This is a genomic window from Compostibacter hankyongensis, from assembly GCF_039541075.1.
Lineage (GTDB): Bacteria > Bacteroidota > Bacteroidia > Chitinophagales > Chitinophagaceae > Compostibacter > Compostibacter hankyongensis.
The window spans coordinates 1-57,671 of record NZ_BAABFN010000007.1; the positions used below are offsets into that span (position 1 = coordinate 1).

Consider the following 57,671-nt stretch of genomic DNA (forward strand, 5'->3'; position numbering starts at 1 on the left):
CGACGTGCGGATGGTGCTGACCGAGCAGACAGACCTTTCCCAATACATGGCCACCATGGAGCCCGCCAATACGGCAAAGGAGAATGCGCTGTTCTACAATGTCGATCAAACCCGCACGGCAAAACCTCAGGGCTATCCCGAAGATGAGACCACGACCCCCAACACGGCTGTTGCCCTGCTCAATGCCCGGGAACCGGACCGCAGGATCGGTCCCTCTATCATCCTGAAGGTGATGGCCGGAGACACCCTGCAGGCGGCCGTCCGGGACTATTACCACCAGCAGGGTACGGCCCCGGATCAGCCTTCCATCCCGGCTGAGGAGATGGTCAGCTCCCTGCTGGCTGCGCTGCCCGGATTGGCCGGACCTGCCGATCCGGGGCACCAGGCATCCGCCTTTATTGCCGGCGAGGGCCAGGGGCCGCGGTTCACGGCAAACGATCTGCAGCAGCTCAAACAGAAGGATCCCCAGGTTCTCAACAATCAAAAGCCCAGGTCCTTTTTGAATTATGTATTCTTTGACAATCAGCTTAACTTCGTAGAGGAAAGCAGCGGGGTGAAGCAGGTGCAGGCGGAGCCCGATGAACTGGAGACACTGTCCAGCGGAGAGGTGGTGGCCAAGAAGTCCGGCTATGTGTATGTCTACACCAGCAACGAATCTCAGCAGGACGTGCTCTTTGACAACCTTGTGGTGACCCAGTCCACCGGCCCGGTACTGGAGGAGACGCATTATTATCCTTTCGGCCAGACCATGGCAGGCATCAGCACCCTGGCTCCCCTCCGGCTGGAGAACCGGTTCAAATACAACGGCAAGGAGCTCAACCACCTGGAGTTCAGCGATGGGGTGGGTTTGGATATCTATGATTACGGTTTCCGCAATTATGACCCGCAGATCGGACGGTTTATAGAGCAGGATCCCATAACCGACAATCTTGCTACGTTAAGCCCCTATCAATATGCAGCCAATGATCCGATTGCTAATATTGATGTGGATGGATTAGTACCCTTCGGCATCCCTTGCCCCGGGACCTCTTCGATGGCGATATTTTTTGAAAAGGTAGGTGCAGGCATTTCGCAATTTGCCAATTCGCCGTTAGCACGTGCCTTAAGCATATCGATACATACCCTGCAAGATGCCGGCATGGTCCAGAATGCAATATCCACCAGCAACATGATCAACAATGCCTTCACAGCGGTGGGGGTGGGGATTGCGTCTTCCCCTATCTTTGACCGAAGTGGAAATCTTTTGGGTACTGATGATCAGGGATTGCAAGGTGATGCCATTATAATGGATAAGGCTAATTTTAAACAAAATATGAGCCATGAAGATGCGATGAGAGAGAATTTAGGACAAACTGCCTTAGATGGTAAAATAGCAAGAAGTAATTTTTTAAATAGTTATTATAATTTACCTAATAGGCCCGATTATGACGGAGTAATGAGTTATAATGATTTGCTCAAGTGGGGTAGAAAAAATGGAGATGTACCAGTATTTTTAGATGCTTCTGGAATTGATTTTGGAAACTTATACATTAGTGATTTCTCAGGTATTGGAAGTGGTAAGAGAATAAATACGACTTTAATTCACAATACTCCTCTTAATACTTATGGACCATGGGGAAAAAACTATATGACATTAATTTCGGCGGATGGAAGAGTGAGACTTAGTAATGACCGATTTGATTATGATCAACATGATCTAAAAAAAGCATGGCATGAAGGTTTGGGTACCTGGACATATGAATTTTTTATTCGTCATCCATTTATAAAAACTCTAAGAGATATACATGGGATTAATTCTCAATATGGATTTGACATGATACCATACGGATATGGTCATTTGAAAAAAGAACCTACTTTTTTAATGAAAATAATAAATTTCATAGGAGAAGGGTCAAGCGCAATAAAAAATTAAATATGCTATGAAAAATTGTATTTGTTTGATCTTCTTTTTTGCATTTATTTTAATCGGCTGCCTTCATGCCGAAAGCGAATATGATCTTGGCAATGGTTACTATTTGTTAGGAGAAAATTATAACACGACTATTTCTAAAATAGATGATAATAATCCCGCTTTTTTTGATGATATTATATTGGGAAGAATAATAGATTGTCAGTTTGACAAAAACTTTATTATTGTCTATAGAAATGCTTCACTAAGAGCTAAAGTTTATTTCAATTTACAGGATTCTCTTTGGGAAACACAAAGGGGAAAGGATAGTCTTCAATACTGGATAATAGAAAAAAGAAATGATGTTGTTATAGGGCCGCTAACTAAAAATGAATATTTATTAAGAAGAAAGGAATTAGATATTTCGGGTAATTTGAAATTAAATCCAATTTCGGAATGACTACTTTTTCCAATTGTATGTATGTAAGCAATGAACAACGCCCGAATATCCGGCTAAATCGATCACCGACATTTTTCCGTCGTCTCCCATGGCACTGAAGCCCGCCCCTGTTGAGAAATCGGTTAATACACCGTTTAGCTTAGCTCTTAAATAATATCCGCCGGGAGGGGTCTTTCCACCGCGCTCGTTTTTTTTGCATCCGGTAATACCGGACAGCAACGCGGGTATCAGTAACCATAATACTATTTTTTTCATAGCGATATCCTTTGATACCGCTAAATTACGCCCGCCGGGATAAGCGAAAAATACTTAAAAATCAGTATTTCTTGAGCGCCTCTTCATCAGGCTTTGCATCATCATTCCAATAGCGCCCCATAGCACAAAAGGATAAGCCATTACCACCCCAATCTCACCTTCACCCCATCCGGATCATTATCACAGCTGATGTACAGGGTATGGGTCAGCGCGTCCCAGTCGGTTTGGGCGGGTGAGATTTGCTTTCCCGATTTGCCGGTCAGCCCGATCTGGCCGGGGCGGGAGGGCAGCAGCACACGCATACTGTTCACCGTATGGAGCGGTCCTTTGGCGGTGAAGGTATAGCTGCGGCCGTTGCGCTGTTCGTCGTAGATCCGGGAGGCAGACGCCAGCACCGTGGGGCGCTGCTTGTCCTTTACCTGGCTCAGGTCATACAGAAAGGCCTGCTGGCCGGGGTTGACGGTTTTTTCCTTCAGGACAGGCAGCTTGGGGTCAAACAGGTCGATCACGGGCCCCTTCACTACGTAAGGCGCGGCGCTGACGCCTTCGTCCATCACGGAAACGAGATCGTAGGGACCGCGGCGGAGGAAGAAGCTGTTTTTCCAGGTCAGCTGTCCCGCCTTGGCATCGTCCTGATAGGCGCGGGTGATCATATTCAGGTAAGCCTTGTCTCCGTTCTCCTGCATCACAAATTCCTTGGGGTCCTGCCGGATGACGTATACGGTGCCTTTGCCCGCGCTGAATCTTTGGGCCTGCTTGCCGGTTGCTGCAGGGCGGATGCCGAGCAGTTGGAATAAATGTTCGGAAGGCGCTTTGAAATGATTGCCTTTTGTGTTCCACCATTCCATTACGCCCTGGTAAGGATCGCTGTCGGCACCGCAGTATACCAGGCAGCCGCCCTTCCGGACCCAGTCGGCCAGCTGCTGATGCACCTCGGGACTCATCGGCTTCATGTTGGAATAGCTCATCACCAGCACCTTGATGTGCTTCAGGGTAGCGGGGTAGGAGAGGTTTTCCATATGGACCGTTTCCACGGGCACGCCGCGCTTGACCAGGGGCAGCGTCTGCCCGTAGAAGTTGGAAAACTGCGGGTCTTCGTAGCTGTTATGCGTGGGGAAACGCTGAAACATCAGCGAGTTGCCCATCAGCACGCCGATGCCCTGCGCCCCGCTGACCTTGTTGTCCGACAGGGGAACATGGTTGAGGGCGTTGACCATCACCAGCATCTGCGTGGAGTAATATTTCGGGATCAGCGCGCTGGAATCGCTGTTGGGCAGGCGGTACGGCCGGGTGAATATCCGTTCCGGCCAGGGCATTACCTCGTAGTTGTCGGTCATGGGATACAGCAGCTCTGCGGTAAAGGTGGCCTCGTAGTTGCGTTTGTAATCGCCCCAGTCCCGTGCCCGGTCTTCAATGGGATCGGTCAGAAAGATCATCTTCCGGCCGGTGGGGGCGGTCATGGAAACCATAGAGCCGTATTCGAGAAAAGCGTTTTCAAAGACCCGCTCTTTTTTAACGCCGTCGAAGAAGGTCGGCTCCCGGGAGGTGCCGGTTCATACCTGGGCGATGTAGCCGTCGATGCCTGGCAGCGAAGCCAGGCTGGCCTCGGGGCTTACGATCTGCCAGGACGAATAATTGACCAGCGAATGGGTGGGAATATAAACCTTGACATCCAGCCCTTTTTTCTTTCCGTATTCCTTTGCAAAGGCGGATACTTCTTTGAGCGCACGGTAATACAGGTGGTATTTCAGCTTGTTGGCGAGATAGGTGTTTTCCGGCGAAGCATCCTGCGGCCGCCAGGGAAAGCCGTAGTATTTTTGCCATTCCGCTTTGAAAGCATCGCTGTAGCCGGAGCGTGCCCAGAACTCGGGCTCTTCGAAATACAGCGAGGTAATGCCGGCGTCGATCACCTTTTTGACCACCGCCTGCTTCATGTAGTTGATGTAGGTCAGCGAGGGCACGATATAAGGGGTGCCGTGCCCATGCCATACGCTGTCATTGTGGATGGCTACCTGTACCTCATCCAGGTGCATTTTTCCGTCCCAGCGGCCGTAAAAATAGTCCTGGTAGCCGCCCCAGGCGATACCGGTCATAAAATGGGTTTTATAACCGCGTTCCCTCCAGGAACGGACCCGTTCCTGAAAGGTCATGTTGTGCCGGTCGTTGGCGCCATAAACGATGGCCACGTCCGAACGGACGTCTATCTCGGGTATCCAGGGACTGCTGGTCTGGAAGCAGGTCTTCTCCTGGCCCTGTGCAGCCAGGGTAAGCCCGGACAGGAGGCCCAAAAACAGGAGATAAAAAAAAGAGGTTCGCATAAGATCAGGGGATGTCGACGCGTAAGGCTTCATTGTAGTTATGACGTTTGATGTTTTCCGTAGCATAGTTGATCCTGGCCGCAGCGCGGATAAAGACGGTCCTCCCGGCAGGGATGACGCCCTGTGTGGTAATGGTAACGGGCTTTCCCAGCAAGGGCTCAAAGGCATCTCCGGGGTATTCGATAATGGTGGAATACCGGTTGTCCCATTCGCGATATCCCACAAACGGCACCTCGCTCACAAACAGGCGGACATCGGTTACATTCAGCATATCATCGCTGTAGCCGCCCATCGGCTCGATCTTGGCCTTGAAATCCGCAGGGCTGACGGCGCGTGTAACCTTTACCGTGGCCGTGACCTTGCCGTCCTTTACGGTAGGCGTACCTACCCACTCCAGCTTAAGGAAGGGCTGAACCTTGAACTCTACCGTGGTGACGCCTTTTATCTCCACGTTCTGCGATTCGTCCGCCAGGGTGTCCCCGTCTGCATTGAGCCGGACCAGGGGGATGAATGCCCCGTCGACCCGGATGTTGTAATAGCCCCGGAATACTTTTGTGTTCTGAAAGATACCTTCTTTCATGCAGAAAATATCCAGATTCTCCGGTGCGGCTTCTTTCCAGCTCAGCTCGCGCATCCTGACCCGGGTCCCTTCGCTGCCCTGATCGGTCAGGACAGGTTCCCCTGTGGCCGCATCGACGACCCGGCCCCTGAGGGTCTCGCCGGGCAGATCGTAATTGTCCACTTTGCAGGAGTACAAGGTGATAAACAGGAAAGAAATCAGGATAAGGTGATTTTTCATCTGTTAATATTTTTCAGTGATAACATCTTCTTTTGTTTTCTACTACCGGCCGGGCTGCTGATCAATAGCCGGGCTCTTGGATACTTCACCGGCAGGTATGGCAAAGTAATACTCCTGTTCCGTCATGCGGAAACGGGTCCTGCTCTCTTCAAAGCCGGCGTCAAAGAAGTATTTGCCCGTCACCGAAGAGTAGAAAGGATACAATCCCCGGTAATACGCGCCGTCCTGCTGGGTCGATCCGTTCAGCATGTCGGAATGCTGCGTTCTCCAGCGCCGGATATCCCAGAGCACCTTATGCTCAAAGGCCAGCTCTTTCCGGCGTTCTCTCCGGATCACCGGGATGGTTGCGGGACCGGTCAGGGGATCGGCTCCGGCCCGTTCGCGGATGTCTTTTATGGCATTAAAGGCGATGGCCTGCAGATCGTCGCCGTCCAACGATGATTCTCCCGCCGCGATCAGCTCGGCGCCGGCTTCTGCAGCATTGAGCAGGATCTCCGCATACCGCATCAGGATAAACGGTTGTTCGGACTGTCCTTCCAGCACGTCAGCCTGGGGCATATTCGGGTTCAGCCATTTGCGGACGGTAAAGCCGGTATAGGCTGCGGTACGGTCTGCCGTAAAAGGTCCGCTTTTGCCGCCGGCGTTCATGACCGTGCCGTCCGGAAGCTTTACCGTTTCGTGGTTGGTGCTGTTGGTGGATAAGAACAGCGATTTCTTTCCGGCAAAAGCGCCTTTGGCGAGGTAGGCGTCTACCTGGTTGTAGTTGGAGGCCCCGGAAAGGCCGTAATCGGTGATGCCGTTGACCGTTCTCAGGGGGGCGATGCCTCCGGCCGCGCTGCCGGTATAAATGCCCCTGCGGATCTCGATCTCCTGTCCTTTGAATACATCCCCGGGCAGGATCACATAGGCGCGGAGCCGCGGCTCGGCATTGGCAAAGATATCGGTGACCTTGTCGAACAGCAGGTATTTACCATTGGCATCAAGTACCTTGATGGTGCCGTCCGGATTTTTGGCAAACCCGTCAAACAACTCCACAAAATCGAGCACCGGGCAGTTGCCGGCAGAGTAGCCGTTGCCCCCCATGAGCTGACGCGGAATGTTATAGGCATCATAACCGTGGGCGAGGTCGGGATATTTGTATTCTTTGATATAGATATTCTCCGGGCTGGAAAGGTCGAACCACATGTCCACCATATTCTGGTACTGGGCTTCCTTATCATTGGCAGCCCACTTTTGTTTATACAGGGAATACTTGCCGGATTTCATGATCTCGCTGGCGGCATTATAGGCTTCCTCGAAATATTTCTTGGAAGCGGCTGCTGCTTTGTTCGGATCGAAGCCGATCACCCGCACCTTTGTTTTCTGACCGAACCCGGTGATCTTGTTGTATTTGGCCACGCATCCCGCAAACAGCATGGCCTCCGACTTGAAGCCCAGCGCCACGTATTTGTTGGCATAGCCGCGCACGGGACTGGTTTCCGGAAGGTTCTCGATGGCCTTGTTAAAATCGGCCAGCACCTGATCCCAGGTTTCCTCTTCGGTGGCGCGGGGCACCTCAAGCTCCGCCGCCGGGTTTTCTGGATATTTGAGCACCGAGGTCACCAGCGGCATGCCGCCGTAGCGCTTGGCCAGGGCATAGAATACCATGGCCCGGGCAAAATAACCTTCTCCTATAAAGTCGTTATACTCGGCATCGCTGAAATTGGCTTTATAAGTGGGCAGGTTTTCCAGCAGGTAGTTGGCATCGCGCAGCAAGGCAAAAGCACGGCCCCAGTATTCGTTGTTTCTTTGCGATCCTTCATTGACCATGGCCGCACCCGCATCGCGTCCGATGGAGGAGCCCTCGCTGGTGCCCGGGGTGACCAGCCAGTCGTCAAAAAACTGACGCTGGGGCGAATATTTGAAATCCTCAAAAGGCATCTGGCTGTACATGCGGGACAGGTACAGCATCATGCCTTTCGTTCCTGAAAAAACGTCTTTGTCCTGTATGATATTCTTGGGCGGTATATCCAGATAGTCTTTACAGGAAGTGAAAGCGCATCCCAGCACGGCTATCAGGATGAATAATACATATTTTGGCTTCATGTTCCGGTGTTTTTGCTTGATTAGAAGGTAACGCTCAGCCCGGCCGAAACGGTTTTGTTCAGCGGGTACAGATAACCGTAGGTATCGTTCGGATGCTCCGGATCGACATACTTAACCTTAGTAAAGGTGACCAGGTTGTACCCGTTGACATACACGCGCACATTGCTGAGCCCCCAGCGGCTTACCGTTTGCGAAGGCAGCGTATACCCCAGCTCAATGCTTTTCAGACGCAGATAGCTTCCGTCTACGGAGTTATAGGAAGAAGCCACGTCGGGCAGCGTGCCGGTATACGCATAATGACCGGATATCCATGTTGTGGCGGGATCGTAGGGATCCGCTTTGGGATCGGCCGGATGCCAGCGGTCCATAAACTGCACCATGGCCGCGGACTCGCTGTTGCCCCACAGCGGCTGATACAGCTGCTCCACGTATTGCACGGTGGCCATGGCCGCTCCCTGCAGCAGGAAGTTCAGGTCAAATCCTTTAAAGGTGGCGCTGCCGATCAGGCTGAAGTTCATCCAGGGTACGGACCCCATATTCATCCAGCTGGTCGTGCCCGTCTGGTAGGGATGGCTGTCCAGACCGTTTATTTCCCCGTCGCCGTTCCAGTCCTCGTACTTGTAATCACCGGGCACGGTGCCCCGGCCGATATAAGTGGGGCTGGACCAGATATCTTCCCAGGAATCGTACCGGCCGGCGCTGGTATATCCCCACCATACGCCCTGGTAACGGTCGTTCTGGTTATTCCTCCAGTTGCTCCAGGAGCTGCCGTAGGCACCTCTTTCCACATACAGGGCCTTGATGCGGGTATAGGACATAATGGCCTTCAGGTTATAGCCCAGCGCTCCGATAGTATTGCGGTGGGAGACTTCCAGATCGTACCCGAAGCTCATGTCGCCGTTCAGGTTTTCCTGCGGGAGCGCTGCCCCCACCACGGTGGGTATGCCGCCGTTTCGCTGCGCCAGCAGGCCTTCTCTTTTCCGGTTGAAGTAATCCACGGTAAAGCCCAGCAGGCCGTTCCATCCTTCAAAATCTATTCCTACGTCGAAGGTCTTGGAGGTATACCAGGTAATCTCGGGATTGGAGATGCCGGTGCTGTTGGCGCTGGCGATAAAGTTGCCGTCGAAGACATAGCCGCCGGTGAAGTTGCGCCGGTCTGTGGCCGAAGGATAGTTGTAACCGGAGGTCCATTGATAGGTGGAGGCGCCATCGTCCCCGGTGACGCCGTAGGAGGCGCGGAGCTTCAGCTGGTTCACGAAGGACAGGGCGGCGGAATTCTTGATAAAGCTTTCTTCCGAAAGACGCCATCCCACCGATCCGCCGGGGAAAAAGCCCCACTGGTACCCGGGTCCGAATTTGGAAGACCCGTCGTACCGGAACAGGAATTCGGCCAGGTACTTATCGGCGTAGGAGTAATCGAACCGGCCGGCCAGTCCCATGTTGGTATTTTCATACAGGTCTTCAATGTCGTTATGCTTGCCGGTATTCATGGTGCCGATCTGACCGGAAGAAACACCGGCAAACAGATAGGGCAGCGGCAGCGCCAGGTCCCTTTGGGCTACAAGATTATCGCCCGTTCGTTTCTGCACTTCCCAGACCATAGTGCCGCTTACCTGGTGCCGGTCGAATAACCCGCTGTAGTTGAGCGAGGTCTGGGACAGGACCTGCGATCTGAAGTAAGCTTCCCGGGTAAGCCTGTTCGGCGACTGCCGGGTGAAGGTGCTGAAGGTCTGCGACGCCTCGTCGTACTGGTACTGCTGGTATTCCCGCTGAAAGGCTTTCCAGTTGTTCATGCTGTAGTCGTAGCTGAAGAGCGTCCGGGCATAGAGTCCTTTTATGCCGGGCACGTCAAACTTCAGACCGAGGTTGGGCTGAATCCAGCTGTTGCTGAATTTGCGGTATCCGACCAGATCCTTGTCCATAAAAGACACGGGATTGTCGCCCTCGATAAGGCCCTGAAAAGGCTTGGTAGGATCGTTGTTGGCATAGGCCGGGATCTGCGGGCCCTGTCTCCAGAAGCCCCGGATGATCCACCAGGAGTCCTGGTAAGGGCGGTTCTGCAATTCGGTGACGAGGTTGATCCCTGCATCCAGGGTAAACTGTCTGGCGATCTCCGCCGTAATATTCGTCCGGAGGTTGTACCGGGAATAATTCAGGTCGTTGGACTTGAAAAAGCTGCCCTGATACAGGTATCCGGCGCCTACATAGTACTGTATCTTGTCGTTTCCGCCGGTGGCGCTGAGGTTGTGCTGGGTCTGCGGGGCATAAGCGGAAAACACGAGCGGGTACCAGTCGGTGCTTTGCTTTTTACCCGAGCGGTAATCTTCGAACTGCTGGTCGTCAAAGACGGGTGAGCCGCCGTTGATGTTATGCATGGCCTGCTCGTTCCGGAGGGTCATGTATTGATAGATGTCTACCGTCTTGGGCAGCCCGGAGGGGAATTGCCACATATAGTTGCCGTCGTACGTGAGCGTGCTCTTGTTGTCGGTTCCCTTTTTGGTGGTCACCAGCACTACGCCGTTGGCCGCGCGTACGCCGTAGATGGCGGCGGAGGCATCTTTCAGCACGGAGATGTTGTCGATATCGTTGGCGTTCAGCCGCTGGAAATCGGCTGCGGTGCGCGGAACCCCGTCGATCACGATCAGCGGCGCTCCGAGGCCCCGGATGTCGAAGGCATTGTTGAAGGTGCCGGGTTCGGCTGTCCGCTGCACCACCCGTACCCCCGGTATCTTACCGGTGAGCATGTTCTGGGGGTTCTCGTTCTTGGTGGTAACGATCTCCTTTGCGCTGATGGCGGATACGGCTCCGGTAAGGGTGGCCTTCTTCTGTGTACCATAGCCGACCACCACCAGCTGGTTCAGTCCGGTTGTGGCGGAAGCGAGCGTGATGTTGACGACAGTCAGCGCGCCCACCGGCACCTCTTTGGGATTGTACCCCAGATAGGAGACGACCAGTATGGCGCCGGGAGCAACATCGAGACTGTAGTTGCCCTGCGCATCGGTAACCGTTCCGGTGCTGCTTCCTTTTACCTGTAGGGTAACGCCGGAGAGGGGCTTGCCCGTGAGAGAATCCCTGACCTGACCCCGGATGGTCTTATCGGCCAGCGTGGTCCGGAAGGGCGGACCGGGCTTTACGATGATCATTTTATCTGCAAGGGCATAGGTAAGCCGCTGTCCGGCAAAGCACATTTCCAGCACATCTTCGAGCGGCATTTTCTCAGCCACCAATGTCACCGGCGCAGCCGTACGGATGGTTTTATCGGAATAAATAAAGTTGTAGCCGGTTTGTCTGCGGATCTCCCGGAAGACCGTCTTCAGGGAGATATTTTTTTCGACAAGGGTCACCTTTTGCGCATAAGCATGGGCGCTTACCGGTATGCAGGTGGCGAGCAAGAGCATACTTGTCATTTGCATAGCCAGCACGAACCTTGGAAAGTAACAATGCCACAGCCATTTTCCGGCTTTGGAAAGAGCACTGAAATGCATAATTTCGTCTTTGGGTTAAATAAATACGCTGTCCGACAGATGGTGATTTGTTTGGCTTCCTGCCGGTCTCTATGTCCGTAGAGGCCGGTTTTTGCCATACAGCAGTTATTGGCTCATAAGTATCCGGTTTAGGATGAAACAATTATTTTTCGGTTCTCGATCTCATAATGCATACCGCCTGTCTGCTGCAGGATCTCGAAGATCCTGGAGAAGGTCAGGTTGCGCGGAATGGACCCCGTAAAGCGGTCGCGGATATCTCCCTGCACAACGATATCCACATCATACCAGCGGGAAAGCTGGCGCATCACGGCATGTACATCATCGTTCTCAAACCAGAAAAGATCATGCGTCCATGCCATCGTCTTCTCGGTATCTGCATTTTTTACCAGCTTTATGATCCCGTCTTTTTTTACCCGGGCCTGCTCGCCGGGCCTGACCACCTTTGCGCTGCGGATCCCGCTGTCGCCAGGACCCCGTTCCGAAACCTTTACCTTTCCTTCCAGCAGGGTTACTTTCATGCTGGCTTCGTCGTTATAGGCATTTACATTGAAATGCGTACCCAGCACCTTTATTTCCCACAACGCTTCTTCCCCGGGAGAAGGAGGCACCTTCACGATAAAAGGACGTTTCGCATCCCGGGTTACTTCAAAATAAGCTTCTCCCGTCACCTGTACCTCCCTGGGTCCTCCGGTAAAGGCCGTTGGAAAACGGATGGAGGAAGCCGCATTCAGCCATACCCTTGTGCCGTCGGGCAGGATGATCTCGTATTGCCCGCCCCGCGGGGTTGTGAGCGTGTTGAACGAGATGCGCTCCGGTGACTTCCCCTTTTCGTTTACGGCTTTGCAGACCAGCCTTCCGTTGCCCAGCTTCATGATACGGACATTTCCCTGTACGGGGAGCATGCCGGGATGGATGGAGTCCAGCGTGATCCGGGTACCGTTTCCCAGGGTCAGCATTGCTTTGTTGCCGCCCGGGGCAATGTCGTGTTTCACCACCGGTACGGCCTTCCCGGTCTGCTGTCCGCCGGAGGTGTGCGTCAGAAAATAGGCGGTCCCCGAAAAAAGCAGCAACAGGACCGCGGCTGCGGCTACCCGCCACCGGTAAGCCTTGGCGCGTCCGCCCCGGATGGAAACAAGCGCTGCGGCTTTCTCCTGCTTTGCTGTATGTGCCGCCATCTTTTTCCGGATGGCATCAAGGCTCCTGGCTGCTGATTCCTTTATCCGCTCCGCATTCCCGTCCATAAATTCCGGAGCGGCGCCGTCGAAGGATTCGTACCACTGCTCAACTTTTATTTTTTCATCCTGAGTAGCTTCTCCGGAAAGATATCTCCGGATCAGCATGGTCAGTTCTGCTTCTGTCATGCGCTTGATGGGATTTCCATCTTAGGAATTGCATCAAAAGGCGGTTACCGCCATGTCGAATTGAAATTTTTTTACCTTTACTGCAAAATCGATTTACTATTAGGGATTCCATCCATCATACCGATAGCGATCAGGAGCTGTTGTCCTCCCTGCGGGAAGGAAATGTGCAGGCTTTTGAAATGTTATATAACCGGTATTATGCCGCGCTTTGCCGGAAGACCTACAAGCGGATACCTTCCGTACCCCGCGCCGAAGAGATCGTGCAGGATGTATTTGTCAACCTGTGGGTAAAGGCTGCCTCGCTGTATGCCGGCGGAAATGTAAGAGCCTATCTCTACGCCACCTTACAGAATAAGATATTACATGAGCTGAGAACAGCGTATACGCGATCCCGTTACCTGAAAGATATCCGGGATCTTGCCCGGCAGGAAGGAGAGCTGTCTGCCTCCGGACATGCCGAGGCGCTGAGCCTCAGCGCGCTGTATGTAAAGGAAGCCGAAATGCAGATCAGCCATGCGGTAGCCGCGCTTTCCCCGCAGTGCAGGGAGGCCTTCCGGCTGAGCCGGGACGAGCAGCTTTCCTATAAAGAAATAGCGGAGCGTATGCATATTTCGGTGAACACGGTAGAGAAGCATGTGGGCAAAGCCCTGCGCATCCTCCGGCTGCGGTTGAAGGAGTACGGGGATGTAATGCTGCTGCTGTGTATCTTGTCGCTTTACTGTCCTTAGCCGCCCGCCTCACCGGGAGCGGATCTCCCTGCGCATAAAAAGCACATAGGAAATGGCGAAGCACAATGCCGTCGCCGCGATAAGCCCGGTAAGCTGCGGCCATACCAGCAGCAGGCTCTGCCCGAGGGGCAGGGGACTGGGGATGGCGCCGTATACCTGCGTCATGGTCAGCGGCCCCAGGCTGCGCACCGACGGGCGCAGCAGGGTAGTGGTGGCGTCGCTGAACAGCTGCCCCGGCATGAGGCGGGAAAGTCCCAGCACCAGCTTCTGCGACCGGATGATCTGCTCCGGCGGCGCCATGCCTTCCGGGGGAATGAACGACTTGGCCAGCAGGTTGATGATGATCTGGTAGAAAACCGAGAAGAAAAGCCAGACGGCAATAGCGGTGAGGGCCGAGGTGGCCGCCTGTCGGAAACGGACCGAAAAAAGAATGGACAGGCTCAGCCAGAAGGCCACGTACAGGATGCTCAGCGCCAGGAAGGACAATATCCTCAGGAACTCTTCCGGGCTGGGCGGGATACCGATCATCAGCAGCCCGCAGCCGATCACCAGCAGGGTAAGCGCAAAGAACATGACGCTGATGATGATCAGCGCAGCGGTGAACTTGGCATTGATCAGGTAATCCCGGTGGATGGGCTGCGCCATGATGCGGCTCAGCGTCCGTCCGTTCTGCTCTGCATTGATGGCGTCGAACCCCAGGCTGATGCCGATGAGCGGCCCCAGGAAAGTGATAAAAACGAAAAAGGGCGGGAGCGTGCCGTCGGACACGGTAAATAATTTCAGGAAAAAGAAGGCGCTGTCCGGATCGTCCGGCTTTGCCGCCGCCGCGCTGAGGTTGGTGATGGAGGTATAAAGCGCCCCCATGCAGGTCAGCACCATCAGGGCGCCGAGTATGATAAAGCGCCAGCTGCGCACATGGTCAGAAACTTCTTTGAAGACCATTACCCGGAAGGGGTGCATGCTTTTCCCTTCCCGGGCGGTATATCTTTTTTTGAAGAAGGCAGTAAGTTGAGCAGTTGCAGCCATAACTGTTACGTCTGTATGGATTAGCCGGTTTACACCGCTTCCTGTTTTTCGAAATAGCGCTGGTAGATATCGTCCAGCCCGTATGCTTTTTTGGACAGCCCTGTCAGGCCGGCTCCCGTTTCTACGATGGCCCTGGCAATGACCGCGGAGCAGTCGCGGAGACAGGATATTTTCAGCGTTCCTTTTTCATAGGTCACCGATTTTATATCCGCCGTACCGAGCAGCCGCTCCCGCAGAAGGATCAGCGCAGCCGGCAGCTCCGGCGTTGTCCCGGCCGGTACATCCACCGCCGCCTCGATGATAAAAGGCTCACTGGAGAACAGGCGGGCCGATAAGGTGGCGATGTCGCCTTCCGCGATCAGCTTTCCGCTTACAAAAAGGCCGACGCGGTCGCATACCTGCTGTACCTGATGGAGATGGTGGGAGGAGAGCAGCACGGTGAGACCTTCCTCGCGGCTAAGGCCGACGATCAGGTCCAGAAATTCCCGCACGCCGCGGGGATCGATGCCGAGCGTGGGCTCGTCGAGGATGATCACCTCCGGGTTTTTGATCAGCACATCCGCCAGCCCCAGCCGCTGGATCATGCCCCGGGAATACTTGCCGGTCTTCTTCCCGGCCACATCTGCCAGCCCCACCCGTTCGAGCAGCTGCAGCGCCTTTTCCCGCGCCGCCTTCCGGCTGAGCCGGTTGAGCCGCGCGATATACATCAGGTTTTCCAGCCCGGTCATGTCGTCGTAAAACCCTACATTGTCCGGCAGGTAGCCCACCTTCCTTTTTACCTTTACCGGCGACACGGTGGCGTCGATGCCACATACGGTAGCCCGGCCGGCGCTGGGCTCCGTCAGCCCCAGCATCATCAGGATGGTGGTGGATTTTCCCGCGCCGTTGGGACCCAGCAGGCCGAATATCTCCCCTTTGCCGATCTTCAGGTCCAGGTGGTCCACTGCGGTCAGGGTGCCGTATCTTTTGGTCAGGCCGTCGAGCTCAATGATATACCGATCTTCCACCTTACCTCCTCCCGTATTTGCGGAACAAATAATAAACGCTTCCCAGGGCGATGCAGATGATCAGCACGCCGACCCATCCCCAGAGCAGGGGCGTCCTGACCGATATCCGGAACGAGGCCTTTGAGGAAGCCTCCGGGGTTTTTGCCGTCAGGTTGGTGACATAGTCGCCCGCTATGGCATTTTTATCGGCCTTGATGGTGGCAAAAACCTCGGCCGTTCTCCCGGGGGGCAGCAGGTCCACCTGTTGGGGGGCGAAGGTCACATCCCAGTTGGCCGGGGCGGCAAAGCTCAGCTTTATATTCTTCAGCGGAGCCGAGCCGGTATTTTTCAGGGCCAGGGCTACCCGTTTTTCGTCCCCGGCCGTGATATCGGTGCTCAGCAGGCCGGTAGGGGTGCTGAGCGACATATCATACGATCCCGTAACGGCCACTTCCAGCTCCATGCTGGCGCTGCTGTTGCGCGTAGCGGCCCGTACGGGTATCTTATAGGTACCGGCGGGGGTCTGGTCCGGCGGGTGGATGTCGATGGTGATGTTCTGTGTCTGGTTGGCGTCCACGTTCACCGAAGACACCTGTTTGTAGTTGGCTTTAAAGTCCACGTTCCATCCGGGGGGCGCTGCGGCGTTCAGGGCGTACAGGGCCGTATCTGCGGTTTCGTTTCTCAGGGTGGCATTGAAGGTGAAGGTGGAATTGGCGGCTCCTTCCAGGTTGGGTTGCTCAGTGGTAAAAGCCGTTTTATAGGTGCCCTCCTGGGCCACTACCACGCTCAGGGGCAGGGTGGCCTGATCCCCGGCGCTGATCCGGAACCGGTACAGGCCTTTGCTGACCTTCAGGGGCACCACCACCTGCAGGGCAAGGGTTTGTTTCTCTTTGGGCAATACGGATATCCGGCTGATGTTCCAGCTGCCGGATTTGAGGGTATGGGTCCAGCTCCGGGGCAAGCCCGAGAGGGAGATATCAGCGCTTTGGATGGCATCGCTGTTGTTGATCACCGTGATGGAATAATCGATCGTCTGGCCGGGGGAAACGGTAATCCGGGAGTAAGGGGAATAAAGCCTGAGGGTGTTCTGGGCGTGAGCATGGATACCCGGAAAAAGGAAGCTAAAGAGGATCAATACAGGGAAATAAATGCTTTTTTGTACGCGTACATACATGAGTGTCCGGTTTTAATCGGTTTAATATGGGAAAACGTGGAGGTAATTCTTCCAGAGGGGAGCACAAATTTATAAAGCGGGGGACACTCATTTTGTTAGTAATTCGTTAAAGTTCACTCACCCCCCCGACCCCCTGAAGGGGGGCCAATTTGATAATGTGCCGATTTGATAATTTGATAATAGACGATTTTCATCATCAAATCACCAAATCACCAAATTTCCAAATCATCAAATCAATCGAACTAATAGAGCTTCAGCCGGCCCTGTTGCTCAAAGTTGATGGGGAGATGCATGAAAAAGCCGCCGCGTCCTACCTTACAGGTGCCGGTGCCGCGAAGCGTCAAGCTGTCCTGCAGGTTGGTATTGAGCAGCTTGCCCAGCAGGCCGGAAAGACTTACTTTCAGCTGTACGGGGTAGTAAAACGTATCCCGGGCGGGGATCCGGAGCAGGCTGTCCTGGCTGAAATGCCCCAGCAGGTCGTTGTTCAGGAAGATATCCATGCTGGCTTCCTTCATCTGCATGGGGTAGGCATTCGGGTTGTAAAAAACAAGATCGGCGTTGATGCCGGTGGAGGTAAAGCTGGGCTGGATGACGCGGAGATTGCGGTATCCGACAAAAGTCACCGGTCTAGGCCTGGCGCAGCCGGCCATCAGCCAGCCGGCAAGTCCCAGCAGCAGGAGGTACACCGGGAAAAGGCGCTTTTTCCGGTATAAGTGCCGTTTGCCGGCCTTCTTTTGTGTTTTTTCCCCGGCAGCGATGGCGGCTGTCCTGTTTTCCGGCTGTTTCATCCGATAATGTTTGTCTTTTTATCCCGGGTCATCATGACCTTTTGCGAGACCGCAAAGGCTGCGGTGTTTTCTTTTCCGGCAAATTTAATGCCTTTCCCCCCAATTGATGTCTGTTCTTCCGGATGGAATTCTTTCCCGTTTTATTTCATCTGCCGGCAGGAGGCGGGTGCTTCCTCAAAACGAATTTTTTAAAAAGCTGCCGCCGCCGAAAAAAACCGGCCTCCGGTATCCCGCAGGAGCGGAGCCGCTGCCAAAAAATCCCCAAAACACATTGTATAATTTGTTAATTCGTTGTCGGTCAAAACGGTTTTTCTGCTCTACTAAGAAAATTAGTATTTTTGGAAAAAGGAGAAGGTAGTGGCAGAAATATTTTCTACTAATTTTCTTAGTAAGAAAATCATAAGATAATAAAATGATTTATAGTTTAATATACTGAATAAACTGACACTTAATTACAACTAAAAAATATGCCGGTTAACGGGTTTAAACACCGCTTTTGAAAACTTTTGCAACTATGTCATCTTTGATAGAAAAAAAATCACTATTAATTGATTCACAATTATTTCCCTGTATTTATTATTATTTAACTTTACTAAATCATGATAAATTAAAAATTGAGCAATATGATCATTACCAAAAGCTGAGTTACCGGAACCGCTATTACATTGCCGGACCCAACGGACGTATCCTGTTGAGCGTGCCCCTGGAGAAGGGGAAAAACCAACGCACTGCCATGAAGGATGTGCGGATATGTAACCGGGAGCGCTGGCAGTCCCTGCACTGGAAAACCCTTACCTCGGCCTACCGCCGCTCCCCCTGGTTTGAATTTTTTGAGGATGAGCTGCGTCCCTGCTTCGAGCAATCTTTCGATCTTCTTATCGAATTCAATTCGTTCACATTTAATGTTATAAATAGGTTATTGGGATTTTCGGTTGAGATAGATTTCACCGGAGAATACCACCCATCCTATACGGCCTCCGGGGTAGCGGACCACCGGGAAAAGGTGCTGCCCCGCAGTATATTTCCCGCGCTTGAAGGATCCGGCGCGCCCGCGTATACCCAGGTGTTCGGGGAGCGTACCGGCTTCCTGTCCAACCTGAGCATCCTGGATCTGCTGTTTTGCGAAGGGAAGAGAGCTATGGAATGGCTGGAGGCGAATAAAGTACTTTATCTCAAATCTTTATGAGATCAGATGCTGATTTTATTTGCAGTTGAAGCACGACGCCTTCCAAAGGATCGGCCGGCGCTTCAAAAAAATCATCAGTCAATAATCTATTTTTATACTTTTGCACAGCTTTTTTATTCCACACCCCTATATTTGTTCGGGTCATGAATAACACGTATACGGACCTGGTCCGGCAAACTTTTGAGTTTCCCCAGGAAGGTTTTGAAGTCCGGGACAGTTACCTCCGGTACAATGACCTGGATCTGAAGGCGCTCATCGATAAATATGGCACCCCTTTTAAGCTGACCTACCTGCCCAAGATCGGTATGCAGATCGGCAAGGCCAAGAAGATGTTTGCCGATGCGATCCGTAAGCACCGTTACGACGGACAATATTATTATTGTTACTGCACCAAGAGCTCGCACTTTTCCTTTATCGTGGAGGAGGCCTTGCGGCAGGGTATCCACCTGGAGACCTCCTATGCCTACGATATAGAGATCATCAAACGGCTGTATGCCCGCAAGAAGATCAGTAAGGAAACCTTTGTGATCTGCAACGGCTACAAGACCAAGTCCTATACCCGTGCGATCTCCCGGCTGATCAACAGCGGTTTCCAGAATGTGATCCCGGTGCTGGACAATAAGCTGGAGATCGAGGACTACCGGCGTATGGTCCGCGCCGGGGAGCCGGTGAAGCTGGGTATCCGCATCGCGGCAGAAGAGGAGCCGACCTTTGACTTTTATACCTCCCGTCTGGGCATCCGCAACCGGGATATCCTGGAGTTTTACGTGGATAAGATCAAGGGACACGAAAAGTTCCAGCTGAAAATGCTGCATTTTTTCCTGAACAAGGGCATCAAGGACGATATTTACTACTGGAGCGAGCTGAACAAGGTGGTGAACCTGTATTGCCAGCTGAAAAAGATCTGTCCGGAGCTCGACTCCATAAATATAGGAGGGGGGTTCCCGATCAAGCATTCCCTGGGATTCGACTACGATTATGAATACATGGTGAACCAGATTGTGCTGAATATAAAAGCCGCCTGCAAAAAAAGCCGGGTGCCCATGCCGGATATCTATACCGAGTTCGGATCGTTTACCGTCGGGGAAAGCGGAGCGATGATCTACAGCGTGCTGGGCGAGAAGCTGCAGAACGACCGGGAGATCTGGTACATGATCGACAGCTCTTTTATCACCACGCTGCCCGATACCTGGGGGATCGGTGAAAAGTTTCTGATGTTGCCGATCAATAAATGGGATGTGGAATACCAGCAGGTGAACCTGGGCGGACTGACCTGCGACAGCCACGACTTCTATACCTCCGAGGAGCATATCAACCAGGTGTTCCTGCCCAAGGCCACCAAGGGGGAGCCTTTATACATCGGCTTTTTTCATACCGGCGCCTACCAGGATCAGCTGAGCGGCTACGGGGGCATCAAGCATTGCCTGATCCCGGCCCCCAAGCATGTCGTCGTGGGTTATGACAAGAACGGACAGCTGAAAGACTGGCTCTACGCCAAGGAACAAAGCGGGCAGAGCATGCTGAAGATTTTGGGTTATTAATTATGGGTTAGTATGAACAAAAAAATCCTCCCGCTCGGGAGGATTTTTTTGTTGTGTCCCGGTTGCCCGGGTAGCGGTCAGGCCGGCTGGGATGCAGCCGTGCAAAGCCAGGGTTTATCAAAACCTTATCCCACCGTTATCTCTTTGCTGGCTTCTACCTGATCTTCTTTTTTGGGCAGCGTCACCTTCAGTACGCCGTTTTCGTAAGCGGCGTTAATGCCGGCGGTGTCTACCGATTCGGTGAGGGTGAAGGCCCGCTTGAAAGAGCGGAAGCTGTATTCCCGCCGGATCTGTTTGTCGTCGGTCTTTTCTTCCTTTTCCGTCTGCTTCTCGGCCGAGATCAGCAGGGTGTCGCCTTCCAGCTTTACCTTAAAATCTTCTTTGGCCAGACCGGGGGCTACCACATCCAGCGTAAAGCCGTCCTTGGTTTCCCTGATGTTTACCGGCGGGTGGATGTCCACGCTTCCGGACCTGAAGAAGTCACCGTCCAGCCATTTCGGGAGGCTGTTGTTCACAAAAAAGTCTTCGACAAAGCCCGGCAGGCTGCGGACAACGGGATGATGAGCGTGCGTTCTTAACATTTTCATTTCGTTTTTGGGTTTTTAACTTTTGGTATCAGCTCCTACAGATCAAACCGGATACCAGGAGAAAAAAACGGCAAATAAGACCGGAACTTCTTCTTGAAACAGACAATAAGTCATTTTCATTTTCTTTTTTCAGACATAATGTCTTTTTTTCTTTGTTCGCGATAGGATGAGCGGGAAAGCAAAAAGGGATTTCCGGAAAATGTAGATATTATATTACCTTTGTGAAAAAGAAAACAAAATGTATCCAGCAGAATTGGTACTGCCCATGAAGGCAGAGTTAACGGATAACGGTTTTGAGGAATTACTGACCCCGCAGGCGGTGGAAGATGCGCTTGCGCAGGAGGGCACTACACTCGTCATGATCAACTCCGTATGCGGATGTTCCGCCGGTACCGCCCGTCCGGGTGCGCTGTTGGCCGTAAATAACAGCGATAAAAAACCTAACCGTCTTACAACCGTATTTGCGGGCTTTGATACAGAGGCTGTGCAGCAGGTACGTACGCATCTGTTGCCTTATCCGCCTTCTTCTCCGGCGATTGCCCTGTTCAAGGATGGCAACCTGGTACACATGATCGAAAGACATGATATCGAAGGTCGCCCTGCGCAGCTGATTGCTGCCAACCTCGAGGCGGCTTTTGAAGAATATTGCTGAGCCTCAGGCGCCGGAGGGCGCGACTGACGCTGCACTAATGTACAGGTGATTTGGACTTCCAACTGTGATCGAATTCGGCTTTGTTCATAGGAGGTTTTCAGATCACCTTTTTTTATTAAGCTTGTCGGAGCAATAGTGACCTTCCTTTCGTCCCCATTCTCCACGGGGTGTAATTGTCCCGCCGTTCTTCGTTTTCCATCCGCTGCGGCCCCACGTATTTCTGCGGGAACGCTGCCGGACACTTACTTCCCGCCGGCGTTTTTAGGCTGAGCACTGTGTTCCGGACCGAAATAGGGATAATGATCAAAGACATCGGCGTGCGGATCTTTTGCCCTTGGGTCAGCCGTCTCGCGCATCCATTGGTCCAGGGCATGGCGGTAATAGGACAGGCTATCCCGATACGATTTATCTGCAGCCACATTATGCAGCTGATAGGGGTCCCCGCGCAGGTCGTACAGCTCTTCCGCGGGACGTTTGCCAAAGGCCAGCGCGAAGTAGGTCGGCAGGCTGTCCGCAGGGCGGAGCGAGCGGTGGCTCAGTATGAAATCTTTGCTGGGAGAGGCGTCGCAGTCCCCGAAGGATCCTACGGAAGCCACCCGCTCGGGATCCCCGGCAGGCCAGCGGTCCGGTTCGAAGTTGCGGATGTAAAGAAAGCGGGAAGAGCGGACCGCGCGGGAGGGATAGCCGGCGTTACCCTTGCGGACATAGGCATGGCGTTCTCTTTCCAGGTAAATAAGATGCCGGTCTTTTCCGGCGGATGGGCGACCCTCCAGAAGCGGCAGCAGGCTTTCGGCGGTCATCGCTTCCGGCGCCGGCAATCCTGCGGCAGCCAGGAAGGTCGGGGCCAGGTCGGCCAGGCTGACCAGCGTTTCAGAGATGCTTCCGGATTTGATCCTTCCGTCCCACACCACCACCAGGGGCACGCGGGTGCCTTCCTCATAAAGGTTGGCCTTGGACCGGGGAAAGGGTTTGCCGTTATCCCCGCTCATCACGACAAGCGTGTTTTTCAAAAGTCCTTTTTTTCGTAAAAGCGCGAGGATTTCCCCGCAATTCCGGTCAAAGCGTTCCACTTCGAAATAATAGTCCTGCAGGTCTTTGCGTACCTCGGGAGTATTGGGCAGGTATGGAGGCACCTGCACTGCCTTGTTATCGCTGCTGCCGGGGACCGAAGGATGTTTTTTCCCGTTCCCTTTTACATAGGGGCGGTGCGGATCATGCGCCCCGTACCAGAAACAAAAAGGCTGTCCCGGTTTCAGGGAATCCAGGAAGGCGGCAAAGCTTTTAAAATTCTTTCCGGCGGGATTGTGCGCGTATCCGCCGGCCTGCACATTACCCGGACCATATCCTTTTCCATAAAGGCCGGTATAGTATCCCGCCTTTTCCAGCAGGGCGGTATAGGTAGGAAATTTTTTGGGCAGCGTGCCCCAGAGCTGGCTCCCGGCTTCCAGGCGGTGGGGATATTGTCCCGTAAGGATGCTGGCACGCGAAGGGCTGCACGAAGGTGTGCAAAAGGCGTTTGTAAAGAGCATGCCGGCGCCGGCAAGACTGTCAAAGGTAGGCGTGCGGATGATGCTGTCGCCATAGACCCCCGCATTGGGCCAGCCCCAGTCGTCCGCAAACAGGAACAGGATATTGGGCCGCTCCGCATTCGCGGTTTCCGCATTTTTCTGCGCCGGCGGTTGACAGGCGGCGGTAAGACCGCACAGGAGGAGGGCAATAACGACCGTCTTTCTGTTCTTCATCAGGAGCTAAAGTTTGAGGATGATGCCCAATATACTAAAAAATATTCCGCAACGCCTGGTCCATCCCATCCGCCGGTTAAACTTTATGAGGATCAGTTGTAAGCGCGCACCGGTCTGAAGTTCACCGGCAGACCTGTATCATCTTTGTATTGCTTACGAAGGTCCTCCAGCTCCTTTAGCAACTTCTGCAGCACATCTTCGTAGCCTTCCCGCACTTTGTAGCCTGCCTCTATCATAAGGTTGTCCATTTCATCCGGGTCTTTCTGCAGATCAAACATCTCCCATTCATTGATCGTATAATAGCTGATCAGCTTAAATCTTTCGGTGCGTATGCCGTAATGTGGCAGCACCCAGTGCGGCGCCTGAAACTCGTAATAGTGATAATACATTGACTTGCGCCAGTCGGAAGGCGTCTTTCCCTGGAAAACAGGCATGAGGCTGCGGCCCTGCATGTCTGCAGGAATAGAGATCCCGGCCATATCCAGCACGGTAGGCGCATTGTCGATGCTCAATACCCAGGCATCGGTTTCGCTGCCGGGCTTTGTCACACCGGGATAGCGGATCATCCAGGGAACGCGCAGCGCCTGCTCATACATAAAACGTTTATCGAACCAGCCGTGATCGCCCAGGTAGAAGCCGTGATCTCCGGTGTAAACGACAATCGTATTGTCCGAAAGACCGCTTTGATCAAGGAAATCAAGTATACGCCCCATGTTGTCATCCTGGGATTTTAATGTGCCGAAAAAATGACGCATAAAGGCCTGGTAGTTCCACTGCTTCCGTTGTCTGGGGGACAGGTCTGACGGTGGGTTGAAATCTTTCATGTCTTCTATGCTCATATGGGCTATCCTGGCTGCAGAAGACCGTGTTTCATAATTGTCCCAGAAAGTACCGGGCTCGGGAAAGCGCTGATGATCATAAATATGTTCATATTTATGCGGCGGGTCAAAAGGACGATGATCATTAAAGAATTGAAGGGTCATTAAAAAAGGCTTGTTCCTTTGTTGAAGGTCTTTCATCCATTCGATGGTGATATTGGTAAAATTATCCGTGCCATACCCGGGGTGTTCCCTTTCTACCGTCTTGGTGCTGCCGAATTCTTCATTCTGGAAATAGCCCCCTGCCTTATAATAAGGTCCTCCGGCGCCTTTCTTATAAATATAGCGGTCAAAACCCACTTCCCCGGGATTGGCCGGCAGGTGCCACTTGCCTGCGATCGCCGTATTGTAGCCATTGTTTTTCAGTATCCGGGCAAAGTTTTGCTGATGCGCTTCAAAGGTGCTGGCCGGCTGACCATTGGAGGCGGTATAATAATTGGAAAGCATTCCGTTCAGGTGATTGTACTTTCCCGTAAGCAGGGTGGCACGGCTCGGAGCACAAAGGGCATTGTTGCAGAAAGAATTTCTAAACAATAATCCTTCTTTGGCGAGCCGGTCGATATTGGGGGTCCGCGTCAGATAACTGCCGTAGCAGCTCAGGGCATTCACAGGAACTCCTTCGGTAGTGATCCACAGGATATTTGGCTTCCCTTTAATGGCAGGCTGCCTGCGCTTTAGAATGGCAGGCGCGCTTTCGGTGCCAGGAGCATTGGAGGATAGCCGGCTGATCACCGAAGGAGCAAACGGCAGGCTTAAGGTCAGGCTTCCCAGTCGCTTGATAGCATCTTTGCGGGAGATGGCGTATTTGTTCTTTTCAACCATGGTTAAATTATAAGGGGTTAATAAAAATTCGATACCTACGGGCATTGGCCGGGCTTATGGTGCGCCGGGCGTAAGATGACCGGGCGGGCGCCGGTTTTTTCCCGGCCGGCCGGTCAGGTCGTCGCCTAAGTCCGCTCTGGCGGCTTCCACCAGATGTTGCATGTTTTCTATGATCTCCGGATGCTGATCTTTTACGTCGTACCGTTCTCCGGGGTCCCTGCGCAGGTCGTATAAAGCTAACCCTGTTGAATCAGGATGCATTTTGCCGGGAAATCCGTCCCTTCCCGGGAGCTCGTCTTCGTACGAGTTGTAAGGATGGGGTAAGACGAGCTTCCAGGGGCCTTCTCTGACCGCTTCGAGGCTGTTTTTGCGGAAATAAAAAAAGAGATGGTCTCTCGGGGAAGCCCGGCTTTCATCTTTTAACAGCGGCAATATATTTATGCCGTCTATTTTATGCGGGGGGAGGGGAGCTCCTGTGATGGCCGCTAACGTAGGAAGAATATCAATGGTGCAGGAGAGCTGGTTACATACGGTACCCGGTGGAACGATTCCCGGCCACCTGAAGATGGCGGGTTCTCTTTGTCCTCCTTCCCAGGTGGTCGCTTTTCCTTCTCGCAGTCCTCCGGTAGAACCGGCATGGTTGCCGAATGTTAACCAGGGGCCGTTGTCGCTGGTAAAAATGACCAATGTGTTTTTATCCAGTCCCCCGGCTTTTAGGGTCTTCATGATCTGTCCGACTGACCAGTCAATTTCCATCATTACATCTCCAAACAATCCCTGCTTGCTTTTGCCTTTGAATTTATCGGAGACAGCAATGGGAACATGTACCATGGATTGCGCCATATAAAGGAAGAAGGGTTGCGTTTTATGCCGGTTGATGAACTGTACGGCTTTTTCGGTATACCATGTTGTCAGCATGCTCTGGTCTTTGAGCGTTGTAATATGGCGGATTACCTCATTGCCCTCTATGAGCGGCAAAGGTGGTTTGGTGTGTTTTCTTCCCCAGGCCTGATCTGCCGGTTTAATGGGCTGTCCGTCATAATTAACGGGCCACATATCATTGGAATAAGGCAACCCGAAGTAATAGTCAAATCCATGTTGAAGGGGCAGGAACTTTTTGGCATCCCCCAGGTGCCATTTGCCGATGATCCCGGTTGCATAGCCTATTTTCTTCAACATACCTGCAATGGTCACTTCTTTGCCGCTGATCCCTATCCTGGAATGCGGGCCTAAAGCCCCGGAGAAACCGATCCGGTTCGGATAGCATCCGGTCAGTATGGCTGCGCGGGAAGCGCTGCAGATGGGTTGTGCGGCATAAAAGTTGGTAAATCTCATGCCTTCTGCCGCCAACTTATCGATATTGGGAGTTGTGTAGCCGATCCCTCCATATGCATCCAGATCCCCATAACCCATATCGTCCATAAATATCAGTATGATATTGGGCTTCTCAGATAAGGTAGCGGACTGGCTTTTTGATACCTTTGGTATCAAAGTGGTCATTAGCAAGAGTATAGCGGCTGCTCCGGTTATTATTGGCTTCATGGTATATATGGTTTTACCATCCCTGGTTCTGGGTCAGTAATTTATTCAGGTCAAGTTCCCGCTGAGGAATCGGGTAAAGCGATTGATAGGCCCTGGCGTTTTGGGTAATGGTTGTTTTATTGCTTTCTGCTAACTTGGCTTCCAGCGTCCCATGCGCTTTCATGACTTCGAGCAACCGGCCGGTCCGCACCAGGTCAAACCACCTTTTCCCTTCATTGGCAAATTCAAGCCTTCTTTCCAGATAAATCTTTGTCCTGAATTGGGACTGTGTCAAATCCGCATAGTCGTGTTCCGTATCATGAAATGCTCTTTCACGGACGCGGTTCAATATTTTGACGGCATCGGCGGTATTGCCGGTTTCGTTCAATGATTCGGCATACATCAGCAAGGCGTCGGCATACCGGATGACCTGCATGTTGATGTCGCAATTACCGGTCTTTGTCAGTCCTTCTTCCCAATACTTTCCAAAAAGAGGAATAGATGACTTATATATCTGCCCGTTGGCAGGGCTGAGATATTCTATCTTAAAGGTGACATCTTTTCGGGTATCTCCGTCGATATATCTTGTATATAAATCCATCGTTGGTATATCGGCCTCGTTGGTGTTTGGGATTCCGGGAATGCCGCCGCCGGGCACAGAATATTTAGGGCCCTCCAGGGTCATCAGTCCGATTGCATGCCCCGGCGGGGGGAGGTGCTGGACGGAAAATACGGATTCCTTCCCGTTTTCTGTAGGAATTTTCCAATTATCGGCAAAATCATTATTCAATCCATAACCGTATTCTTCTTCGTGCTTTACCACTTCAGCCAGCTTGTCGGCCGCCTGCTGGAAATCGTGTCTGGTCAGGTAAACTTCTCCCAGCAGAATTTTAGCCGCTCCGGATGTAGCACGACCCAGATTCTTGCTGTCATAATTTACGGGGAGATTATCTTCTGCGAATTGAAGATCTTTTATGATCTGATCATAAACCGAGTCCGTAGAAGTTCTTGGGATGATAGCATCCTTCAAAGTTTTCAGATCCAGGATGAGGGGAACATCGCCAAAAAACCTTACCAGGTTAAAATAGTAAAGTGCCCTGAGAAACGACGCTTCGCCGATAAGTCTCGCTTTGAGCGTCGTATCAAATGACATTTTATTAATATTGTTAATAGCGCTGTTTGCCCTTCCGATCCCTGAATAATTGCTGCCCCACATGCTCTGGATAAAGGTGTTCTCAGTGGTGTATTTCAGGAATTCCAGGTCCTGAAGATACTGATTGGGCATGCCGAGGCCATTCTTTTCATCATCGGCAGGCAGGTCATTCAACAGGATCATATTACGGTCATAGATGCTGTACAGCTGATTGTAGACTGCATCTACCGCCGCCTGTGCATCAGACGGACTGCTGTAAAAGTTGCCTTCAACAAAACGGTCTGTAGGGGACTCTTTTAGAAAGCCGGATTTTTCACAACCGGCAAGCGCCACGCTCAGCAATATAAAAAAGTACAATATCCTTTTCATCTGTTAATAGTTTAATTTTTAATGGTCAGATGGAACCTCGCCTGTTTACATTTCTCTGTAAAAGAATCTCTATCATGCTCGGTTTCATGATAATAGCCCTCTGATTAATTGAGATTAACACTTATTCCAAATAGAAAGCTTCTCGCCTGTGGGTATCCTCCGAAATCTTCACCTGTTTCGAGATTGGATGCCCCTCTGTAGCTTACTTCCGGATCATAGCCCTTATAATGTGTTATGGCAAGAAGGTTCTGTCCTGTTATATATACTTTCAGGCCGTATAGCCATTTGACGCTTAGCTTTGGAAAAAGATAGGAGAGGGTTACCGTCTTTAGTTTGATAAAAGATCCGTCTTCAATAAACTGGTTGCTGAATATTGCAGACCGGTTGGTTGTGGCCTTTCCATATACGTTGCTGTGATTTTCCGGTGTCCATCTGTTGACGAGGTCTGCATATACGTTTTGTCCGCCTGAAGGAAGCCCAAGCTGGAATGCATTATAATTTAAAATGTCATTTCCATAGGAATAATTTATAAAGATGCTCAGCTCGACTCCTTTATAACTGAATGTGTTGGCCAGGCCGCCATAGAAATCGGGGTTGGGGTCCCCGATGACCGTTCGGTCGTAAGTGGCGTCGACTTTTCCATCCGGGTTACCGTCTGGTCCGCTCAGGTCTTTATAGCGTTTCCCCCCGAGATAGTTGGTTGGTCCATCCGGTCCGTTATCCAATTCCGTATTATCCTGGAAGATGCCGTCAAATACATATCCATAAAACAAGCCTATCGGCTTCCCTACAATTAACCTGTGCACTTGTCCCGTTTTTAAATGGCCGTCTCCGCCACCCACATCTTTATATTGCTCGCCGCCCAGTTCCAGGACCTTGTTCTTGTTAAAGGAGATGTTAAAGTCCGTAGTCCATTTAAAGGCCCTGTTTAAATTATTGGTTTGCAGCCCGATTTCAAATCCCTGGTTTTGAATGCTGCCGATGTTTTGTAACGAGGTCCCGAAGCCGGAGACAAGGGGAACCGCCACGCTATAGATCAGGTTCGTTGTTTTTTTATAGTAGTAGTCGGCGGTAAGACTGATATTATTGTTGAGCACTCCCAGGTCTAACCCGGCATCATATTGTGCGGTGCGTTCCCATTTGAGATCAGGATTTGGGATTTTGTTGGGATTGAACCCAGTAACCATGTCTGTGCCGAAGCTGTAGGTCACCGCTCCTAATGTGGCCAGCGAATTATATAAGCCTATCTCCTGATTGCCGGTTATGCCATAGCCGGTTCGGACTTTAAGGTTTGAAAACAGGTTGAGGTTTTTGATGAATTCTTCTTCGCTTGCCTTCCACGCAATGGCTCCGGAGGGGAAGAAGGCAAACTTATTGTTGGTGCCAAAACGGGATGACCCGTCATAACGGCCGCTGAGCGTAAATAAATACTTGTCTTTAAAAGCATAGTTTATACGGCCCAAGAAGGACATGATACTCCATTCGGTGGTGCTTGATCCCGGCTGATTATAAACCGATCCGCTTCCCAGGTTATTATAGCCGAGCACATCGTTAACAAACCCCTGGGAGGAGCCGGATAAATCTTCTCCTTTGTTCTTTTGAAAGGTGATGCCCCCGAGGAGGTTGATGCTATGGTTTTGATTGAAGGTTTTTGAATAGGTCAGGGTATTTTCATTCAACCAGTTGGTATAGGTGGCATCTGCGATAGTGGCAGATGCAACGCCTCCGCTTTGGTAAATATTGGAAGGGGTATACTGGCTGGCTTTGTTCATAAAGTAATCGATCCCGAAAAGAACCTTTGCCGTCAGCCCTTCTGTGATATCATATTGTCCTGAGATGTCTCCCAGGAGCCGGGTAGTATTGTTCTTTCTCTTCATTTCCAGGGCCGTTGCCACAGGGTTGGGTACCAGGATGCCCGGTTTGTTAACGAGAGTATAGCTTTTGGTTTCATCATTTTCATAAATTCCTAACAGAGGGTTGAAATTTAATGCTCCCGTTACCACTCCGTCAGTGCCGCCTGCATCGGTAGGAACATTATCTGATAATATACGGCTCAGGGAGAGGTGGGATATGATCTTGAACTTGTCGTTCATCTGCCGGTCCAGGTTGATCCTTCCGGAATATCGTTTCATTCCCGAGCCCAGTACAATGCCTTTCTGGTCGATATAGTTTAAAGATGCCGCATAACTTGTTTTTTTATCGCCTCCCATGAAGGAGAGCTCATAGTTCTGTATCGGAGCGGAGCGAAATATCTCGTCCTGCCAGTCGGTTCCTTTTCCATGATTGGGAATGTTATCCATAAACTCCTGGGAATACGGAGGCGTTAAGCCGTCGTTTGTGTAGGCCTCATTTACCAGCTTGGCATAATCGGCGCCATTCATAAGGTCAATCTTTTTCACTATGGATTGGGTCCCGAAATAGGCATCAAACGAGATGATATCCCTTCCTTTTTCCCCGGATTTAGTAGTGATGAGCACGACGCCGTTGGCCGCTCTCGACCCATAGATAGCGGTCGCAGATGCATCTTTAAGAATTTCAATGCTCTCAATGTCGCTTGGATTGATGGTCGCGAGCGGGCTGAGCTGCGTTTTTCCGCCGGTCCGCCCATATCCCCCTCCGCTGTAAACCGGAACGCCGTCAATGACGTAGAGCGGCTCGTTTCCTCCCTGTAAGGAGCTGGTTCCCCTGATCCTTATGGAAGCAATGGCGCCGGGCATGCCGGAGGTTTGGATTACCTGAACCCCGGAAGCCCGCCCCACCAGTCCCTGATCAACGGACGTGATGGGTGTACCTTGTATTTCGGAAGGTTTGATGGATGAGATCGATCCGGTTAAATCAGCACGTTTCTGCGTACCATAGCCGATGACGACAATCTGATTTAGTCCGGTAAGGGCAGCGGAGAGTCTGATAATGAGATCTTGGGAACCATTAACCCGTATGCTTTTTTTATTGTAGCCGAGATAGGAAATCCCGAGTATTGCACCATTGGGAACGGACAGACTGAATCGACCCCGGCCATCTGTCATGGTGCCTATTGTACTCTCTTTCATTTTCACGGTAACTCCTGACAATGGATTTCCGGTAAGGGAGTCTTTTACGATGCCTTTTATTTGTATTGTGGTATCGGTATTGATCTGTATTTTTGACGCTGTCTTTTTTTTGACAACAATGATATTCCCGTTAATGCTATAGCTGAGCGGCTGTTTCAAAAAACACTTGTCCAATATCTCCTTCAGCGCGGTGTTTTTTTCATGTAAGGTAACAGGCACAGCATCTTGCAATACTTCACTGGTATAGATGAAATTATATCCCGTCCGTTCCCTGATCGCTTTAAATACCTTTTTCAGTGGCGTATTTTTCAGGGAGATACTTATCTTCTGGGCATAGGTGCTGGCATTGGCTTGCAGGCAGGCGGCTAATATCAAAACGCTGGCTAACTGCATACACCGTGTGATTTTTGAAATGAAGAGGGGTAAGACCTTCTCTTTTTTGAAAAGGAATTTTAAATGCATAACTTTAAGCTTTGGTTAAATGATAAGTGATCCGTCGTCTGGATGATTTTATTATTCAGCCATTTATAGCCGGTGGTGTGACAGCACCCCCGGCTTTTTTGATGGGATTACGTCATCATGCAGTGTATTTTAGGGTGAAACGATTATTTTATGACGCTCTATTTTAAAGTGAATCCCGCCCGTCTCTTCCAACACCTGGAAAACCTTTGAGACATTGACATTCCTGGGCAATGTGCCAGAGAAATGATGCGCGATATTGCCTTCTATTTCCACATCTACATCATACCATCGCGACAACTGCCGCATCACAGAACGGATATCTTCATGGTCGAACCAGAAGAGATCGTTTTTCCAGGCGGTTATCCTGTCAATATCCACGGCAGGGATGAGGTTTATTTCCCCCTTTTTGTTTACCCGCGCCTGCTGTCCCGGTTTCAGAAGCACCTCCGCATCCCCTTTGCATATCTTTACAGCGCCCTCCAGCAAGGTGGTTTGTATGGACCTTTCGTCATTGTAAGCCATCACATTAAAATGGGTGCCCAGTACCTGCACCTTTGTGCCTTCTGCTGTTACTTCAAATGGCTTCGAGGCATCTTCTGCGATCTCGAAGTAGACTTCTCCGGTGATATCGACGCTTCGTTTTCCGCCGAAGAAGGTTGCAGGGAACCGGATGGAGGAGGCGGCATTCAGCCATACCTTGCTGCCGTCCGGCAGGATGATCCGGTATTTCCCTCCCCGGGGCGTGGTCAGCGTATTATAAGCGACCTTCCCGGTGACATTGTCCTTGCTGTTACAGGCAAGCTGCCCGTTACTCAGTTTCAGTATACTGGTGCCGCCCTGTCGGGCCACCGTCCCGTTGTCCATGCTGTCCAGCGCGATATGCGTACCGTTGGCCAGCGTTAAAACGGCTTTGTTCCCTCCGGGCCGGATATCCTGGCGGCCGGCGGTGGCGGAGGAGCGGGTTACGACCGTTTTTCCCGGGTGGCGGCTCAGGAGAAAGTATAGTCCAGTGCCAAGCAGAAGGGGGAGGACCACTGCAGCAATTGTACGCCATCGCCTTCTTTGCAGCTTCCTGCGTTTTACCATAACAGGCCGGTCCCGCGCATCAGAAATCAGCTGATTCATCTTTTCTTCCCATACCGGCTTCGGAGGACCGCTGTGCCCATGTCCGGATTTTTCCCATAGAGACTGCAGTTCCGCAACCACAACATCCCGGTTTTTGTCTGATTCCAGCAAGTTCCAGAACGCATCATATTCTCCGGCATCTATCTTATTTTCCAGGTAAAGCCTGAAAAGCTCCTGTAGCCGCTTATTTTCGTCCGTCATAAAGGTGGTTCAAAAGGTCCCGAACCGGACCCTTCCGTTAGAAAGACGAAAATGGAGGACGCTCCTACTAATGCAGGAAAAAAAATTTTTTACCGGCATTCGATAGATTCTTCCGTGAGGAGGAGACCCTAACGTCTCTGCTGCATCCAGGCTGCCATGCTTTGCTGAAAGGCATCCGGGAAATGGTTGTAGTCAGCCGGCACTTCCAGCCGGAGATGGCCGGCAGCGCCTTCTTTATCATACAGCGCAGATACCGCGGTCATGATCCGGCGGACGCTTCCGGCAGGATGGTCCCGGTCTCGCTCCGGCGCGATCACCAGCAGCGGACGTGGAGCGATGCAGGCAAGAATATCCTGGAAGTCCAGCGGGATGCGGTCTTCCTGTCCCACAAAAAAGCCGAGGCGTGGCAGCAGACCGTGCAGGTGCGAAAAATGCCGGATGCCTTCGGTACCCGTATTATCATTTCTGAGCGAGCCGAAGGCGGCGGCGACGGCCGTTCCCTTCACACGCGTATCCAGCGCGGCGGTGAGCAGGGCCACGGTTCCTCCGAGGGAGTAGCCGGCCAGGAAGAGATTGGCAGTATCGATAAAGGGCATACGGGTGTAAACATCGCTGATGATATTGCGGGTGTCGGCCACCATCTTACCCATCAGCGACCAGCGGGGATAGCGGTCATAGAAATGCCGGGCTTCCTCAATGCGGGTGCCGAATCCCGGCAGGTCGAAAGCCAGTACGGCAAAGCCCCGGCTGGTCAGATCGCGGATAAACGTTGCGCTTCTTCTGTGGTAGCCGGTAGCATACGCGTATTCGTGGAGGAAGATGACCAGGGGAAGCTTCCGGGAAACCACGTTGTTCGTCACGGCGCTTTCCGGGAAATAGATCGTGCCCCACAGGTCTTCCCCCAGAGGAGTGTATGGGCCGAAGGTCATTTTCCGGATGCCGGCGGGAAGGGCGGTCCCTTCAATGACCTCTTCGAGATAGTCGTCGGGATAGGTGCGGTTTCCGGTCAGCTTGGGGGAGAAGACACGGCCCCCGTTGACGCCCGGGGGTTCAAATCCCATCAACCACCCTATCTTTTTCCGGATGCTGTCCTGCCGCGCCGGTAAGGAGGTCGCTTCCGGAAAAAGGATGCCGGGTTGCCGGCCGGCTGACCGGTACCGGGCGGGATCGATATTTTCTCCGCTCAGCTGTTTCCAGCGCTCAAACGAATAGCCGGTATACAGCTGATTGGCCGGCGGTATTGCAGAACGGCCAAAGACGTAATCGAAGAAATCGATATAATTTTCCACATCCCTGGCCGCATGCTGATGACGTCCCTGTCGCAGCAGGATGGCCACCGTGCTGTCCGAATGAAGGAAATGATATACTTCTTTTACCGAGCGGTACGACTGCTCTACTCCCCAGGGATTACCCTGCCCTTCGGTGACGGCGGAGACCAGCATGAGACCCCTCGGAGCGATAAGGGACATGAGCGAGTTCTGATCCACCGGCAGTTTATCTTCCCTTCCGGAAAACCAATGCAGGCGGGGGCAGAACCAATGGGGAAAATTGTGCGTGATCTCCTGCAGGGATTCCGAATCAAAACGTTCATCGGAGAACCGGAAGGTGCTCTCGCCCCCCGTGCCGCCGCTGCTGCTGACTACCGCCGTTATCCGGTTGTCGAATGCCGCGGCCATCAGGGATTGTTTTCCGTTGCGCGAATGGCCTGTCAGCGCGATGCGGAGGGTATCCGCTTCCGGAAGGGTATAGAGATAATCGACGACCCGGGAGGCTCCCCAGGCCCGCTTCATCAGGGTGGCAAAGTCATAGCCGGGAAAAACCTGGTCATAGTTGCGCGTATCGTCTTTGGCGTCTGCGCCGGCGTAAACACATCCGATATACCCCCTCCGTACGGCGATCTTCGCCCATCCGCGGTGATTCCACTGGGTCATGAATACCGGCAGTGGCTTTGCGGAAGGAGGGATCATCAGCTCGACCGTCATCTTTGCCCGGTCTTCCGGACCGAAGCGCAGCTCCACCGTGCGCAGCCGCACGCCGTTTTCGACGGTATCTTTTAATATACTGGCGTGGAAAGATTTCGGGGGCGGAGGAACGGATCCGGATATCCAATGTTGATATTCTTTTTTTATCCATTGGCGTTTTTTATTCCACTGCATCGTGCCGGTCACCGGAATATTGCGGCCCCCTTCATCCAGCACCAGCGGGTCGGGGAGAAACGGGATGGACGGAAGCCGCTGAATACCGGCGGAATCCGGACGGGCGTTTTGCGCACAGGCATTCCGGAAGCCTGTGCCGAAGGCCAGAGGAGCCAGGATGAACAGGAGGATGTATTTTTTCATTCTTTAATGTAAGACGTATTTTCTGTTTTAAAAAATGATGGAATCACCCGGAGGTCAAAACAACAGGGAAAGTAGCATTTCGCCGTTGGAAGAAAGGTGGTTACGGATAAACTGCAGTGAAGCTGCGAGATGGTTCCGCACGGTATGAGGGGAAATATGCATGCGCGTCGCGATCTCTTCGTAAGTAAGGCCATGTTCCCGGCTTAGCAGGAAGACAGCTTTGCGCTGGGGGGAGAGTTGCTTTACGGCATAGTGTATGGCAGCTTCGGCATGCTGGAGCAGTATCCTGTTGTCGGTCTGAGCAGCAGCCGGAGTATCCTGTATCCGGCTCCAGATCTCCATTTGCACAAGGGGTCTTTTTTGTGCCCATCGCAGGAAATCGAGCGCTTTGTTGCGGGCGATACGGAAGAGAAAGGCTTCGAAATTATCCACTTCGGAAAGCAACGTCCTGCCTTGCCATATTTTCAGGAAAACGTCCAGCACGATCTCTTCCGAGGTCTCCTTTGATTTTGTAACCTTGATGAGGTAAACGAAGAGGCGGTTGCGGTATCTCTCAAATAACAGATCAAACGCTTTCTGGTCGGAAGCGGAAATCTGCTCCAATAGCTCATGATCCGTCAGTGGCGGTTTAGCTGGCATAAAGAGGAGTTTGCATCTTAAAATTAATCAAAGATAAAAGAAGCGGAAATTCTTTCTGTCTTTGGTGCACTGTTCGGGTTATACAGCGCCGTGCGCAGCGCGCAGCCGAAATAAAGCGCGCAGCCGGTATAATATATCTACAGCAATTGGATATCCGGAAAAAGCCCCCGGCGCCCATGTCGTCAGGGAAGTGCAAAAGCCATATAGACATCTCCCGAGGGAGAATTCAGCTTCCCTCCGCCGCAGGCAATGACAAGATATTGTTTTCCGTTCACCGCGTAAGTAGACGGCGTTGCATATCCGGGCGCCGGCAGGCCGGCTTCCCAGAGCAGCTTTCCGGTGGCTTTATTGAAAGCGCGGATCTTCCCGTCAGATGTTGCCGCAATAAATAACAGCCCTCCGCTTGTTACTGCTGCACCGCCATAATTTTCGGTGCCGGTAGCGGGCATTCCGTTTTTTTCCAGTTCCGGATGACTGCCCAGCGGGATCTGCCATACCTGCCGGCCGGTATTCAGATTGATAGCCGTCAGCGTTCCCCATGGCGGCTTGTTGGCAGGATAGCCCTCGGGGGTAACGAGCTTGTTATACCCGGTCATGTTGTAAGGCACAAAAGGGGATTTTGAAAGCCCGCCGGTATTTTTTCCGGAGCTGCCTTTTTTTAAAGGCGTGTCTCCTTTGATGCCCAGCAGATAGGCGATGAGGTATTTTTTTTCCCGGTCGGGAATTTGCTTAAAAGCGGGCATCATGCGCCGGCCGTTGTTGATGATCCGGAGTATCTCCGCCTCGGAATATTTTTGACCGATATGCAGCAGGGAGGGATAATCGCCTCCGCCCTCCCGGTTGGTTCCGTGGCAGGCCATGCAATGATCGGTATAAATGCGGTGGCCGTATTCGGATGCCGTCCGGGCCGGTTCAGGGCGGTCCTCACCGGCTTTTACCATATGTAAGGTCCAGGGCACCTGGTTGGTGTTTATATACAGGTATCCCGTTTCCGGATCATAGGAGGCGCCTCCCCATTCGGCTCCGCCGTCGAAGCCGGGGAAGACGACGCTCCCTTTTTCGCTGGGCGGGATCAGCATGTGCCCGTATTCGAGCCGGGCGAGCGCTGACCGGACGGCCTGCTGTGATGAAGGCGGAACGAGGTTATTGATATCGCTGGTATCGAAGGTCTGCGGCATGAACGGCCTGGGCAGCTCGGGAACGGGTTGCGTCGGCCAGGGGCTTTCACCGGTAAGCGTTGATGAGTCAGGCACCGGTACTTCGTGTACGGGATATAGGGGTGTGCCATCATCCCGGTTCAATACAAATACGAATCCTGTTTTGGTGACCTGGGCCAGCGCATCTGTTTTCTTGCCCTTGTGCATGATGGTCACCAGGTTGGGCGGGGCCGGTAAGTCCCGGTCCCAGAGGTCGTGGTGGATGGTCTGGAAATGCCAGAGGAGCTTTCCGGTACCGGCGTCCAGAGCAAGGATACAATTAGAAAAGAGGTTCCTGCCTTTTCTGAGGCCTCCGTAAAAGTCGAACGTGGCAGATCCCGTAGGAGCATAAACGATACCCCTTTTCTCGTCCAGGCTCATACCCGACCAGCAGTTGGCGCCTCCTGTATACTTCCAGGCATCTTTGTTTTCCCAGGTATCATAACCCGGCTCTCCGGGATGGGGAATGGTATGGAATATCCATGCGCGCTTTCCGGTACGGACGTCGAATGCCCGTATATTGCCCGGCGCCGCGTCTCCTCCTTCGGATACCCGCGTCCCCAGGATCAGCAGGTTCTTATAAATGATACCGGGTGTGGTCGAGACCACATACAGATCCTGCACGTCCCGGTCCAGTCCGTCATGAAGATCGATCCGGCCGGAATCGCCGAAGGCGGTGACAAGCGTACCGGTCTGAGCGTTGACAGCGTATACATATGATCCTGCTGCAAAAAATATCCTTTTATCCCGGCCCTCTTCCCAGTAGGTGACACCCCGGCTGGCATTGATCTGGATACTGGCTTTGTCCGCCGAAGCGTATGGATCGAAGACCCACTTTTCTTTTCCGGAAGCCGCATCCAGCGCAATAAGCTTAAGCTTCGGGGAGGTCGCGTATAAAATGCCGTTTACGATGATCGGGTTGCATTCCATCTGGGAATGTCCGCTTGAATCCGCGTCGCCGGTATGATATTGCCAGGCCATCGTCAGGTGCCTGACGTTAGTGGTGTCTATCTGATGAAGAGCGGAGTAATGGCTGACCGCGTTATCTCCCAGATATTGGCTCCAGGATGTATGCTTGTTTGCCTGTTCCCGGATGCAGCCGCAGAGAAGGGGCAGGAGAACGGTAAATACGGTAAACCTGAGGTATGCCGTGCAACGTAGGTTCATATGTTATAAACGATTGATGGAGTAACAGGTCGAATGTCTTCCGGTCATCAGCGGAAATCTTTCCGGCTTTATGCTCCGGGCGTTTGTTTTTTTAATGCGGTTTTGGAAATACATGTACGCGGGCAGCCCAGGTCCGCCACAGGCTGTCCATCATATGTACTTTACCGGGGTATTGTCCGGACAGATCGTTGAGCTCCGTTTCGTCGTCCTCGATGCGGTAAAGATGCCAGGTGGTATCCCTGTCGCGGGAGACCAGCTTCCATCCGGCATAGCGGACATAACGGCCTCCTGCATGCTCGTTATACAGCGCGGTGTGTCCCTGCCGTTGTTGTCCTTTAAAGACCGGTACAAGACTGATACCTTGCATCGGCGTTATGTCGTGACCGTTATAGCGCGCGGGATAATGCGCATGTGCGAGCTCGACCACCGTGGCCATAAAGTCCATAACGTGACCTACCTGGCCGGTCAGGCTTCCTTTTTTTGCGGTGATCCCCTCCGGCCAGAAAGCGATCAGGGGCGCATGAATGCCGCCTTCGTAGGATTCCGCTTTCCAGAACTGATAAGGCGTATTGGCCACATTCGCCCAGCGGGGTCCGATAGAGGAATAGGTGGTTTCGGGGCCGGCCGGCGCCTGCTTGTGTGTGGCATATACGATTTTACGCCCGTCGCGTGTTTCCCCGGGGCGGTCGAATCCCGGCCCGAAGTTGGCGCAGATCTCGGGGCTTGCCCCGTTGTCGCTCAGGAAAAGGATCAGCGTATTGTCCAGCTGGCCGGTTTCTCTCAGGGCCGCGATGATCCTGCCGATGCCCTGGTCCATACGATCTACCATGGCGGCATGTACGGCCATAGCATGCGCATCCCATATTGTGTCGGGGTTGTTTTCCCATTTCAGGCCGTTGTGCCAGCGGGGCGACAGCGGAGCTTTTGAAGGATCTATCAGCCCCATTTGTACCATTCTTTTGTACCGTGCTTCCCGGATGGCATCCCATCCGACCTTATAAGTGTCTTTGTATTTGGCGATATCTTCCGGCTTGGCCATCAGCGGCCAGTGCGGGGCATTCTCCGCCACGTACAGGAAAAACGGCTTTTCTTTCCGGCTCATCTGCCGGATATAGGCGGCGGCGGTATCGTTGATGGCGTCGGTATGGTAATAATCCTTTGGGATAGTCTTTACCGGTGTAGTCCCGTTGACCAGGCTGAAGGGATCAAAATAGTCCACGACGCCCCAGATGGTGCCATAGAATTTCTCAAAGCCTCGGTTCACCGGGTACTGGTTCAGGGGAGAAAAGGCAGGATGATCAGCCTGATGGTTCAGCCAGTCGAGCTGCTGCTGCTTTGTGGGTTGCTCGATGGTATTGGACACATGCCATTTTCCGGCCATGGCGGTCTGATAGCCGGCTGTTTTCAGCACCTCCGCCAGCGTTACCGTGTTTTCGGTAAGATAGCCCCGGTAGGCAGGTTCATGGCGGTCCATGGTCATCTGCCCGATGCCGGCCTGCTGATTGTATAAGCCTGTCAGCAGGGACGCCCGGGTAGGGCAGCAGCGGGAGGTGTTGTAGAAACGGGTGAACCGCATCCCGTTTTTGGCGAGATAGTCGATGTTGGGCGTATGGATCTCACCGCCGTAACAGCCCGGATCGGAAAATCCCATATCATCCGCCAGGATGATGACGATATTCGGGCGATCATCCTTCTTGTCCGCGTCTTTTTGCATTACCGCCTGGATGCTCAGCGTGGCCGCCAGCAAGGCGGCGATACCGCCAGCTATGAAGATGCCATACCGTCTTTTTTTCATGATATCTGTATTTTTTATTTAGCGATCAAAACCGGCTGCCGGCCTGCTTCAGCCGTCAGGCGCCGTACGCGCGCTCCCGTACCTGCAAGGCGCGGCCGGTGGTCCGGCGGAAGCGTGAGTTTAAAAACAACGAGGTAAAGGTAAGCCCGATGATAAAACCCAGCCAGATCCCCGATGCGCCCATCCCGAAGGTAAAAGCCAGCAGATATCCCGAGGGAAGTCCGATCACCCAGTAGGAGATGCCCATCAGCAGGGTGGGTACCTTCACGTCTTTTGCGCCGCGCAGCAGCCCGGCCCCTACGGCCTGGGTAGCGTCGGATATCTGAAAAAAAGCGGCATACAGCAGCAGGGTAGCCGAAAGCGATACCACCACAACGTTGTCATTAAAGATAAGCGGTAATATTCTGCGAAACGCAATAAATATTATACCGCAGAAGATGCCGTATACCAGGGCCGTGACCAGGGTGCTTTTGCCGATGAGCGAGATCTTCCGCCAGTCTCTGCGGCCATAAGCATTGCTGACCCGGATGGAGCCGCCCTGCGCCAGTCCCATAGATACCATAAAGGTGAAGGACGCGCAGCTCAGGGCGATCTGGTGGGCTGCCTGGGCGGCGGCGCCGATGGTGCCGATGAGTATGGAGGAAACGGCGAAGGCCCCGACCTCCATGCCGGCCTGCAGGCTGCTGGGGATACCGATATGCAGCAGCTCCTTCATCGTTTCCCTGCGCAGCTTCCACTGGTTTTTCCGTACGGCGATATAACGGCGGAACAGTCGGTGCCGGAAGATGATCACACCCAGCAGGATGAAGATAAGCGTACGGGTGACCAGCGTGCCCACCGCTGCCCCCATCAGCTCCATACGCGGAAACCCCCAGTGTCCGAAGATGAGCAGCCAGTTGATAAAGGCGTTCACCGGCAAGGCGGCCAGCGAAAGCACCATGGCGGTACGGGTACGCTCCAGTCCGTCGGTGAACTGCTTCAGCGCCATAAACAGGAGCATGGGGATAATGGAAATACTCATGAGCCGCATGAAGGGAACCGCCATAGCCGCTACTTCGGGATCCTGGTCCAGGTGAAACAAAATCCCTTTTCCCCATTCCAGGCCCAGGGAGATCACGAGGGCGGTACCGGCACAAAGCCAGAAGCCGTTAAAAAGGTAATGGGACACACGTTGCCCGTCGCTCCGCCCGTGCGCCATGGATACCATCTGGGACACAGACATCGTCATACCGATGCCGATCACGAAAGGAATATTCACCACGCTCATCACCAGCGCTACCGCAGCCAGCTGCTTGTAGCTCACCGCGCCGACCATGGCCGTATCGATGAGCCCCAGGGCCATCTGGGCCAGCTCGCCGAGAATGATGGGACCGGCTAATTTCAGGGTGGCTCGGGCTTCATGACGCAACATGGCTAACGGCTTTGGATGCCGGATCGGCGAAGATATAAAACTTTGGTATCTTGCTGTTTTTACAGCAGATCAAATCCAACCTGTATGCAACTGTTCTTCCGGCGCCATGGCAGCGGACAACCGCTCATCGTGCTGCACGGGCTTTTCGGCTCAGCGGATAACTGGAATACCCTCGGCAAGAAATGGGCGGAGCATTTTACGGTATATCTCTTGGACCAGCGTAATCATGGTCATTCCCCGCATTCGGATACCTGGAACTATAAGGCCATGACGGAAGACCTGCTGGAGCTCATGGACCGGGAACGGCTCCCCAGGGCGCATGTGCTGGGTCATTCCATGGGCGGAAAAACGGCCATGTTCTTTGCGACGGCTCATCCGGACCGGACGGATAAGCTTATCGTTGCCGACATGGCACCGCGTTATTATCCCGTGCACCACCAGGCCATATTGGAGGCGCTGACCACGCTGGATCTCTCCGCCATTCATACCCGTAAAGAGGCGGAAGAATGGGTGTTTCCCAAAGTAGGCGGGGCGGGCACCGGGCTGTTCCTGCTCAAGAACCTGTACCGGCAGGACGATGGCTTTGCCTGGCGTTTTAACCTGCCCGTGATCCATGACAACATCGATGCGGCAGGGGAGGCGTTGCCGGCCGGCGCCCGTTTTGAAGGAGAGGCGCTGTTTATCCGCGGGGGTAAAAGCAACTATATTACGGCGGAAGACGAACAGCAGATCAGAAAGATGTTTCCCGCAGCGAAGATCGTCACGCTGGATACGGGGCACTGGGTGCATGCCGAGCAGCCGGCTGAATTCGGCCGGCTGGTGCTGGAATTCCTGGCGTCCCCGTCTGCAGGTTGAGTTATTTTTCAGATGTGATCCACCAGGTGTTACCCAGGGGGTCGGTAACCCCGCAGCTGCGGCCATAGGACTGATCGGCCGGTTCCAGCACCGAAACCGCTCCGGCATCCAGCGCTTTTTGATAGGCTTCATCCGCATCTTCTACATACACGAACATCCCGGCTGTCTGCGGAGCATATTGCTCAGTAGCATCTGCAAACATAATGGTGCTGTCACCGATCATTATTTCGGCGTGCATGATGATATTTTTTTCCTCATCGCGCATGGTGCGGTGGGTGACCTTTGCTTCGAATACGGCCTGGGTAAAGTCGATGAGCTTTTCCGCGCCCGCTACGATCAGATAGGGCATCACTGTCTGGTAACCTGCTGGTATTTTCATTGTTCTGGATTTACATGAAAGTTTTGCAAATAGCCTGATATGGGAACAAAGGTCCGTATTGGAAAGGTACTGAAATTGTAAAAATGCGACATGTGCTTACCGGCTTTCATTTTCCAAAAATGCCGTAGCTTCCGTTTTTTTGAAAAAGAAATGCCGTGGGTGATAGCCGGAAAAGGTCCGGAAATCATGAATGAAATGGGACTGGTCATAATATCCGCTGGCATAAGCCAGGCGCGTCAGGGAGGAGTTCGGATCCTTATAGGCGTCCTGAACGGACTGAAAACGGATGATCCGGGAATACAATTTGGGACTGAACCCGGAAAAGAATTTAAAATTACGTTCAAACTGACGGGTGGACAGGGCATAGGTATTTGCCAGCTCCTTTACCTTGTCTGTACCGCGATGGCGGATGATATTCCGGATCGCTGCAAACACCGGAGGCTCCGGCGCCGCTCGCGACAGCAGCTTTTTTTCCAGGAAAGCGGTAATGAATGCTATTCTTTCCGCGTGGTCCGCCGGCATGACCTGTTCTTCCAGTATTTTTCCTTCGTTCCCCGACAGCGCTTCCAGGGAAGGCATCTCGTTGCTCAGTACGTTCGCCGGCCGGGAAAAGAGGAGGGGCAGTGCATAAGGGTAGAGATAAACGCCGAAAATGCCGAAGTCCTGCCGGACGATAAAGCGTCTGAACCTGCTGTGCGGACCATGGATCCCCGAACGAAAAGAAGCCGTTTGTTCTTCGTTTTTTCCCGTGAGCTCGTCAAACCGCCCCCGGTAGTGAAAGATAAGCTCGGCGCATCCGTCCGCCAGCGTCCGGTGAATATAAGGCGCTTCCGTACTGGCCGCACCCTCCAGCACCCAGAAAGCGCGGACAAAAGGAGCCAGCTGCGGAGGGGGGCTTATGGTCCGGTACAACATGGCGGGCTTTTCTTTCAAAGATATTAAAAAGGAAAGAGTTTTTCAAGTAAAGGATATGCCCTATCTTTGTTGTCTGACAACCTGATGAGCCGCCTTTTGAAGCCACCGTAAACCGCTAAAAAGCCTGTCTATGATACCGTCCGGAATATCCCTGCAACGGCCCAGTCTTGCCGATAAGGTTGTGGGTCATATCCAGCGTCAGATTTCGCTGGGAGAGTATCGCAGCGGGGAAAAGCTGCCTTCGGAGCATGCCCTGATGGCGTATTTCAAGGTAGGCCGTTCCACGGTTCGGGAGGCAGTGAAGATATTGGTGCAGGCAGGGATCGTAAGGGTTAAGCACGGCGTCGGTATTTTCGTACAACCGGCGCCGGAGCTCGCCGAGCCGCTTTCCCGGCGGCTGAAGCGGGTACAGGTGAGCAATGTGCAGGAAGTAAAGCTGCTGCTCGAGATGAAGATCGCCGAGAAGGCCGCCCTCCACCGTACCGAGAAGGACATTTCCCGGATGCGGAAATTTTTGGAGAAGCGGAGGAAGGCGGCGCTGTCGGGGCAGTATGCCGTTTGTGTGCAGGCGGATATCGACTTTCATATCAGCATTGCGGAAGCATCGGGAAATGATATTCTGGCTGATCTCTATAAGGCCTTTGCCAAGGAGCTGAAGTCATATTTTGATATCGTGTACGAAGCAAGCCTTACGCCGTTTGCCGAGACGTACGCCCTGCATGCGCAGCTTATGGAGAGTATCATTGCCCGGAAGCCGGAAGAGGCCTGGAGCCTGGCGGGCAAGATCAGTAACTGGGAGAAAAAAGAGGAAGCTCTGGTCTATTTAAACCCCTGATCCGTATTGAAGCCTGATCCGGTATAAGCCCTGCCGCAGGATCGTCCGGAAGCAGCGCCTGAAAAGACCGGCGCTGCATGAAGTATCAACAGTAAAGCCCAAATTTAAAATGCCGATCAACATGCTATCCAAACCTGCGCCTGTGAAGCAGGCCGTACAGGAGACCGCTGAAAACGTGGCTGCCGGAACGGTTTTTCCGATGCTTTTTGCCCTCAGCTTTTCACATCTGCTCAACGATACCCTGCAGTCCCTGATCCCCTCGATCTACCCCATGCTCAAGGGTACTTTCGGGCTCAGCTTTTTGCAGGTGGGGATGATCACGTTTACCTACCAGCTGACCGCTTCCATCCTGCAGCCTTTTGTGGGACGGTATACCGACCGGAAGCCCAAGCCCTATTCCCTGGTGGTGGGTATGGTTTTCACGCTGGGAGGCCTGCTGCTTTTATCGGTGGCGGGCAGCTTTCCGATGGTCCTTTTTTCGGTAGCCCTGGTAGGGGTGGGCTCTTCGGTATTTCATCCGGAAGCTTCGCGTATCGCGCACCTCGCTTCCGGCGGCAGGCATGGCATGGCGCAATCGCTTTTTCAGCTCGGCGGTAATGCCGGTTCCTCGCTGGGGCCCCTGCTGGCCGCGCTGATCATTACGCCTTACGGAAGAGGCAACGTGAGGTGGTTTGCCCTGGCTGCCCTGCTGGCCATATTTGTGCTTTCGCGGGTGGGAGGATGGTACAAGCGTACGGCGCTGAGGACCGACAGGAAAAAGGCCGTGACGATACCGCCGGATGTATCTGCCTTATCGCGCCGGAAGGTAAATACCGCCCTGGCCATCCTGATGGTGCTGATCTTTTCCAAATATTTTTACCTGGCCAGCATGAGCAGCTATTTTACCTTTTACCTGATCGACAAATTCCATGTCTCCGATCAGTTTTCGCAGATATACCTGTTTATCTTCCTGTTTTCCGTAGCTGCCGGCACGATGATCGGCGGACCGGTAGGCGACCGTATCGGCCGGAAATATGTGATCTGGGGGTCCATCCTTGGTGTAGCGCCGTTCACCCTGCTGCTGCCGCATGCCAATCTTTTCTGGACCGGTGTGCTGGCGGTGTTTATCGGCATTATCCTTTCCTCCGCCTTCTCCGCCATCATCGTATATGCGCAGGAGTTAATGCCCGGCAAGGTCGGTATGATCGCCGGTCTGTTCTTCGGGCTGGCCTTCGGGATGGGTGGCATCGGCTCTGCCGTGCTGGGTGAGCTGGCCGATCGTACCAGCATCGAGTTTGTATACCAGGTTTGCGCCTTCCTGCCCCTGATCGGGCTGCTCACCGGTTTTCTGCCCAATATAGAAGGCGGGAATATCCGGAAAACGGCGGGCTGAGGGGCATGCCGCCCGGCACGGCGCTGGTAAACCCGCTCTGTTTTTTTTACCTTCGTAGCAGGACTGTTAAAACCAATACGTTATGCTATCCCGCATTATCCTGCTGCCGGCATTGTCTGCCCTGCTTTTTACGGTAGCCTGCCGCAATCGTCCTTCGTCTGCCGGCGAAGGCGTCCTGCTGAAAGACATCACCCTTATCGACGGAAGCGGGCGCCCGGCCCGCCCGCATGTGGATCTGCTCATCCGGGGAGGCACGGTATCGGATATACGGGAAAGCGGTGCGGACAGCAGCCTGCCGGAAGACGTGCAGGTGCTGGACCTCAGCGGAAAGACCGTTATGCCGGTGATCAACAATACCCATGGTCATCTTGGAATACTGAAAGGCACACGGATGTCTTCGGATAATTATACCCGGGACAATATCATACGGCAGCTGGAGCAGTATGCGTCATACGGCGTAGGTGCCGTGCTGTGTATGGGGACCGACCAGCAGCTCATTTTCGGGCTCCGCGATTCTTCCCGTGCCGGCCTGCTGCCGGGGGCGCGCATCTATACCGCGGGATTCGGCTTTGCGACCCCGGGCGGTATTCCTGCCCCGACCAACGGCATGGACCATGTGAACCGGCCGGCTACTCCTGAAGAAGCGACGGCTCAGGTACGGAAGCTGGCGCCCCTGAAGCCGGACGTGCTGAAGATGTGGGTGGAAGGCCATCCCGGAACACCGGCGATGAAGCCGGAGGTCTACAAAGCCATCATAGCAGAAGCGCACCGGCAGGGCATCCGTGTGGCAGCTCATCTTTATTATCTGGAGGATGCCCGGAAGCTGGTCGATGCCGGAGTCGACATCATCGCGCACAGCGTCCGGGATAAGGTGATCGACGATACGCTGATCGCAGCGATGAAACAGCGGGGGGTGATGTATATTCCCACGCTTGCGCTGGAAGACCTCGCTTTTATCTTTGCCGACCATCCGGACTGGCTGAACACCCCCTTTTTTAAGGCGGCTCTTGAGCCGGGCGTATGGGAGATGATCAGCAACGAAGACTATCTCAAAAAGATAAAAGCCGACCCCGGTTATCAGCGGCATGTGGATGCCCTGAAGATAGCCATGCAGAATGTAAAGAAGCTGTATGATGCCGGTATCACCATCACGCTGGGTACGGATTCCGGCGCTCAGCCGGTGCGGGTCCAGGGTTTTTCCGAGCATCTCGAAATGGAATTGTTGGTACGCTCGGGGATACCCCCGCTGCAGGTGATCCGGATCGCTACGCGGAACGGCGCGGAGCTGCTGCATGCCGGCGACCGCTACGGCACGCTGGAGCCGGGAAAGCAGGCCGATTTCATCGTGCTGAACGGCAACCCGCTGGACGATATTACCCGGACGCGGGCTATCAGCTCGGTATGGAAGGCAGGCAAAAAGGTAAGCGACGGTCCTGTTCAGCAATAAAGCTGCCGGATCACGTTCAGGTGATGAAGCTCATGACCTGCCGTGGCATACGCCAGCGCGCGGACCGATATGTTAGAGCCGGCTGCAGTCCCGCTGCGCGTCAGCGCTTCCCGGGGCAGCCCGTTGAACAGGGAAAGGCTGGCCTCGCGCACAGTGGCATACTCTTCGAGCAGATCCGTGAGGCTGCGCGCATGGGCGCCTGAAGCGGCGGCATAGTCGTCCTGCTCGAAGCCGGGGAGCTCCGCTTTTTCATTCCGGGCGAAGCAGAGGGCGCGGCAGGAAAAGATGCGTTCGGTGTCGGTCATATGCAGCAGCATTTCCTTCAGCGTCCATTTTCCCGGGGCATACCGGTAATGCAGCCTTGCCTCCGGCAGGCCCGAAAGGAGGGTCCGGACGGCTTCCATCCCGGCCCGGAGATGTTGCAGCACTTTTCCGTCTGCCGGCACCAGGCGGATATATTTTCCCATATGCCCGGGATATTCGGTTTCTTCCGGAGGAGCGATAAGCCGGAATTGCCGGGATGCGGCTTGTTGCGCCATCGTCATAATTTTATAAAAATCGGTTCCGGGTACGAATGTACTCATTTAAGTGACATGATGGAGGATGCCGATGAGCTTCATTCAGATGAAGATGCTGTGAGAGTTTGTATTTTATTTTTAATTTTATTTCAACAATATCCGGGTACGGATAAATGAATTAAATATCAAAACATCCATGAAGAACGGAATACTTTGCATGCTGCTGGCTTTATTGCCTGCCCGGGGATTATATGCCCAGGATAAACCCAATATCATCCTGATATTAACCGATGATATGGGCTATAGTGATATTGGTTGCTTTGGCGGAAAGTTTGTACCGACGCCCAATATTGACAGGCTGGCGGCAGAGGGGACAAAGTATGTACAATATTACAGCGCTGCGCCTATCTGCAGTCCCTCCCGTACCAGTATATTGACCGGGATGTTTCCGGCAGAGTGGAACTTCACCACCTTTTTGAATGACCGGCGCAGTAACGGGCTTGCGGAACAGGCAAATTACCTGAATGTGCATGCGCCTTCTATGGCCAAAGTAATGAAATCAGCCGGTTATGTTACCGGGCATTTTGGGAAATGGCATATGGGCGGCGGCAGAGACATAAAGAATGCTCCCAATTTTGACCAATATGGCTTTGACGAGCATGCCAGCACTTATGAAAGTCCTGATCCTGATCCTTTGCTGACGGCTACTGACTGGATATGGTCCAAAAAAGACAGCGTTAAGCGATGGAACAGGACGCGATATTTTGTAGACAAGACCCTGGACTTTCTGAAACGCCATAAGGGACAACCTTGTTTTGTAAATCTCTGGCCTGATGATATGCATACACCCTGGGTGCCGGAAGTGGATTTTCGCTATACCGGAATGTATCCCATGAACCCCAATGAGGAAGAGGCTTTTAAGCGGGTATTAAAGGAGTATGACAAACAGATAGGCCGGTTACTTGACGGGATCAGGAAGCTGGGAATAGAAAAAAATACCATCGTCATCTTTACAAGCGACAATGGTCCTTTACCAAGCTTCCGGGGCAGCAGGGCGGCAGGTCTTCGCGGATCCAAGCTCTCCTTGTATGAAGGGGGGATCCGTATGCCGTTTATCTTTAAATGGCCGGGCCATACTCCGGAAGGCGTGACAGATAGCGTATCCGTACTCAATTCCACGGACCTGCTTCCCACGTTTGCAGCGATAGCCTCAGCGCGCTTACCTGCAAATTATAAAGGAGATGGAGAAGACCGCGAGTCCGTGCTTACCGGAAAGCCTTCCTCCAGGGATAAGGATATGTATTGGGAATATGGCAGAAACAGCTATGCATTTCATTATCCCAAAGGAAGGGACCATAGTCCGAATCTCGCCATCCGCTCCGGGAAATGGAAGCTGCTGATGAACTTTCATGAAAAGGATGTCGAGTTATATGATATGGAAAAGGACTATTTTGAAACAACCAACGTAGCAAAAACACACCAGGATATAGTCAAGCGGTTAAAGGCTAAGCTGGTGACCTGGCGGACTTATCTCCCGGACTTAACGCCGGACCGGGCCGATCCGGCCCGGCAATAGACATGTGATCTTCCTATTTTTATATTATAATTTCAAAGAATTCGGGAATGCAGGATATGAAAAATTCAGCAAACGTATTTATTCAAGATAGTGACATTGCCTGGGAAACTGCTGACAAGGGCGTAAGACGCAAAGTGATGGCTTACGACGAACGGCTGATGCTGGTAAGGGTCTCTTTTGAAAAAGGAGCGGTTGGAGCGCTGCATGATCATCCGCATTCGCAGATCACGCATGTCGAAAGCGGCCGCTTTGAAGTAGAGATCGGCGGGGTTAAGCAGGTGCTGCAGGCAGGCGATGCCTACTATGTGCCGCCCCATGCCGTACACGGCGCCGTATGCCTGGAAAGCGGAGTGCTGATCGATGTATTCAGCCCTTACCGGGAAGACTTTGTATAAGCAGGGAACAGATTGTATGACGACATCCTCAAATCAACTATATGTATAAACCAAAATTTTATGCCGCTGCGGCCATACTTCTCCTGGCGGCCCTGCTCAGCGCCTGTTCAACGGGGAGCAAGCAACGGGAGCCGGAGCGGCCGAATATCATCTTCATCATGTCCGACGACCATGCGGAGGCGGCTGTCAGCGCCTACAGCGACAAGCTCATCCATACGCCAAACCTGGACCGGATCGGGAAAGAGGGCATGATTTTCCGGAACTGTTTTGTCACCAATTCGCTGTGCAGCCCCAGCCGGGCTACTATACTCACCGGCCAGTACAGCTACCGTACCGGCGCCCGGGACAATTCCTTTTCCATGCAGCTCAATCCCGGCATCACCACCTTCCCCATGTTGCTGCGGCAGGCGGGATACCAGACTGCGCTCGTCGGAAAATGGCACCTGCGTACAAAGCCGGAAGGGTTTGATTATTCTTCCATACTCAATGACCAGGGGCAGTACTATAATCCCGACTTTATCACCGGTGCCGATACGGCCCGGGTACACGGCTATGTCACCAACATCATCATGGACAAAGCCATTGGCTGGCTGTCTGCACAGCGCGACGACAGCAAGCCTTTCTGTTTGATGATCCACAACAAAGCCCCGCACCGCAACTGGCTTCCCGACAGCGCAGATCTGGACGCATTCGAAAAAGACCTGCCCTTACCGGAAAGCCTGTACGACGATTATACAGGTCGCGGCAGGGCGGCGCATGAGCAAATGATGAATATCGGCAAAAACCTGCACCTGCTTTCTGATCTGAAAGTGAACGCCGCCTCAAAGGGTCCGAAAGGAAACTGGCTGATCGGTGAATTCAACCGGATGGACAGCGCGCAACGCAACAGGCTGATCCGCTTTTACATGTCCCGGGATGCGGCTGTGGATACGGTGAAGATGACGCCCCGGGAACGCATAGCCTGGCGCTACCAGCGTTATATCAAAGACTACCTGCGCTGCATCCGTGCGGTGGATCGTAATGTCGGCCGGCTGCTGGCCTATCTGAAGGAGAAAGGCCTGATGGATAATACCCTCATCGTATATACGAGCGACCAGGGGTTTTACCTGGGCGAGCATGGTTGGTTTGACAAGCGTTTTATGTATGAAGAATCCCTGCATACCCCGCTGATGATGCGCTACCCGCCGCTGATCAAGGCCGGCAGCGTCTCGGATGCGCCGGTGATGAACCTGGATCTTCCGGAGACTTTCCTGGACCTGGCAAAGGTGCAGATACCTGACTCTATGCAGGGCGCTTCCCTGAAACCCCTGCTGGCCGGAAAGACGCCGGACAACTGGCGCAAGGGTATTTATTACCACTATTACGAATACCCCGGGTGGCATGCTGTAAAACGGCATTTTGGTATACGGACCCAGCGGTATAAGCTGATCCACTTTTATTATGACGTGGACGAATGGGAGCTGTACGACCTGGAAAAGGACCCGCACGAGATGCTTAATGTATATAAGGATCCCGCTTACAGCGCCGTGAAGGATACCCTTACGCAGGAGCTGTACCGGTTACAGCATCAGTACGGGGATTCTTATGAGCTGGCGGAAAAGATACTGCAGCACGATAAGACCATGTTCAACCGGTATAAGAATATCTACTGAGCACCGGTTCTGCTATACTGCAGCTTCCCGTTTTTATGCCGGCGCTTCGTCTCCCTGTGCGCCCCTGCTTTTTTCCGGCTTCAGAAAAGAAAGCTGGATGATCAGCACGGCAAGGACGATGACGGCAAGCAGGGCAAAAGACCTCCCGAGGTTACCGTTATCCGTGGACTTACCCAGAAGGTCGGTGATGAGCGCGCCCGCAAACACGCCTGTCATATTCATCAGCCCGTATGCCGTGGCGCGGTATTTCGCGGGAACGAACTGACAGAGGATGGGCATGTTGTTGGCGTCGAACATCCCGAAACCCACTCCGAAGCATATGCCGGCGGCGACCAGGTTAAAAAGCGAGTGTCCGAACCCCAGCAGCAGGAGGGCGGGTATGGTCAGGGCTATGCCGGTTGCGCTTGTATATACGCGGCCCCGTATGTTCCGCTGCACCCATCTGTCGGAAAGGATCCCGCCGAGGATCACCCCCGCGAAGGAAGCCGCCGAGATGGTAATGGTGGACAAGGGGCCGGCTGAGGACATGGGCATATCCAGATGGTGTGAGAAGAGGGTAGGCAGCCAGTTCTTTGTGGCCCAGCTGGGCAGGCTGGGGATGGTAAAGTAGAGCAGGATGATCCAGAAGGCCGGGATGGAGAACAACACCGTAAGTCCTTTTAAAAGGGAGCCCTTTTCCGCAGCGGGGCGGAAGGCGGTATGGCGTTCTTTTTTCTCCCGCAGGAAAGCGATCAGGATAAGGGCATAGGCCATACCGGCGAGACCGAAAGTATGAAACGTAAAATGCCAGGTATAGGCGGCGGCGATTGTGGCGCCAAAGCCGCCCAGCGCCGATCCCAGATAGAGCCCGGTCATGTGGATGCCTACGGCCAGCGATCTTGTTTTTTCCCCGTGAAAGTCCGCGATCAAAGCCAGCCCTGTCGGGAGGTACAGCGCCTCGCTCACGCCCATGATGGCCCGCAGGGTATACAGCTGGTTGTAAGTGCTGGCATATCCCATTCCGAAAGTGACGCCGGACCAGACAAACAGGCTGCCGACGATCAGCCATTTACGGTTTATCCTGTCCCCGATCATCCCGGCTACCGGGCTCATAAAGCCGTATACCCAAAGGAATATTCCCATCAGGTATCCGAAGTTCGCGGCCGATTGCAGCTCCGGGATGTCCGCCTGCATGGCCGGCCGCATGGTGGCGAGCATCTGCCGGTCCAGGTAGTTCAGCAGACCCACGCCCCATAGCAGACCTACCAGCAGCCAGGGATAGTATTTTTTATGCAGTAATGACATCGGTTAGTTTATCCAGTCAAAGAAGGCGGTTTTTCGCAGCTCCTGTTCCATGGACTTTATGTCTCCGGACGAGAGGGCGCGGAGCGGAAGGCGCACCGGTCCGCAATCGACGCCGGATAGCTTCATCATGGCCTTCTGCGCGGGCAGCCCGCCGAACTTCACAATGATCCTTACGATCTCAACAGATTTCCACTGCAGCGTCCTGGCCGTTTCCAGATCTCCTTTATGGAAGGCATCCTTCAGTTTCCGGTACAGGGGCGCAACAAAGTTATACGTACTGCCGATAAAACCTTCGGCTCCGGTAGCCAGGGCGCTCAGCATCATTTCATCGGTGCCGTAGAGCAGATCGTATTTCCGGTTGTCAAAATGCTGACAGGCCTGGTATTCGTGGATCGTCGGCGTAGTGTACTTTATCCCTTTCAGGTTGGGGATGTCGGCTTTCTGCAGGAGCGCTATCATATCCAGGTTTATGCCGGTCATGGACGGGATATGATAATAATAAAAAGGCAGCTCCGGTGCGGCAGCGGCGATCTCTGCCAGACAGCCTGCCAGGAGGTCTGCCGAAGCAACAGGGTAATAGCAGGGCGGCATGGCGGAGATACAGTCGGCCCCGATCTGCTGCGCATGCGCCGCCAGGTCACGGGCTTCGGAAATGCTGTTGTGTCCTACATGTACAAACACCGTTATCCGTTTTGCCGCGGCGGTCACAAAAGCTTCGGCCAGCACTTTCCGTTCCTGCGTGGTCAGCGAAGCGCCTTCGCCCGTGCTGCCACAGACAAAGATGCCGTTTACGCCCCTGCTGATCAGCTTGTCCACCATCGCCGGTATGCTGCCGGTATCTATGTCGCCGTTTTCCTTCATGGGACTAAATGTCGCCGCAATCAGCCCGGTGGTTTTTTCTGTGTTCATGTTTTCTTTCTTTGTTTTTTTTAGTCTTGGGGAAGTTGATCCGGTGTTAGCTTTTCAAATATTATTTTCTCATAAGGATTCTTCAAACCGGCTTCATAGCAGCAGCCGACGCTGCCGTCGCGCAGGACGGTCATACAGGAATAAGCGGAAGGACCGGCATAGAGCAACCGCGCATAAGGCCACGTATAGCCGTTGTCGTAGCTGACCTTCAGGGTCATGCTGTCCCTTTTTGCCTTGCTGGCCGGGTTCAGGAACAACAGCCTGTCTTTGGATCTCCGCGAGCCGGGGTAACGGATGATGCTGGCCTGGCACACCGGTTCGGGGAGGCCGGCCGCATCTTCAGGAGCCGTCCAGGTTGTGCCCCCGTCGCTGCTGCGCGACTGGCTGCGGAGATGTCTTCCGAAGTAAGCGCGCATATTCATGAGCAGGGTGCCCTTTCCGTCGTCGAGCTCGACTACCTGACATTCGTTTACCTTGGGCCGTATCGTCCCGCCAAGCCGCCAGGACTTGCCGTGATCATCGCTGTAAATGACGTGAGCACCGGCTCCGTAGGGGCCGCCCCCGGAGTTTCCCTGCGGATCGTCATAACTGTGATCGCAGGGGATGACAAGGCGGCCTTTGTGCGGTCCCCGCTGCAGCTGTATGCCTATACCCGGTCCCGTGGCATACCAGCCCCAGGAAGGATCTTTGGTGGTGGCGGTGATGTCGGCGGGAACGGACCAGGTGCGTCCGTCGTCTTTGCTGCTGCAAACCCAGACGGTACGGGTACCCTGCGCCGTTTTACGCGTGATCTCCCTTTCGGTATCGTCTCCGTTATTACGCGTCATGAGCAGCCAGATAACGCCGGTGCGGCGATCGACCACCGGACAGGGATTACCACAGGTATTGGGGCCATCGTTCCAGATGACCTGTTGCTCACTCCAGGTCTTCCCCCCGTCGGTAGAACGTTTATAGAGCAGATCGATATCGCCCGCATCGCCCGGTTTTTTCCGGCCTTCACAAAAAGCCAGCAGGGTGCCGTGGTTGGTGGTGACGACAGCAGGGATGCGGTAGCTGGCATAGCCGTTCTCGCCGGAGCGGAACAGGACAAGAGTATCCGGCCGGGGGGCTTGCGTCGCCGCCGGTGACAGCAAGCCGGTATGGTCATGCTCCCTGATATACCGTGAAAAATAATCTGTGTAATGCCAGACCAGGGTCTTGTCCTTTGCGTCGTCCATGGCGGGATGCGTTTTTATAACCGAATCCACTTCCGCTGTGAACCGGGTCAGCATGTCTTTATCCGAGAACGGATTGCAGGTTTTCTTATCCCAGTTATTTAAAGCTTGTATAAGTTTGTTTTTTACTGCCGTATATCCCGGATTATCCGACAGGTTATTAAATTCATAAGGATCATTTTCAAGATCATAAAGCTCGAACTCCGGGGGATGCTGCCAGGTCTTGTAGGCTTCCCGTACCTTTTTACCGCCTGCGGCGATCTCGGTTTCCAATGATCCCCCTTCAAAGCCGGTGATGGTATGATGGGTGTAATATTGCACTGCAGGATTCTCCCTTTCCGGGAGCAGGTTATGGATCAGCTTGAACCTTTGGTCGCGTACACTGCTGCGCGGATAATAATCAAAAGGAAAGGAGCAGTTTGTTTCTGCAAAGATAAAATGCCGCCAGTCCGGATCTTCTTTCCGGGTCAGTAACGGCTTCAATGATCTGCCCGGGAGGGTTGCCGGGATATTGACATGTGCGGCATCCAATATGGTGGGGACCAGATCGATGCTCGAGACCAGCTCTTTTCGTTCTTTTAAAGCGGGAGGTATGCCCGGCCAGTAGATGATCAGGGGCACCCTGAGCCCGGCTTCATAGAGCGAGAATTTCCCCCTTGAAAATTCGGAACCGTGGTCTGCCAGATAGATGATGATGGTATTCTGTTCCTTCCCGGATGCCTTCAGCCGGGCCAGCAGCCGGCCGACCATCTCGTCCATCCGTTCCAGGCTGTTGTAATAATCTGCCGTGAGCCCGCGTAAACGGGCGCTGTTTACGCCGGTAAAGGGCGGAGGGGATTTTATCTTATCGCTGTCTATCGGTGTTGCGGGCATGCCGTCTACCTGTCGTTTCCAGGGGGTATGAGCATCGGGATAGTTGACCATCAGAAAGAACGGGTCATCAGATTTCCTGAAAAAACTGTCTGCATAGGCGCTGTACAGGTCCAGGTTTTTGCGTGCAAAGTTCTGACCCTGCAGTCCTGAGGACCGGGGCGGCCGGAAGTCGAAGGGAAGATCGGATTCCGGGTTCACATGGAGTTTGCCGATACAACCGGTCCGGTACCCCGCATTTTTTAAATATACCGGCAGCGTGGTGATGCCGGGATACATCCGGAAATGGTGGGTGGCCAGTCCGATCTGTCCGTTTTGGTGTGGATATAGACCTGTGAAGATCGTGGACCGGGAGGGACTGCATACGGAATAAGTGACAAAGGCCTGGTTGAATTTCACCCCTTTTGCGGCAAGGCGGTCCAGCACCGGTGTGCTCAGGTTTCTGTCGCCGTAGCAGCCCAGATCGGGTCCGTTATCTTCCGAGGTGATCAACAGGATATTGGGCGGCTGCGTGGCGCCGTCCGTCCCGCGGACCGGTTTTCCCGCGCACAGCAGGATGAGCAGGCCGCACAGGAGCGCAGCAGGGAAGATAAAAAGAGCCGGTCTGAAATAACGGTGGGTTTTTATCATAGCATGGGATATAGGAAACATTAGGGCTTGTGTTTTTTCCAGCCTTCTTTCAGCAGCTGATGCATTTCTTTGATTTTGTTTTGGTAAGCGGCGTCGTGGGCTACGTTTTTTGTTTCCGGGTCGTCTGTACGGTGATCATAGAGTTCGGTTGCCCTGATCTCCCCTGTTTTAAAATCCTGCCATTCGGTATAGCGGAAGTCTTTTGTCCTTACGCTGTATCCCATTAACGCCGGCGCTTTTTTATACGGCCAGGGTCTCGGGAACTGGCTGAACGCGGCTTTTTTCCAGGACATGCCGGGATCGTTCAGTAATGGCTTTACACTGCTTCCTTCAAGGTTCGGAGGCGCTTTCATCCCGGCCAGCTCCACCAGGGTGGGGTAGACGTCCACCAGCTCGACCAGGGCTGTGGATACCGTTCCTTTTTGCTGTTGCCAGGGCGATGCAATGATAAGCGGTATGTGGGCGCCATTTTCAAAATCGGTGGCCTTGCACCACAGATCCTGCTCTCCGAGGTGATAGCCGTTATCTCCCAGGAATACGATGATCGTATTGTCCCTCAGCCCCAGGCGGTCCAGCTCATCGAGCAGTTTTCCCACCTGGGCATCCATAAAGGTGGTACAGGCATAGTAACCGCGGATCAGTGTCTGTATTTCCTTTTCGGAAATAGCGCCGGTATCGGGGATATCGGTATATCCGTTCAGCTCTACCCCGTTCTTCAGCGCTACCGCCGGAACGTCTGAGGGCGGCCGGGGATTGGCAGGTGCGGGCAGCCTGACATGATCATACATGGCCCAGTATTTTTCGGGCGCGCTGAAAGGCAGGTGCGGTCTTCTGAAGCCTACCGCCAGGAAAAAGGGTTTGTCCTTGATGCTGTCCAGTATCTGCACGGCCGCATGGCTTACCATGCCGTCTATGTATTTTATTTCCGGCGCGTCGGCCCTTTCTGTGGCCGTGGCTTTCCAGCTTCCCTTTTTATGCAGGTTGGCGTCGAGGACATATTTTCCCAGTACGGTGGTGACGGCCATGGTCTCGGGAGAGGACCAGGAGATCCGGTCCTGCATGGCAGCCGGATCGTGATAAATCTTGCCCACGGACTGGGCATGATAGCCGTGTTGCTTAAACCATTCCGGCAGCGTGATCACCTCCGGTAAGGCTTTTCTGAAATGGGTTTTCAGGTCCCATACCCGGGTGGTGTTCGGCCGCAGCCCGGTCATAAAAGAAGCCCGGGATGGATTACAGACGGCTTCCTGGCAATAGGCGTTCCGGAAGACGGTGCCCCGCTCCGCGATGCGGTTTATATTGGGTGTAATGGCAAATGAATCGCCATAACAGTTTAAGGTGGGGCGGAGGTCATCCGCAACGATAAAAAGTATGTTTGGCTTTTTCTGCGCCGATGCCTTGTGGCCTGAAAAGACCAGCAGGGCCAGTGCGCCGAACAGGAAACCTGGGAAGAAACCGTTTTTCATGGCTCAATGCTGTGTTCAGATAATCGTTAATTATATCCCGGTGTCTGGGTGATCTTCGGATTACTGTTGATAGAAGACGCATTAACCGGCCAGAGCAGGATATTCTGTTTATCCTGTTGTCCGTGTAATGTGGCTACCCTGTCAAATACCACTCCGAACCGGATA

At 53.2% G+C, this 57,671-nt stretch carries 44 protein-coding genes (1 of these 44 running past the window's edge); 13 read left to right on the plus strand and 31 right to left on the minus strand.

Features of this window, described 5'->3' with window-relative positions; genetic code table 11:
- Both ABD851_RS13475 and ABD851_RS13480 read left to right on the plus strand, forming a co-directional pair.
- Window positions 1-1,912: RHS repeat domain-containing protein (locus ABD851_RS13475; RefSeq protein ID WP_344980130.1), on the plus strand; the 1,912-nt coding region annotated here is incomplete at its 5' end.
- 7 nt (window positions 1,913-1,919) lie between these two features.
- Window positions 1,920-2,348, plus strand: coding sequence for a DUF3997 domain-containing protein (locus ABD851_RS13480; protein ID WP_344980132.1), 429 nt, complete (start codon window positions 1,920-1,922; stop codon window positions 2,346-2,348).
- On the opposite strand, the gene ABD851_RS13485 is transcribed toward ABD851_RS13480, so the two are convergent.
- From ABD851_RS13485 to ABD851_RS13515, 7 genes are all read right to left on the minus strand, one after another.
- Window positions 2,349-2,603, minus strand: coding sequence for a hypothetical protein (locus ABD851_RS13485; protein WP_344980134.1), 255 nt, complete (start codon window positions 2,601-2,603; stop codon window positions 2,349-2,351).
- Between the two features lie 140 nt (window positions 2,604-2,743).
- Window positions 2,744-4,072, minus strand: coding sequence for a hypothetical protein (locus ABD851_RS13490; RefSeq protein ID WP_344980136.1), 1,329 nt, complete (start codon window positions 4,070-4,072; stop codon window positions 2,744-2,746).
- A gap of 84 nt (window positions 4,073-4,156) precedes the next feature.
- Window positions 4,157-4,921, minus strand: a complete 765-nt coding sequence (locus ABD851_RS13495) for a hypothetical protein (protein WP_344980138.1) — start codon at window positions 4,919-4,921, stop codon at window positions 4,157-4,159.
- A gap of 4 nt (window positions 4,922-4,925) precedes the next feature.
- Window positions 4,926-5,720 (minus strand): DUF3823 domain-containing protein, encoded by a 795-nt coding sequence (locus ABD851_RS13500; RefSeq protein WP_344980140.1) that lies wholly within the window; start codon window positions 5,718-5,720, stop codon window positions 4,926-4,928.
- Between the two features lie 42 nt (window positions 5,721-5,762).
- The gene (locus tag ABD851_RS13505) at window positions 5,763-7,805 is read right to left on the minus strand and encodes a RagB/SusD family nutrient uptake outer membrane protein (RefSeq protein ID WP_344980142.1); all 2,043 of its coding nucleotides are present in this window, start codon (window positions 7,803-7,805) and stop codon (window positions 5,763-5,765) included.
- Window positions 7,806-7,825: 20 nt separating this feature from the next.
- Window positions 7,826-11,203, minus strand: coding sequence for a TonB-dependent receptor (locus ABD851_RS13510; protein ID WP_344980144.1), 3,378 nt, complete (start codon window positions 11,201-11,203; stop codon window positions 7,826-7,828).
- A gap of 215 nt (window positions 11,204-11,418) precedes the next feature.
- Window positions 11,419-12,651, minus strand: coding sequence for a FecR family protein (locus ABD851_RS13515; RefSeq protein ID WP_344980146.1), 1,233 nt, complete (start codon window positions 12,649-12,651; stop codon window positions 11,419-11,421).
- A gap of 140 nt (window positions 12,652-12,791) precedes the next feature.
- On the opposite strand from ABD851_RS13515, the gene ABD851_RS13520 reads away from it, so the two are divergent.
- Window positions 12,792-13,379 carry an RNA polymerase sigma-70 factor gene (locus ABD851_RS13520; protein WP_344980148.1) on the plus strand — a complete coding sequence of 196 codons (588 nt, stop codon included), beginning with the start codon at window positions 12,792-12,794 and terminating at the stop codon, window positions 13,377-13,379.
- A gap of 9 nt (window positions 13,380-13,388) precedes the next feature.
- Here ABD851_RS13520 and ABD851_RS13525 read toward each other — a convergent pair whose 3' ends face one another.
- The 4 genes from ABD851_RS13525 to ABD851_RS13540 form a co-directional block, all read right to left on the minus strand.
- Window positions 13,389-14,405, minus strand: a complete 1,017-nt coding sequence (locus ABD851_RS13525) for an ABC transporter permease (protein WP_344980150.1) — start codon at window positions 14,403-14,405, stop codon at window positions 13,389-13,391.
- 29 nt (window positions 14,406-14,434) lie between these two features.
- Window positions 14,435-15,412 carry an ABC transporter ATP-binding protein gene (locus ABD851_RS13530; protein WP_344980152.1) on the minus strand — a complete coding sequence of 326 codons (978 nt, stop codon included), beginning with the start codon at window positions 15,410-15,412 and terminating at the stop codon, window positions 14,435-14,437.
- Between the two features lies 1 nt (window position 15,413).
- Window positions 15,414-16,565 carry a COG1470 family protein gene (locus ABD851_RS13535; protein ID WP_344980154.1) on the minus strand — a complete coding sequence of 384 codons (1,152 nt, stop codon included), beginning with the start codon at window positions 16,563-16,565 and terminating at the stop codon, window positions 15,414-15,416.
- 242 nt (window positions 16,566-16,807) lie between these two features.
- The gene (locus tag ABD851_RS13540) at window positions 16,808-17,353 is read right to left on the minus strand and encodes an LEA/WHy family protein (RefSeq protein WP_344980156.1); all 546 of its coding nucleotides are present in this window, start codon (window positions 17,351-17,353) and stop codon (window positions 16,808-16,810) included.
- A 514-nt stretch (window positions 17,354-17,867) separates the two neighbouring features.
- Between ABD851_RS13540 and ABD851_RS13545 the strand changes: the two genes are divergently transcribed.
- Window positions 17,868-18,539, plus strand: a complete 672-nt coding sequence (locus ABD851_RS13545) for a WbqC family protein (protein WP_344980158.1) — start codon at window positions 17,868-17,870, stop codon at window positions 18,537-18,539.
- Between the two features lie 143 nt (window positions 18,540-18,682).
- Window positions 18,683-20,080 (plus strand): type III PLP-dependent enzyme domain-containing protein, encoded by a 1,398-nt coding sequence (locus ABD851_RS13550; protein ID WP_344980160.1) that lies wholly within the window; start codon window positions 18,683-18,685, stop codon window positions 20,078-20,080.
- Window positions 20,081-20,205: 125 nt separating this feature from the next.
- On the opposite strand, the gene ABD851_RS13555 is transcribed toward ABD851_RS13550, so the two are convergent.
- Window positions 20,206-20,667 (minus strand): Hsp20/alpha crystallin family protein, encoded by a 462-nt coding sequence (locus tag ABD851_RS13555; protein WP_344980162.1) that lies wholly within the window; start codon window positions 20,665-20,667, stop codon window positions 20,206-20,208.
- 238 nt (window positions 20,668-20,905) lie between these two features.
- On the opposite strand from ABD851_RS13555, the gene ABD851_RS13560 reads away from it, so the two are divergent.
- Window positions 20,906-21,319: a BrxA/BrxB family bacilliredoxin gene (locus ABD851_RS13560; protein ID WP_344980164.1), complete on the plus strand. Its 414-nt coding sequence runs from the start codon at window positions 20,906-20,908 to the stop codon at window positions 21,317-21,319.
- A gap of 242 nt (window positions 21,320-21,561) precedes the next feature.
- Here the strand turns inward: ABD851_RS13560 and ABD851_RS13565 are convergent, their stop codons facing one another.
- The 11 genes from ABD851_RS13565 to ABD851_RS13615 all read right to left on the minus strand — a co-directional run bounded on the left by ABD851_RS13565 (window position 21,562) and on the right by ABD851_RS13615 (window position 41,189).
- The gene (locus ABD851_RS13565) at window positions 21,562-23,061 is read right to left on the minus strand and encodes a sulfatase family protein (protein ID WP_344980166.1); all 1,500 of its coding nucleotides are present in this window, start codon (window positions 23,059-23,061) and stop codon (window positions 21,562-21,564) included.
- A gap of 92 nt (window positions 23,062-23,153) precedes the next feature.
- Window positions 23,154-24,761: a sulfatase family protein gene (locus tag ABD851_RS13570; protein WP_344980168.1), complete on the minus strand. Its 1,608-nt coding sequence runs from the start codon at window positions 24,759-24,761 to the stop codon at window positions 23,154-23,156.
- A 54-nt stretch (window positions 24,762-24,815) separates the two neighbouring features.
- On the minus strand, window positions 24,816-26,303 hold the full coding sequence (locus tag ABD851_RS13575; protein ID WP_344980170.1) for a sulfatase family protein: 1,488 nt from the start codon (window positions 26,301-26,303) through the stop codon (window positions 24,816-24,818).
- Window positions 26,304-26,316: 13 nt separating this feature from the next.
- A complete protein-coding gene (locus ABD851_RS13580) occupies window positions 26,317-27,804 on the minus strand; it encodes a RagB/SusD family nutrient uptake outer membrane protein (protein WP_344980172.1) in 1,488 nt (495 codons plus the stop codon).
- 104 nt (window positions 27,805-27,908) lie between these two features.
- A complete protein-coding gene (locus ABD851_RS13585; protein WP_344980174.1) occupies window positions 27,909-31,247 on the minus strand; it encodes a TonB-dependent receptor in 3,339 nt (1,112 codons plus the stop codon).
- A gap of 198 nt (window positions 31,248-31,445) precedes the next feature.
- Entirely contained in the window at window positions 31,446-32,642 is a 1,197-nt protein-coding gene (locus tag ABD851_RS13590; protein WP_344980176.1) for a FecR family protein, read from the minus strand.
- Between the two features lie 128 nt (window positions 32,643-32,770).
- Window positions 32,771-34,981 carry an alpha/beta fold hydrolase gene (locus tag ABD851_RS13595; protein ID WP_344980178.1) on the minus strand — a complete coding sequence of 737 codons (2,211 nt, stop codon included), beginning with the start codon at window positions 34,979-34,981 and terminating at the stop codon, window positions 32,771-32,773.
- A gap of 54 nt (window positions 34,982-35,035) precedes the next feature.
- Complete coding sequence (locus tag ABD851_RS13600; protein ID WP_344980180.1) at window positions 35,036-35,620, minus strand: RNA polymerase sigma-70 factor; 585 nt, start codon at window positions 35,618-35,620, stop codon at window positions 35,036-35,038.
- A 182-nt stretch (window positions 35,621-35,802) separates the two neighbouring features.
- Complete coding sequence (locus ABD851_RS13605) at window positions 35,803-37,983, minus strand: outer membrane protein assembly factor BamB family protein (RefSeq protein ID WP_344980182.1); 2,181 nt, start codon at window positions 37,981-37,983, stop codon at window positions 35,803-35,805.
- Window positions 37,984-38,074: 91 nt separating this feature from the next.
- The gene (locus ABD851_RS13610; protein WP_344980184.1) at window positions 38,075-39,778 is read right to left on the minus strand and encodes an arylsulfatase; all 1,704 of its coding nucleotides are present in this window, start codon (window positions 39,776-39,778) and stop codon (window positions 38,075-38,077) included.
- Window positions 39,779-39,833: 55 nt separating this feature from the next.
- Window positions 39,834-41,189, minus strand: coding sequence for an MATE family efflux transporter (locus ABD851_RS13615; RefSeq protein ID WP_344980186.1), 1,356 nt, complete (start codon window positions 41,187-41,189; stop codon window positions 39,834-39,836).
- A gap of 84 nt (window positions 41,190-41,273) precedes the next feature.
- Between ABD851_RS13615 and ABD851_RS13620 the strand changes: the two genes are divergently transcribed.
- Window positions 41,274-42,044, plus strand: coding sequence for an alpha/beta fold hydrolase (locus ABD851_RS13620; RefSeq protein WP_344980188.1), 771 nt, complete (start codon window positions 41,274-41,276; stop codon window positions 42,042-42,044).
- Between the two features lies 1 nt (window position 42,045).
- Here ABD851_RS13620 and ABD851_RS13625 read toward each other — a convergent pair whose 3' ends face one another.
- Entirely contained in the window at window positions 42,046-42,423 is a 378-nt protein-coding gene (locus ABD851_RS13625; RefSeq protein ID WP_344980190.1) for a VOC family protein, read from the minus strand.
- Window positions 42,424-42,519: 96 nt separating this feature from the next.
- Window positions 42,520-43,338 (minus strand): DUF6597 domain-containing transcriptional factor, encoded by an 819-nt coding sequence (locus tag ABD851_RS13630; protein WP_344980192.1) that lies wholly within the window; start codon window positions 43,336-43,338, stop codon window positions 42,520-42,522.
- Between the two features lie 130 nt (window positions 43,339-43,468).
- Here ABD851_RS13630 and ABD851_RS13635 point away from each other — a divergent pair, with 130 nt between their 5' ends.
- The 3 genes from ABD851_RS13635 (at window position 43,469) to ABD851_RS13645 (ending at window position 46,992) form a co-directional block, all read left to right on the plus strand.
- Window positions 43,469-44,173 (plus strand): FadR/GntR family transcriptional regulator, encoded by a 705-nt coding sequence (locus tag ABD851_RS13635; RefSeq protein ID WP_344980194.1) that lies wholly within the window; start codon window positions 43,469-43,471, stop codon window positions 44,171-44,173.
- Between the two features lie 121 nt (window positions 44,174-44,294).
- Window positions 44,295-45,545, plus strand: coding sequence for an MFS transporter (locus tag ABD851_RS13640; RefSeq protein WP_344980196.1), 1,251 nt, complete (start codon window positions 44,295-44,297; stop codon window positions 45,543-45,545).
- A gap of 82 nt (window positions 45,546-45,627) precedes the next feature.
- The gene (locus tag ABD851_RS13645; RefSeq protein WP_344980198.1) at window positions 45,628-46,992 is read left to right on the plus strand and encodes an amidohydrolase family protein; all 1,365 of its coding nucleotides are present in this window, start codon (window positions 45,628-45,630) and stop codon (window positions 46,990-46,992) included.
- Here ABD851_RS13645 and ABD851_RS13650 read toward each other — a convergent pair.
- Window positions 46,983-47,531, minus strand: a complete 549-nt coding sequence (locus tag ABD851_RS13650; protein WP_344980200.1) for a DinB family protein — start codon at window positions 47,529-47,531, stop codon at window positions 46,983-46,985. The two genes, ABD851_RS13645 and ABD851_RS13650, sit on opposite strands and share 10 nt — an antisense overlap.
- Before the next feature lie 175 nt (window positions 47,532-47,706).
- On the opposite strand from ABD851_RS13650, the gene ABD851_RS13655 reads away from it, so the two are divergent.
- Genes ABD851_RS13655 through ABD851_RS13665 form a run of 3 tightly spaced genes read left to right on the plus strand, consistent with a single transcriptional unit; the run spans window position 47,707 to window position 51,133 of the window.
- A complete protein-coding gene (locus ABD851_RS13655; RefSeq protein WP_344980202.1) occupies window positions 47,707-49,086 on the plus strand; it encodes a sulfatase-like hydrolase/transferase in 1,380 nt (459 codons plus the stop codon).
- 56 nt (window positions 49,087-49,142) lie between these two features.
- Window positions 49,143-49,481 carry a cupin domain-containing protein gene (locus tag ABD851_RS13660; protein ID WP_344980204.1) on the plus strand — a complete coding sequence of 113 codons (339 nt, stop codon included), beginning with the start codon at window positions 49,143-49,145 and terminating at the stop codon, window positions 49,479-49,481.
- Window positions 49,482-49,522: 41 nt separating this feature from the next.
- Window positions 49,523-51,133 (plus strand): sulfatase family protein, encoded by a 1,611-nt coding sequence (locus ABD851_RS13665; protein ID WP_344980206.1) that lies wholly within the window; start codon window positions 49,523-49,525, stop codon window positions 51,131-51,133.
- 33 nt (window positions 51,134-51,166) lie between these two features.
- Here the strand turns inward: ABD851_RS13665 and ABD851_RS13670 are convergent, their stop codons facing one another.
- The 5 genes in view from ABD851_RS13670 to ABD851_RS13690 are tightly spaced (at most 26 nt apart) and all read right to left on the minus strand, a layout consistent with a single transcriptional unit that may run on beyond the window.
- Window positions 51,167-52,417 (minus strand): MFS transporter, encoded by a 1,251-nt coding sequence (locus ABD851_RS13670; protein WP_344980208.1) that lies wholly within the window; start codon window positions 52,415-52,417, stop codon window positions 51,167-51,169.
- Between the two features lie 3 nt (window positions 52,418-52,420).
- Window positions 52,421-53,326 (minus strand): dihydrodipicolinate synthase family protein, encoded by a 906-nt coding sequence (locus ABD851_RS13675; RefSeq protein WP_344980210.1) that lies wholly within the window; start codon window positions 53,324-53,326, stop codon window positions 52,421-52,423.
- 20 nt (window positions 53,327-53,346) lie between these two features.
- Window positions 53,347-56,040, minus strand: a complete 2,694-nt coding sequence (locus ABD851_RS13680) for a sulfatase-like hydrolase/transferase (RefSeq protein WP_344980212.1) — start codon at window positions 56,038-56,040, stop codon at window positions 53,347-53,349.
- A gap of 20 nt (window positions 56,041-56,060) precedes the next feature.
- A complete protein-coding gene (locus tag ABD851_RS13685; protein WP_344980214.1) occupies window positions 56,061-57,506 on the minus strand; it encodes a sulfatase in 1,446 nt (481 codons plus the stop codon).
- Between the two features lie 26 nt (window positions 57,507-57,532).
- Window positions 57,533-57,671, minus strand: partial view of a RagB/SusD family nutrient uptake outer membrane protein gene (locus tag ABD851_RS13690; protein ID WP_344980216.1) — the end only. It continues 1,316 nt past the right edge of the window; only the last 139 of its 1,455 coding nucleotides appear in the window; the start codon falls outside the window, past its right edge; it ends in the stop codon at window positions 57,533-57,535.

Coding starts and splice junctions, on each gene's coding strand:
- ABD851_RS13675 (WP_344980210.1), bottom strand. CDS start 53,326: ATGAACACAGAAAAAACCACCGGGCTGATTGCGGCGACATTTAGTCCC.
- ABD851_RS13495 (WP_344980138.1), bottom strand. CDS start 4,921: ATGCGAACCTCTTTTTTTTATCTCCTGTTTTTGGGCCTCCTGTCCGGG.
- ABD851_RS13685 (WP_344980214.1), bottom strand. CDS start 57,506: ATGAAAAACGGTTTCTTCCCAGGTTTCCTGTTCGGCGCACTGGCCCTG.
- ABD851_RS13630 (WP_344980192.1), bottom strand. CDS start 43,338: ATGTTGTACCGGACCATAAGCCCCCCTCCGCAGCTGGCTCCTTTTGTC.
- ABD851_RS13565 (WP_344980166.1), bottom strand. CDS start 23,061: ATGAAGAACAGAAAGACGGTCGTTATTGCCCTCCTCCTGTGCGGTCTT.
- ABD851_RS13570 (WP_344980168.1), bottom strand. CDS start 24,761: ATGGTTGAAAAGAACAAATACGCCATCTCCCGCAAAGATGCTATCAAG.
- ABD851_RS13510 (WP_344980144.1), bottom strand. CDS start 11,203: ATGCTCTTGCTCGCCACCTGCATACCGGTAAGCGCCCATGCTTATGCG.
- ABD851_RS13655 (WP_344980202.1), top strand. CDS start 47,707: ATGAAGAACGGAATACTTTGCATGCTGCTGGCTTTATTGCCTGCCCGG.
- ABD851_RS13615 (WP_344980186.1), bottom strand. CDS start 41,189: ATGTTGCGTCATGAAGCCCGAGCCACCCTGAAATTAGCCGGTCCCATC.
- ABD851_RS13600 (WP_344980180.1), bottom strand. CDS start 35,620: ATGCCAGCTAAACCGCCACTGACGGATCATGAGCTATTGGAGCAGATT.
- ABD851_RS13610 (WP_344980184.1), bottom strand. CDS start 39,778: ATGAAAAAAAGACGGTATGGCATCTTCATAGCTGGCGGTATCGCCGCC.
- ABD851_RS13665 (WP_344980206.1), top strand. CDS start 49,523: ATGTATAAACCAAAATTTTATGCCGCTGCGGCCATACTTCTCCTGGCG.
- ABD851_RS13485 (WP_344980134.1), bottom strand. CDS start 2,603: ATGAAAAAAATAGTATTATGGTTACTGATACCCGCGTTGCTGTCCGGT.
- ABD851_RS13555 (WP_344980162.1), bottom strand. CDS start 20,667: ATGAAAATGTTAAGAACGCACGCTCATCATCCCGTTGTCCGCAGCCTG.
- ABD851_RS13500 (WP_344980140.1), bottom strand. CDS start 5,720: ATGAAAAATCACCTTATCCTGATTTCTTTCCTGTTTATCACCTTGTAC.
- ABD851_RS13625 (WP_344980190.1), bottom strand. CDS start 42,423: ATGAAAATACCAGCAGGTTACCAGACAGTGATGCCCTATCTGATCGTA.
- ABD851_RS13535 (WP_344980154.1), bottom strand. CDS start 16,565: ATGTATGTACGCGTACAAAAAAGCATTTATTTCCCTGTATTGATCCTC.
- ABD851_RS13635 (WP_344980194.1), top strand. CDS start 43,469: ATGATACCGTCCGGAATATCCCTGCAACGGCCCAGTCTTGCCGATAAG.
- ABD851_RS13650 (WP_344980200.1), bottom strand. CDS start 47,531: ATGGCGCAACAAGCCGCATCCCGGCAATTCCGGCTTATCGCTCCTCCG.
- ABD851_RS13680 (WP_344980212.1), bottom strand. CDS start 56,040: ATGATAAAAACCCACCGTTATTTCAGACCGGCTCTTTTTATCTTCCCT.
- ABD851_RS13660 (WP_344980204.1), top strand. CDS start 49,143: ATGAAAAATTCAGCAAACGTATTTATTCAAGATAGTGACATTGCCTGG.
- ABD851_RS13540 (WP_344980156.1), bottom strand. CDS start 17,353: ATGAAACAGCCGGAAAACAGGACAGCCGCCATCGCTGCCGGGGAAAAA.
- ABD851_RS13640 (WP_344980196.1), top strand. CDS start 44,295: ATGCTATCCAAACCTGCGCCTGTGAAGCAGGCCGTACAGGAGACCGCT.
- ABD851_RS13585 (WP_344980174.1), bottom strand. CDS start 31,247: ATGCAGTTAGCCAGCGTTTTGATATTAGCCGCCTGCCTGCAAGCCAAT.
- ABD851_RS13620 (WP_344980188.1), top strand. CDS start 41,274: ATGCAACTGTTCTTCCGGCGCCATGGCAGCGGACAACCGCTCATCGTG.
- ABD851_RS13560 (WP_344980164.1), top strand. CDS start 20,906: ATGTATCCAGCAGAATTGGTACTGCCCATGAAGGCAGAGTTAACGGAT.
- ABD851_RS13480 (WP_344980132.1), top strand. CDS start 1,920: ATGAAAAATTGTATTTGTTTGATCTTCTTTTTTGCATTTATTTTAATC.
- ABD851_RS13550 (WP_344980160.1), top strand. CDS start 18,683: ATGAATAACACGTATACGGACCTGGTCCGGCAAACTTTTGAGTTTCCC.
- ABD851_RS13580 (WP_344980172.1), bottom strand. CDS start 27,804: ATGAAAAGGATATTGTACTTTTTTATATTGCTGAGCGTGGCGCTTGCC.
- ABD851_RS13595 (WP_344980178.1), bottom strand. CDS start 34,981: ATGAAAAAATACATCCTCCTGTTCATCCTGGCTCCTCTGGCCTTCGGC.
- ABD851_RS13515 (WP_344980146.1), bottom strand. CDS start 12,651: ATGACAGAAGCAGAACTGACCATGCTGATCCGGAGATATCTTTCCGGA.
- ABD851_RS13605 (WP_344980182.1), bottom strand. CDS start 37,983: ATGAACCTACGTTGCACGGCATACCTCAGGTTTACCGTATTTACCGTT.
- ABD851_RS13645 (WP_344980198.1), top strand. CDS start 45,628: ATGCTATCCCGCATTATCCTGCTGCCGGCATTGTCTGCCCTGCTTTTT.
- ABD851_RS13490 (WP_344980136.1), bottom strand. CDS start 4,072: ATGGTTTCCATGACCGCCCCCACCGGCCGGAAGATGATCTTTCTGACC.
- ABD851_RS13545 (WP_344980158.1), top strand. CDS start 17,868: ATGTCATCTTTGATAGAAAAAAAATCACTATTAATTGATTCACAATTA.
- ABD851_RS13590 (WP_344980176.1), bottom strand. CDS start 32,642: ATGACGGACGAAAATAAGCGGCTACAGGAGCTTTTCAGGCTTTACCTG.
- ABD851_RS13505 (WP_344980142.1), bottom strand. CDS start 7,805: ATGAAGCCAAAATATGTATTATTCATCCTGATAGCCGTGCTGGGATGC.
- ABD851_RS13525 (WP_344980150.1), bottom strand. CDS start 14,405: ATGGCTGCAACTGCTCAACTTACTGCCTTCTTCAAAAAAAGATATACC.
- ABD851_RS13670 (WP_344980208.1), bottom strand. CDS start 52,417: ATGTCATTACTGCATAAAAAATACTATCCCTGGCTGCTGGTAGGTCTG.
- ABD851_RS13575 (WP_344980170.1), bottom strand. CDS start 26,303: ATGAAGCCAATAATAACCGGAGCAGCCGCTATACTCTTGCTAATGACC.